The organism is Thermithiobacillus plumbiphilus (assembly GCF_038070005.1).
In the GTDB taxonomy this organism is placed as follows: domain Bacteria; phylum Pseudomonadota; class Gammaproteobacteria; order Acidithiobacillales; family Thermithiobacillaceae; genus JBBPCO01.
Map to the genome: position 1 here is coordinate 164091 of NZ_JBBPCO010000002.1, position 57215 is coordinate 221305.

General features: G+C 57.9%; 54 protein-coding genes (2 of these 54 cut by a window edge). 41 read left to right on the forward strand and 13 right to left on the reverse strand.

Annotation, left to right across the window (positions count from 1 at the left end; all coding sequences use genetic code 11):
* Positions 1-2525, forward strand: partial view of an efflux RND transporter permease subunit gene (locus WOB96_RS02875; RefSeq protein WP_341369767.1) — the 3' portion only. Its footprint begins 559 nt before the window's first position; the window shows 2525 of its 3084 coding nt (coding positions 560-3084); its start codon lies beyond the left edge, outside the window; the stop codon is at positions 2523-2525.
* A gap of 63 nt (positions 2526-2588) precedes the next feature.
* Here WOB96_RS02875 and WOB96_RS02880 read toward each other — a convergent pair whose 3' ends face one another.
* Positions 2589-3206, reverse strand: coding sequence for a superoxide dismutase (locus tag WOB96_RS02880; RefSeq protein ID WP_341369768.1), 618 nt, complete (start codon positions 3204-3206; stop codon positions 2589-2591).
* 165 nt (positions 3207-3371) lie between these two features.
* Here WOB96_RS02880 and tpx point away from each other — a divergent pair, with 165 nt between their 5' ends.
* The 8 genes from tpx (at position 3372) to WOB96_RS02920 (ending at position 11058) form a co-directional block, all read left to right on the forward strand.
* Complete coding sequence (tpx, locus tag WOB96_RS02885; RefSeq protein WP_341369769.1) at positions 3372-3878, forward strand: thiol peroxidase; 507 nt, start codon at positions 3372-3374, stop codon at positions 3876-3878.
* 77 nt (positions 3879-3955) lie between these two features.
* Positions 3956-5134, forward strand: coding sequence for an aspartate aminotransferase family protein (locus WOB96_RS02890; RefSeq protein ID WP_341369770.1), 1179 nt, complete (start codon positions 3956-3958; stop codon positions 5132-5134).
* Positions 5131-6042: an ornithine carbamoyltransferase gene (gene argF, locus WOB96_RS02895; RefSeq protein WP_341369771.1), complete on the forward strand. Its 912-nt coding sequence runs from the start codon at positions 5131-5133 to the stop codon at positions 6040-6042. Before WOB96_RS02890 ends, argF begins: the two co-directional genes overlap by 4 nt.
* A 27-nt stretch (positions 6043-6069) precedes the next feature.
* Positions 6070-7278 (forward strand): argininosuccinate synthase, encoded by a 1209-nt coding sequence (locus WOB96_RS02900; RefSeq protein WP_341369772.1) that lies wholly within the window; start codon positions 6070-6072, stop codon positions 7276-7278.
* Positions 7279-7281: 3 nt separating this feature from the next.
* Complete coding sequence (gene ppnP, locus WOB96_RS02905; RefSeq protein ID WP_341369773.1) at positions 7282-7623, forward strand: pyrimidine/purine nucleoside phosphorylase; 342 nt, start codon at positions 7282-7284, stop codon at positions 7621-7623.
* Between the two features lie 25 nt (positions 7624-7648).
* Complete coding sequence (gene gloA / locus WOB96_RS02910; RefSeq protein ID WP_341369774.1) at positions 7649-8059, forward strand: lactoylglutathione lyase; 411 nt, start codon at positions 7649-7651, stop codon at positions 8057-8059.
* 56 nt (positions 8060-8115) lie between these two features.
* Positions 8116-8997 carry a Tim44 domain-containing protein gene (locus tag WOB96_RS02915; protein WP_341369775.1) on the forward strand — a complete coding sequence of 294 codons (882 nt, stop codon included), beginning with the start codon at positions 8116-8118 and terminating at the stop codon, positions 8995-8997.
* A 138-nt stretch (positions 8998-9135) separates the two neighbouring features.
* The gene (locus WOB96_RS02920) at positions 9136-11058 is read left to right on the forward strand and encodes a potassium transporter Kup (RefSeq protein WP_341369776.1); all 1923 of its coding nucleotides are present in this window, start codon (positions 9136-9138) and stop codon (positions 11056-11058) included.
* Between the two features lie 38 nt (positions 11059-11096).
* Here WOB96_RS02920 and WOB96_RS02925 read toward each other — a convergent pair whose 3' ends face one another.
* Both WOB96_RS02925 and WOB96_RS02930 read right to left on the reverse strand, forming a co-directional pair.
* Positions 11097-12689: a hypothetical protein gene (locus tag WOB96_RS02925; protein ID WP_341369777.1), complete on the reverse strand. Its 1593-nt coding sequence runs from the start codon at positions 12687-12689 to the stop codon at positions 11097-11099.
* Between the two features lie 59 nt (positions 12690-12748).
* A complete protein-coding gene (locus WOB96_RS02930; protein ID WP_341369778.1) occupies positions 12749-14389 on the reverse strand; it encodes a PhoX family protein in 1641 nt (546 codons plus the stop codon).
* A gap of 156 nt (positions 14390-14545) precedes the next feature.
* Here WOB96_RS02930 and WOB96_RS02935 point away from each other — a divergent pair, with 156 nt between their 5' ends.
* The gene (locus WOB96_RS02935; RefSeq protein WP_341369779.1) at positions 14546-15286 is read left to right on the forward strand and encodes a ZIP family metal transporter; all 741 of its coding nucleotides are present in this window, start codon (positions 14546-14548) and stop codon (positions 15284-15286) included.
* Positions 15287-15289: 3 nt separating this feature from the next.
* On the opposite strand, the gene bfr is transcribed toward WOB96_RS02935, so the two are convergent.
* From bfr to WOB96_RS02960, 5 genes are all read right to left on the reverse strand, one after another.
* Positions 15290-15754 (reverse strand): bacterioferritin, encoded by a 465-nt coding sequence (bfr, locus tag WOB96_RS02940; RefSeq protein ID WP_341369780.1) that lies wholly within the window; start codon positions 15752-15754, stop codon positions 15290-15292.
* Between the two features lie 208 nt (positions 15755-15962).
* Positions 15963-16157 (reverse strand): (2Fe-2S)-binding protein, encoded by a 195-nt coding sequence (locus WOB96_RS02945; protein WP_341369781.1) that lies wholly within the window; start codon positions 16155-16157, stop codon positions 15963-15965.
* A 110-nt stretch (positions 16158-16267) separates the two neighbouring features.
* Entirely contained in the window at positions 16268-16501 is a 234-nt protein-coding gene (locus tag WOB96_RS02950; RefSeq protein ID WP_341369782.1) for a hypothetical protein, read from the reverse strand.
* A gap of 66 nt (positions 16502-16567) precedes the next feature.
* On the reverse strand, positions 16568-18358 hold the full coding sequence (locus WOB96_RS02955) for a M3 family oligoendopeptidase (protein WP_341369783.1): 1791 nt from the start codon (positions 18356-18358) through the stop codon (positions 16568-16570).
* Positions 18355-18816, reverse strand: a complete 462-nt coding sequence (locus WOB96_RS02960; protein ID WP_341369784.1) for a DUF1841 family protein — start codon at positions 18814-18816, stop codon at positions 18355-18357. Before WOB96_RS02960 ends, WOB96_RS02955 begins: the two co-directional genes overlap by 4 nt.
* 188 nt (positions 18817-19004) lie before the next feature.
* Between WOB96_RS02960 and WOB96_RS02965 the strand changes: the two genes are divergently transcribed.
* The 4 genes from WOB96_RS02965 to WOB96_RS02980 all read left to right on the forward strand — a co-directional run bounded on the left by WOB96_RS02965 (position 19005) and on the right by WOB96_RS02980 (position 21284).
* A complete protein-coding gene (locus WOB96_RS02965; protein WP_341369785.1) occupies positions 19005-19454 on the forward strand; it encodes a DsrE family protein in 450 nt (149 codons plus the stop codon).
* 7 nt (positions 19455-19461) lie between these two features.
* Positions 19462-20370, forward strand: a complete 909-nt coding sequence (locus WOB96_RS02970) for an alpha/beta hydrolase (protein WP_341369786.1) — start codon at positions 19462-19464, stop codon at positions 20368-20370.
* A gap of 249 nt (positions 20371-20619) precedes the next feature.
* Positions 20620-20832 carry a type II toxin-antitoxin system HigB family toxin gene (locus WOB96_RS02975; protein WP_341369787.1) on the forward strand — a complete coding sequence of 71 codons (213 nt, stop codon included), beginning with the start codon at positions 20620-20622 and terminating at the stop codon, positions 20830-20832.
* Between the two features lie 74 nt (positions 20833-20906).
* Complete coding sequence (locus WOB96_RS02980) at positions 20907-21284, forward strand: helix-turn-helix domain-containing protein (protein ID WP_341369788.1); 378 nt, start codon at positions 20907-20909, stop codon at positions 21282-21284.
* A gap of 124 nt (positions 21285-21408) precedes the next feature.
* On the opposite strand, the gene WOB96_RS02985 is transcribed toward WOB96_RS02980, so the two are convergent.
* Positions 21409-21657, reverse strand: a complete 249-nt coding sequence (locus tag WOB96_RS02985) for a DUF4113 domain-containing protein (protein WP_341369789.1) — start codon at positions 21655-21657, stop codon at positions 21409-21411.
* A 145-nt stretch (positions 21658-21802) separates the two neighbouring features.
* On the opposite strand from WOB96_RS02985, the gene WOB96_RS02990 reads away from it, so the two are divergent.
* The 6 genes from WOB96_RS02990 to WOB96_RS03015 all read left to right on the forward strand — a co-directional run bounded on the left by WOB96_RS02990 (position 21803) and on the right by WOB96_RS03015 (position 25570).
* Positions 21803-22102, forward strand: coding sequence for a BrnT family toxin (locus WOB96_RS02990; protein ID WP_341369790.1), 300 nt, complete (start codon positions 21803-21805; stop codon positions 22100-22102).
* Complete coding sequence (locus WOB96_RS02995) at positions 22089-22424, forward strand: hypothetical protein (protein WP_341369791.1); 336 nt, start codon at positions 22089-22091, stop codon at positions 22422-22424. Before WOB96_RS02990 ends, WOB96_RS02995 begins: the two co-directional genes overlap by 14 nt.
* A 372-nt stretch (positions 22425-22796) precedes the next feature.
* On the forward strand, positions 22797-24164 hold the full coding sequence (locus WOB96_RS03000; protein ID WP_341369792.1) for a tyrosine-type recombinase/integrase: 1368 nt from the start codon (positions 22797-22799) through the stop codon (positions 24162-24164).
* Positions 24165-24223: 59 nt separating this feature from the next.
* Positions 24224-24484, forward strand: a complete 261-nt coding sequence (locus tag WOB96_RS03005) for a type II toxin-antitoxin system RelE family toxin (RefSeq protein WP_341369793.1) — start codon at positions 24224-24226, stop codon at positions 24482-24484.
* Complete coding sequence (locus tag WOB96_RS03010; RefSeq protein ID WP_341369794.1) at positions 24481-24801, forward strand: helix-turn-helix domain-containing protein; 321 nt, start codon at positions 24481-24483, stop codon at positions 24799-24801. Before WOB96_RS03005 ends, WOB96_RS03010 begins: the two co-directional genes overlap by 4 nt.
* Positions 24802-24877: 76 nt before the next feature.
* Positions 24878-25570, forward strand: a complete 693-nt coding sequence (locus WOB96_RS03015; protein ID WP_341369795.1) for a hypothetical protein — start codon at positions 24878-24880, stop codon at positions 25568-25570.
* Positions 25571-25840: 270 nt separating this feature from the next.
* Here the strand turns inward: WOB96_RS03015 and WOB96_RS03020 are convergent, their stop codons facing one another.
* On the reverse strand, positions 25841-26866 hold the full coding sequence (locus WOB96_RS03020) for a hypothetical protein (RefSeq protein ID WP_341369796.1): 1026 nt from the start codon (positions 26864-26866) through the stop codon (positions 25841-25843).
* Between the two features lie 284 nt (positions 26867-27150).
* Here WOB96_RS03020 and WOB96_RS03025 point away from each other — a divergent pair, with 284 nt between their 5' ends.
* The 6 genes from WOB96_RS03025 (at position 27151) to WOB96_RS03050 (ending at position 31576) form a co-directional block, all read left to right on the forward strand.
* A complete protein-coding gene (locus WOB96_RS03025; protein ID WP_341369797.1) occupies positions 27151-28842 on the forward strand; it encodes an AAA family ATPase in 1692 nt (563 codons plus the stop codon).
* 54 nt (positions 28843-28896) lie between these two features.
* Positions 28897-29223: a hypothetical protein gene (locus tag WOB96_RS03030; RefSeq protein ID WP_341369798.1), complete on the forward strand. Its 327-nt coding sequence runs from the start codon at positions 28897-28899 to the stop codon at positions 29221-29223.
* Between the two features lie 238 nt (positions 29224-29461).
* The gene (locus WOB96_RS03035; protein WP_341369799.1) at positions 29462-29737 is read left to right on the forward strand and encodes a hypothetical protein; all 276 of its coding nucleotides are present in this window, start codon (positions 29462-29464) and stop codon (positions 29735-29737) included.
* A gap of 36 nt (positions 29738-29773) precedes the next feature.
* The gene (locus WOB96_RS03040; RefSeq protein ID WP_341369800.1) at positions 29774-30139 is read left to right on the forward strand and encodes a hypothetical protein; all 366 of its coding nucleotides are present in this window, start codon (positions 29774-29776) and stop codon (positions 30137-30139) included.
* 45 nt (positions 30140-30184) lie between these two features.
* Complete coding sequence (locus WOB96_RS03045; protein WP_341369801.1) at positions 30185-31138, forward strand: site-specific integrase; 954 nt, start codon at positions 30185-30187, stop codon at positions 31136-31138.
* Positions 31139-31393: 255 nt separating this feature from the next.
* Positions 31394-31576, forward strand: a complete 183-nt coding sequence (locus WOB96_RS03050) for a hypothetical protein (protein ID WP_341369802.1) — start codon at positions 31394-31396, stop codon at positions 31574-31576.
* Between the two features lie 41 nt (positions 31577-31617).
* Here WOB96_RS03050 and WOB96_RS03055 read toward each other — a convergent pair whose 3' ends face one another.
* Positions 31618-32265, reverse strand: a complete 648-nt coding sequence (locus WOB96_RS03055; RefSeq protein ID WP_341369803.1) for a hypothetical protein — start codon at positions 32263-32265, stop codon at positions 31618-31620.
* 116 nt (positions 32266-32381) lie between these two features.
* Positions 32382-32639 carry a hypothetical protein gene (locus tag WOB96_RS03060; RefSeq protein ID WP_341369945.1) on the reverse strand — a complete coding sequence of 86 codons (258 nt, stop codon included), beginning with the start codon at positions 32637-32639 and terminating at the stop codon, positions 32382-32384.
* Positions 32640-32718: 79 nt separating this feature from the next.
* Here WOB96_RS03060 and WOB96_RS03065 point away from each other — a divergent pair, with 79 nt between their 5' ends.
* Positions 32719-33135 (forward strand): hypothetical protein, encoded by a 417-nt coding sequence (locus WOB96_RS03065; protein ID WP_341369804.1) that lies wholly within the window; start codon positions 32719-32721, stop codon positions 33133-33135.
* Between the two features lie 36 nt (positions 33136-33171).
* Here the strand turns inward: WOB96_RS03065 and WOB96_RS03070 are convergent, their stop codons facing one another.
* Complete coding sequence (locus tag WOB96_RS03070; protein WP_341369805.1) at positions 33172-33720, reverse strand: hypothetical protein; 549 nt, start codon at positions 33718-33720, stop codon at positions 33172-33174.
* A gap of 56 nt (positions 33721-33776) precedes the next feature.
* On the opposite strand from WOB96_RS03070, the gene WOB96_RS03075 reads away from it, so the two are divergent.
* The 14 genes from WOB96_RS03075 to WOB96_RS03140 form a co-directional block, all read left to right on the forward strand.
* The gene (locus WOB96_RS03075) at positions 33777-34613 is read left to right on the forward strand and encodes a metallophosphoesterase (protein WP_341369806.1); all 837 of its coding nucleotides are present in this window, start codon (positions 33777-33779) and stop codon (positions 34611-34613) included.
* Positions 34614-34879: 266 nt separating this feature from the next.
* The gene (locus WOB96_RS03080) at positions 34880-35083 is read left to right on the forward strand and encodes a helix-turn-helix domain-containing protein (RefSeq protein ID WP_341369807.1); all 204 of its coding nucleotides are present in this window, start codon (positions 34880-34882) and stop codon (positions 35081-35083) included.
* A 27-nt stretch (positions 35084-35110) separates the two neighbouring features.
* Complete coding sequence (locus WOB96_RS03085; RefSeq protein WP_341369808.1) at positions 35111-35704, forward strand: DUF1819 family protein; 594 nt, start codon at positions 35111-35113, stop codon at positions 35702-35704.
* A gap of 17 nt (positions 35705-35721) precedes the next feature.
* The gene (locus WOB96_RS03090) at positions 35722-36312 is read left to right on the forward strand and encodes a DUF1788 domain-containing protein (RefSeq protein ID WP_341369809.1); all 591 of its coding nucleotides are present in this window, start codon (positions 35722-35724) and stop codon (positions 36310-36312) included.
* Positions 36313-36317: 5 nt separating this feature from the next.
* On the forward strand, positions 36318-39893 hold the full coding sequence (gene brxC, locus WOB96_RS03095) for a BREX system P-loop protein BrxC (RefSeq protein WP_341369810.1): 3576 nt from the start codon (positions 36318-36320) through the stop codon (positions 39891-39893).
* Positions 39894-39906: 13 nt separating this feature from the next.
* Complete coding sequence (locus WOB96_RS03100) at positions 39907-41295, forward strand: AAA family ATPase (protein ID WP_341369811.1); 1389 nt, start codon at positions 39907-39909, stop codon at positions 41293-41295.
* Positions 41295-41846 (forward strand): hypothetical protein, encoded by a 552-nt coding sequence (locus WOB96_RS03105; RefSeq protein ID WP_341369812.1) that lies wholly within the window; start codon positions 41295-41297, stop codon positions 41844-41846. Before WOB96_RS03100 ends, WOB96_RS03105 begins: the two co-directional genes overlap by 1 nt.
* Before the next feature lie 3 nt (positions 41847-41849).
* Entirely contained in the window at positions 41850-45380 is a 3531-nt protein-coding gene (pglX, locus tag WOB96_RS03110) for a BREX-1 system adenine-specific DNA-methyltransferase PglX (RefSeq protein WP_341369813.1), read from the forward strand.
* The gene (locus WOB96_RS03115) at positions 45377-46498 is read left to right on the forward strand and encodes a PDDEXK nuclease domain-containing protein (protein WP_341369814.1); all 1122 of its coding nucleotides are present in this window, start codon (positions 45377-45379) and stop codon (positions 46496-46498) included. Before pglX ends, WOB96_RS03115 begins: the two co-directional genes overlap by 4 nt.
* The gene (locus tag WOB96_RS03120) at positions 46491-47717 is read left to right on the forward strand and encodes a Shedu immune nuclease family protein (RefSeq protein ID WP_341369815.1); all 1227 of its coding nucleotides are present in this window, start codon (positions 46491-46493) and stop codon (positions 47715-47717) included. Before WOB96_RS03115 ends, WOB96_RS03120 begins: the two co-directional genes overlap by 8 nt.
* A complete protein-coding gene (gene pglZ, locus WOB96_RS03125; RefSeq protein WP_341369816.1) occupies positions 47714-50212 on the forward strand; it encodes a BREX-1 system phosphatase PglZ type A in 2499 nt (832 codons plus the stop codon). Before WOB96_RS03120 ends, pglZ begins: the two co-directional genes overlap by 4 nt.
* A 14-nt stretch (positions 50213-50226) precedes the next feature.
* Positions 50227-52296 (forward strand): BREX system Lon protease-like protein BrxL, encoded by a 2070-nt coding sequence (gene brxL / locus WOB96_RS03130; protein WP_341369817.1) that lies wholly within the window; start codon positions 50227-50229, stop codon positions 52294-52296.
* 70 nt (positions 52297-52366) lie between these two features.
* A complete protein-coding gene (locus tag WOB96_RS03135) occupies positions 52367-53116 on the forward strand; it encodes a metallophosphoesterase (protein ID WP_341369818.1) in 750 nt (249 codons plus the stop codon).
* A gap of 191 nt (positions 53117-53307) precedes the next feature.
* Positions 53308-57215, forward strand: partial view of a DUF4011 domain-containing protein gene (locus WOB96_RS03140; RefSeq protein ID WP_341369819.1) — the 5' portion only. It continues 2386 nt past the right edge of the window; 3908 of the gene's 6294 nt are visible here — the first part of the coding sequence; the start codon lies at positions 53308-53310; its stop codon lies off the right edge, out of view.

Consider the following 57215-nt stretch of genomic DNA (forward strand, 5'->3'; position numbering starts at 1 on the left):
TCGAGCCGGCCCGGCTGGCAGCTTATGGCCTGACCGTGCAGGACCTGGCAACGGCCTTCCAGAGCCAGCACTTTCAGCTCCCGGGTGGCTTTCTGGTCAGCGGCAAGACCGAGCGCCTGATCAAGCTGGATCTCGAATACCACGACCCGGCCGCCATGCGCGACATGGTGATCGGCTATCAGAATGGCGCGGCCATCCACCTGCGCGATGTGGCGACGGTGGAGGACGACCTGGAGGATTTCCGCCAGCTTGCGCGCTATAACGGCAAGCCGACCGTGGGATTGGGCATCGTCAAGATCGCCAATACCAATACGGTGGCCATCGTCGATGCCGTCAAGGAACGGGTGCGCAGCGAAATCCAGCCCGAACTGCCCCCGGGCCTGAGCCTGGAGGTGGCGGTGGACAACTCCAATTTCATCCTGGAGCTGATTGCCGCGCTGGAAGAGCATCTCATTCTGGGCACCCTGCTGGCGGCGCTGGTGGTCTGGCTGTTCCTCAAAAGCTTCCGCTCCACCCTCATCATTTCGCTGGCCATCCCCGTGTCCCTGCTGGGCGCCATGGGCGTGATGTACTTCGCCGGCTACACCTTCAACTCGATGACCATGCTGGCCTTGCTGCTGCTCATCGGCGTGGTGGTGGATGACGCCATCGTGGTGCTGGAGAACATCTACCGGCATCGTGAGGAGATCGATCCCGATCCGATGACGGCCGCGCTCAATGGCACCAACCAGGTGATGTTCGCGGTCATGGCGGCGACTCTGACCCTGGTGTCGATCTTTGCCCCGGTGATCTTCATGGGTGGCATCATCGGGCGCTTCTTCCAGTCCTTTGCCGTGGTGGTGACCTTCGGGGTGCTGGTGTCCTGGTTCGTGTCCATGACCCTGACGCCCATGCTCGCCTCGCGCTTTCTGGTGGTGAAGAAGCAACATGGCCGGGTCTACAATGCCCTGGAAGGCATGTTCCAGGGCATGGAGCGGCATTACAGATCCTTGCTCGGTCTTGGCATGCGGCACCGCTGGGGCGTGGTGATCATCACCGTGCTGGTGGTGGCATCCAGCGGGTTTTTTCTGAACAGTGTCGGCAAGGGTTTCGTGCCCGAGGAGGATGAAGGCAGCTTCCTGGTCTTCGTGCGCGCGCCGCTTGGTTCGGGCATCGAGTACACCAGCGCGAAACTTGCGGAAGTTGAGCAGGTGCTCGGGCGCAATCAGGCCGTGGCCGGTTACTTCACGGCCATCGGTCAGGAACGGGCCGGTCAGGTGAATCAGGCCTTCGTCTACGTGCGCATGGCGCCCCGCGATGAACGCGAGCTGAGCCAGCAGGCGCTGATCCCGATCCTGCAACGCCAGTTCGCCGGTATTGCCGGGGTGCGGGTATTCGCGGCACCGGTATCCATCGTCGGCGGCCAGCGCGGCGAGCCCCTGCAGTTCGTCGTCAGCGGCCAGAACCTGCAGGAGGTCGCGAAATACAGCAAGCTTATCCAGGACCGGCTCTCTGAGGATCCCGGCATGGGTCGACTGGACCTCGACCTGCAGCTCGATCTGCCGCAGATCGAGCTGGAAGTGGACCGGGAAAGGGCCGCCAGCCTGGGGCTGAGTGCGCGTGACGTGGCCATGGCCGCCAACGTGCTGGCCGGTGGCCAGGACATTGCCAAGTTCAACGATGATCCGGGCAATGGCGAGCGTTATGACGTACGGCTCAAGGCGGTGGAAGGCGAATTCCGCAACCCGGGCGACATGAGCAAGATCTATCTGCGCGGGCGTGATGGGCAGATTGTGCGCCTCGATACGGTGGCAAGCTTCAAGCAGACAGCCGGGCCCGCGGTGATCAGCCGCTATGATCTGCGCTACGCCGCCTTCTTCTACGCCAATCCGAAGATGCCGCTGGGAGACGCGGTGACTCTGGTCAAAGAGACCGCTGAGGAGGTGTTGCCGCTGGGATACTCCGTACAGTTCACCGGCCAGGCCGAGGAGTTCGGCAAGACCATAGATTCCGTGCTGTTCGCCTTCATGCTCGCCACCATTCTGCTTTACATGGTGCTGGCCAGCCAGTTCAACTCCTTCCTGCAGCCTTTGATCATCATGATGGCGCAGCCGCTGGCGATGATCGGCGGCATTGCCGCTCTGTGGCTCACTGGCCATACGCTGAATATCTATTCGATGATTGGCCTGGTGCTGCTGGTGGGGCTGGTGGCCAAGAACTCGATCCTGCTGGTGGATCTCACCAATCAGTACCGCGCCGAGGGCATGGACATCGACACCGCGTTGCGCGAGGCGAGCCCGATCCGTTTGCGGCCGATCCTGATGACCTCGCTGACCATTATCCTGGCGTTGTTGCCGGCGGCCATTGGTCTGGGTGCCGGCGCGGATACCAATGGGCCGCTGGCGGTGGCGGTGATCGGCGGCATGATCACTTCGACCCTGTTGACCCTGGTGGTGGTGCCTGCGGTTTACTCGCTGGTGGAGCACGGCAAGGGCCGCTTCGAGGACTACTGGCAGCGCCGGCATCCGAAACGGGTCGAGGAGTAGGCGAGGAGTAGACCACTCACGAAAAAGGCCCGGCAATGCCGGGCCTTGTCGTTGCGAGGAAGCCTAGAAGCGCTTCAGCACCTCACCGCGCTTGGCGGCCTGGAAGCGCTGTTCCACCACGTCCCAGTTGACGTTTTTCATGAAGGCCTCGATATAGGCCGGACGACCCAGGGCATTCTGGTCGCGCATGTAGGCGTGTTCCCAGACATCCATGATGACCAGCGGCTGGAAGCTGGCGACGTTGCCGTCTTCATGCAGTTGCACGAAGTTGTTGGTGATCTGTCCGGTCAGAGGGTCGAAATAGGCAATGGCCCAGCCGATGCCGCGGGTCTTTCCGGTATTGGCGAAGTCTTCCTTCCAGGCATCGAAGCTGCCGAACTGCTCGCTGACGGCCTGATGAAAGCCGCTGCTGGTATCACAGCTGACGCCGGCTTTCAGGTTCTGGAAGTAGAACTCGTGCAGGACCATGCCGTTGTATTCGAAGCCATAGCGCCGACGACGGTCAGCGAAGCCCATGCCACCGCCCTGGCCGTTGGCGCGCAGGTCAGCCAGTTCCTTGCGCAGGGCATTGCTCTGGGCCACATAGCCCTTGTAAAGGCCCCAATGTTCCTCGATCTGCTCATCGGAGATACCGTCCAGACCACTGGGCTTCAGTTCTTCTCGTACGGGATATTCAAACATGCTGACCTCCGGGGGGGTGAATAGCCGATAAAAAATGCTTGGGTATTATAGGAGTCCCCCTTTCGGCTGGCAACGCGAAAGAAGTACTGTACCCTCATTTTGAGCAGTGTAGAATGGCGTTCTCGCTGAGAAAGGCTTATCGGCAAACGCAAGGAGGAGGCATACATGCAGGAACGCGCGAATGAAGTGACCTTGCAGGGCACGCCCATCACTCTGCTCGGCCCCGCGCTGCAGGTGGGAGATGTGGCCCCGGTGTTCACGGCCCGCAGTGGGCTGGAGGACATCAGCAGTGATCGCTGGGCCGGCCGCCCGCGCCTGATTTCCTCGGTGCCCTCGCTCGATACCCCGGTATGTGCCAAACAGGCCGCCCGCTTCAATGAAGCGGTCAGCGATCTCGATGTGGCGGTGATCGTCATTTCCCAGGACCTGCCCTTTGCACAGACCCGCTTTCGCGAGGTCAATGGCATGCGGAACGTGACCTTTCTCTCTGATTACAAAGATAATGACTTCGGGTATAAATATGGCGTATATATCAAGGAACACGGCCTGGATCACCGCGCCGTTTTCGTGATCGATGCAGGGGATCGCATCAGCTACGTCGAGTATGTGCCGGAGCTGACCCAGCATCCGAATTACGCGGCTGCTCTCGATGCGGTGAAAAAGCTGCTGTAGTTGCGTTACACTGTCCGGGAACACGGTCCCCGCCGGGGGCCGTTTTTTATTTTTGTGGCGAACACAGAGTCTGACTTATGACGACCGATCACCTGATGCATACCTATGCCCGGCTGCCGGTGGCCTTTGTGCGCGGCGAAGGTGCCTGGCTCTGGGACGAGGCGGGCAGGCGCTATCTCGATGCCCTGTCCGGCATTGCCGTCTGTGGGCTGGGGCACGCGCATCCGGCCGTGGCCGAGGCCATTTCCAGGCAGGCGCATACCCTGCTGCATACCTCCAACCTCTACCAGATGCCCTTGCAGGCTGGGGTCGCGGACAAGCTGGCGCGCCTGTCGGGGCTGGATCAGGTGTTCTTCTGCAATAGCGGCGCCGAGACCAACGAAGCGGCCATCAAGCTGGCGCGCTTGTATGGTCATGAGGTCCGGCAGCTGGCCGAACCGAAGATCGTCGTCTTCGAGAGTAGCTTTCACGGCCGTACGCTCGCGACCCTGAGCGCGACCGGCAATGCAAAAATTCAGCAGGGTTTCGAGCCGCTGGTGTCAGGTTTCGTGCGCTGCCCCTATGACGATCTCGCCGCCCTGGAAGATATTGCGCGGACCGAGCCGGACATCGTTGCCGTGCTGGTGGAGCCGGTGCAGGGCGAGGGCGGGCTGCGGGTGCCCTCGGCGGGCTTCCTGCCGGGCTTGCGTGCGCTGTGCGATGCCCAGGGCTGGCTGCTGATGCTCGATGAGGTGCAGACCGGCATTGGCCGTACCGGCCATTACTTTGCCTTCCAGCACTATGAGGGTCTGCTGCCGGACGTGATGAGTCTCGCCAAGGGGCTTGGCAATGGCCTACCGGTGGGCGCCCTGCTGGCCCGGGAAAACGTGGCGCGGCTCTTCGGACCGGGCCGCCACGGTTCAACCTTTGGTGGCGGACAGCTTGCCATGGCGGCCGCAGGCGCCGTGCTGGACACCCTGGAACAGGAAGGTTTGCCAAATCATGCCCGGCAGATGGGTGACTATCTGCAGTCGCGGCTGCGCGAACGACTGGGCCAATTGCCCATGGTGCGGACCATTCGTGGCCAGGGCCTGATGATCGGCATCGATCTGTCGGATCCCGCCCCGACACTGGTTCGCCGTGCCCTGGACAAGGGCATCCTGATTAATGTGACCGCCGAGCGGGTGATCCGTCTCCTGCCGCCCCTGATTTTCTCTGCATCCGAGGCCGACCTGCTGGTGGACCGGCTGGGCGAGCTTTTGGAGGAGGGCTTATGAACATTCGCCATTTTCTGACCCTGCGCGATCTGTCGCCTGCCGAGCTGGAACGATTGCTGCACCGCGCCATGGCGCTCAAGGCCATGCAGCGCGAAGGGGTCGTGTACACTCCGTTTTCCGGCCGTACCCTGGCCATGATCTTCGACAAGGCCTCGACACGTACCCGCGTATCCTTCGAGGTTGGCATGGCGCAGTTCGGCGGACATGCGCTCTTTCTGTCGCCGCGTGATACCCAGCTCGGTCGCGGCGAGCCCATCGAGGATACCGCCCGGGTGCTCTCGCGCATGGTGGACATCGTCATGGTGCGGACCTTTGCGCATGACAACATCGTGCGCTTTGCCGCCGAGTCGCGGGTGCCGGTGATCAATGGCCTGACCGATCTGCATCATCCCTGCCAGCTGCTCGCGGATCTGATGACCTTCATGGAGCAACGTGGCGAGCTACGCGGCCGGGTGGTGGCCTATCTGGGTGATGGCGCGAACAACATGGCGCATTCCTGGATGGAGGCCGCCAGCCTCATGGGATTCACCCTGCGGGTCAGCACGCCTGCCGCTTATCAGCCCGATGCGGCAATTCTCGCTGCGGCCGCTGATGCCGTCGTGCTGGAATCCGATCCGCGCAAGGCCGTGAACGGCGCCGACCTGATCGTCACGGATGTGTGGACCAGCATGGGTCAGGAGGAGGAGGCGGCTGAGCGTCTCATGGCCTTTGCGCCCTATCAGGTCAATGCCGAACTGATGGCCCAGGCCAGCCCGGAGGCCGTCTTCATGCATTGCCTGCCGGCCCATCGCGGCGAGGAGGTCACGGCGGAGGTGATCGACGGGCCGCAGAGCGTGGTCTGGGCGGAGGCCGAGAACCGGCTGCATGCTCAGAAGGCCCTGGTGGAATTTCTCTTGAAACAGCAGTAACAGCGGGAATCGTAAGCGGAGATGGCGATGAGTGACATCAAGAAAGTGGTGCTGGCCTATTCGGGAGGTCTTGATACCTCAATCATTCTGAAGTGGCTGCAGGATACCTATGGCTGCGAGGTGGTGACCTTCACCGCCGACATCGGCCAGGGCGAGGAGCTGGAACCGGCGCGCGAAAAGGCAAAGCAGTTCGGCGTGAAGGAGATCTTCATCGATGATCTCAAGGAAGAGTTCGTCCGTGACTTCGTCTTCCCGATGTTCCGCGCCAATACGCTCTATGAGGGCGTGTATCTGCTCGGCACCAGCATCGCGCGTCCCCTGATCGCCAAGCGCCAGATCGAGATCGCCCGCCAGGTCGGGGCCGATGCCGTGTCCCACGGCGCCACCGGCAAGGGCAATGACCAGGTGCGCTTCGAGCTGGGCTACTATGGCCTGGAGCCCAACATCAAGGTCATCGCGCCCTGGCGCGAATGGGACCTGAATTCCCGCGAGAAGCTGCTGGCTTATGCCGATACCCACGGCATTCCTGTGGCCCGCAACAAGCGCGGCGACAGTCCGTACTCCACCGACCGCAACCTGCTGCACATCTCCTTCGAGGGCCAGGTGCTGGAAGACCCCTGGGTTGAGCCCAACGAGGACATGTTCGTGATGTCGGTGAGCCCCGAACAGGCGCCGGACAAGGCGAGCTATGTCGAGATCGATTTCGAGCAGGGCGACGCCGTGGCCATCGATGGCGAGCGCCTGTCGCCGGCCAACCTGCTGGCTCGACTCAACCAGCTCGGCGGCGAGAATGGCATCGGCCGGCTGGATCTGGTCGAGAACCGTTACGTTGGCATGAAATCGCGCGGCGTCTACGAGACCCCTGGCGGTACCATCCTGCTGACCGCCCACCGCGCCATCGAGTCCCTGACCCTGGATCGCGAGGTCGCGCACCTGAAAGACGAACTCATGCCGCGTTATGCCAGTCTGATCTACAACGGCTACTGGTGGTCGCCGGAGCGGCGCATGATCCAGCAGATGATCGATGCATCGCAGGCGAAGGTCACGGGCACGGTGCGCCTGAAGCTCTACAAGGGCAACGTCAGCGTGGTCGGGCGCAAGTCCGACAAGAGCCTCTTCGATCCGCATATTGCGACCTTCGAGGAGGACTTCGGCGCCTATGACCAGGCCGACGCCGCCGGATTCATCAAGCTCAACGCGCTGCGCATGCGCATCGCCAAACGTTTGCAGGGGTAAGCCATGGACGATCGTTTCTCAGGCGCGCATATCGTCAAGAAGGCCAATGTCTATCACAACGGCCAGTGCACCTCGCGCACGGTGATCACCGCCGAGGGCGAGATGAAGACGCTCGGCATCATCCTGCCCGGCGTCTACCGCTTTTCCACCGCTGCCCCCGAGCAGATGCAGATACTCGCGGGCAGGGGCAGATACAAACTGGCCGATGACACCGAGTGGCACGAGATCCAGACCGGCGACACTTTCCATGTGCCGGAGAATGCCAGCTTCGACATCGAGGTCACGGAATTGCTGGATTACACCTGCAGTTACGGACAGTGCGGCGGGTCGGGCATTCCGGTCTGACCGAATCAGCAAAGGGAGAAAGCTCATGCGAATTCTGCACACCATGTTGCGCGTCGTCGATCTGGAGCGCTCGCTCGCTTTTTATACCGAAGTACTCGGCATGCGGCTGTTGCGGCGCAAGGACTATCCCGAAGGTAAGTTCACCCTGGCCTTTGTCGGTTTTGGGGCGGAGTCGGAGACGGCGGTGATCGAACTCACCCATAACTGGGACGTCGAGTCCTATGAGATGGGCAATGCCTTTGGCCACATTGCGATCGAGGTGGATGACGCCTATGCTGCCTGTGATGAAATCCGCCGTCGCGGTGGCCGGGTGGTGCGCGAGGCCGGGCCCATGAAGCATGGCAGCACGGTCATTGCCTTTGTCGAAGATCCGGATGGCTACAAGATCGAACTCATCCAGCACCAGTCCAGCAGTCTGGACGAATTACCCGCCTGAGGAATCCAGGACGATAAAAAAGGTCTAATATTCATATGTATCCAGGAGGGAATGTCATGCAAAAGTTTTGGATGTTTTTGGGCGTGTTGCTGATGAGCTTCTCGCTCGGCGCCATCGATGCGGAAGCCAAGCGTATGGGCGGCGGGCGCAGCATGGGCATGCAGCGTTCCATTGAGGCACCCAGCCGTCCGGCCACGCCGCCGAGCGTCGCACCCGGGGCTCCCGCCCGCGCTGCACCGGGCATGGCGCCGCAGGCGCCGAGGCGCGGCTTTGGCTGGGGCGGTGCCCTGGCAGGGCTTGCCGCTGGTGGCCTTCTGGGCGCGCTGCTCTTCGGCGGCGGCTTTGACAATATCAATTTCTTTGATATCGCGGTCCTGCTGGGCATTGCCCTGGTGGTATTCCTGATTGTCAGGGCCATGCGCCGGAAACACAGCCCGGCCAGCCAGGGCCAGCAGGGCATGGCCTATGCCGGGATGAACAATCAGCCTGCCTACCAACCGCAGCAGGACGTGCTCGAGCCTGCTCAGGCAGGCGCCGCGTATGGTGGCGGCGTCACGGGCAATCAGCCGGCCGGCTTTGATGAGGCAGAGTTCCTGCATGGCGCCAAGGCCGCTTTTAATCGCCTGCAGGCGGACTGGGATGCCAGGGATCTCAATGACCTGCGTCGTTTCACCACGCCGGAAATGTTTGGCGAACTGAGCGCGCAGATCCAGGAGCAGGGCGATGACCGCAATGTCACCGAGATCCTGAGCCTGGATGCCCAGTTGCTGGATCTGGCCGAGGAGGGAGATCGCTGGGTGGCGAGCGTGCGCTATGATGGCATGATTCGCGAACAGGTCGGAGGCAACCCGGAACGGGTGATGGAAACCTGGCACCTCATCCGCCCCAAGAATGCCCAGGGGCCAACCTGGTTTCTTGCCGGTATCCAGCAAGGCTGAGACTTGCAGTCGTTTCAAGGGCCTGTCCACGGACAGGCCTTTTTTATGGCCTTCTAAAGAGAATCTGCCCTATACGATTGTGATCCAGCGCCGCTTGCGCGACAATCTGCGACCACACTTGCCAGGTAAGAGCACTTGATGGATGTCATGACAAGGCCCGGGCGGCAGGAATATCAGCCCGAAACAGGTGAAGAAGTCCATAAATCGGGATTTTTGGCCCTGGCGGTCGGCGCGGTCGGCGTGGTCTACGGGGACATTGGCACCAGCCCGCTATACACGGTCAAGGAAGCCTTCGGTGGCAGTCATGCCGTGGCGGCGACGCAGGCCAACGTATTTGGCGTTCTCTCGCTGATCTTCTGGGCGGTGATGATCGTGGTCTCGCTCAAATACGTCGTCTTCGTCATGCGTGCCGACAACCAGGGCGAGGGCGGCATCATGGCGCTGATGGCGCTGGTGCTGCGCACGGTGCAGCGCCATCCGCGCCGGGAACTCATCCTGATGAGCCTTGGGCTCTTCGGCGCCGCACTCTTTTACGGGGACAGCGTCATCACGCCAGCGATTTCGGTGCTGAGCGCCGTGGAAGGCCTGGAAATCGCCACACCCGCCTTTGAACCCTTCGTCGAACCCATCACCATCGCGGTATTGATTGTCCTTTTTATGTTTCAGCGCCGGGGCACGGCGGCCGTGGGCAAGCTCTTTGGGCCGGTGATGCTGGTCTGGTTCATCACCCTGGCGCTCCTGGGCATCCTCAATATCCTCAAGGCACCTTCGGTACTGCTGGCCATCAATCCGGTACATGCCTTTGATTTCTTTGAGCAGAACCGGTTGATGGGTTTTTTCGCCCTGGGTGCCGTGGTGCTGGCTCTGACCGGCGCTGAAGCGCTTTATGCCGATATGGGGCATTTTGGCAAACGACCGATTCGCCTGGCCTGGTTCTGGTTCGTCATGCCCGCGCTCCTGCTCAATTACTTCGGTCAGGGTGCGCTGATCCTCAGCGATCCGGCAGCAATCAGGAACCCTTTTTACCTGCTTGCGCCGTCCTGGGCGCTGTATCCACTGGTAGGATTGGCGACACTGGCGACGGTGATCGCCTCGCAGGCAGTGATTTCCGGCGCCTTCTCGATCACCAAGCAGGCCATGCAGCTCGGTTATAGCCCGCGCCTGAATGTGCTGCATACCTCTGATAAGGAGATCGGCCAGATCTACGTACCCTGGATGAACTGGGCCCTGCTGGTCATCATCATCGGTCTGGTGCTCGGGTTTCAGTCTTCCACTCATCTGGCGGCGGCCTATGGCGTCGCCGTGACCGGCACCATGGTCATCACCACCATTCTGTCCTTCGTGGTAGCCAAATCAGTCTGGGGCTGGAACAAGTGGGTTGCCGGGCTCGTTGCCGGGCTGTTCCTGAGCATCGATCTCGCTTTCTTCAGCGCCAATCTGGTGAAACTGTTGCACGGTGGCTGGTTCCCGCTGGTAATGGGCCTGATGGTCTTCACCCTGATGTCCACCTGGAAACGGGGCAAGGCGATCCTGTTCGAGCGGCTCAAGGCGGGGCAGGTGTCCCTGGATGGCTTTCTGGGGGCTATCGGCGCACAGCCCCCGCTGCGGGTGCCTGGTACCGCGGTCTTCTTGACCCAAAGTAATCTGGGTGTGCCGCACGCGCTCCTGCACAACCTGGTGCACAACAAGGTGCTGCACGAGCGCGTGATCCTGCTGACCGTGCGCACCGAAGGCATTCCGCATGTGCCATCCCGTGAGCATCTGGAGGTCCAGCCGCTCCCCCAGAACTTTTTCCGTGTGATCCTGCGCTATGGCTTCAAGGATAGCCCGGACGTGCCACGCTCACTGGAGCGCTGCAAGGGCTACGGCATCGATCTGGAGCCGCTGGATACCTCCTATTTCCTCAGCCGCGAAACCCTGATCCCCAGCCGTCAGCCCGGGATGGCCCTCTGGCGGGAGAAGATATTTGCCATGATGGCCCGCAACGGCACCAGCGCCACGGCCTTTTTCAGGATCCCCACCAACCGGGTGGTGGAGCTGGGTACCCAGATCGAACTCTGAGGGTGCAGAAAAGGCCGCGTTTCCGCGGCCTTTCTCAATCAGGATTTCCAGTCCAGCCGGATGTCCGCCCGGTATTGTTCCTCCGGGGAAAGAGTGGGCGCGGTGGCAGGGTCGACGCGTTCGAAGACGTTCTGCATCGGGGTGATGTTGGCGTCGCGACCGAGGCGGAAGCTCTGCTCACGCACGATGAGCTGGTAGGCCTTGTTCAGGGCTAGGGCCCGCTCGTTGCTGGGCGTGATGAGCTGATAGACGTCCTTGCCCGCCAGCTTGCCGGCATCCAGCCTGCCATCGGGGCGAAAGAACCGCGCCAGCATTTCCGCATTCTGACGGAACTCGTCGCCGCCACCCACGCGCGCCAGATACTGATGGATCTCGCCCTCTTGCTGACCCCGTTGCGGGACGTCCGGCATGCCGCGTAGATCGATATAGCCCCAGCCCTTGGAGCCCGCCAGCTTGCGCGGGAAGGCGAAGGTCTGGTCGATGGTGCTGCCCAGCGCGGTATGGCAACCCATGCAGTAAAGCTGCTCCTCGCGGCTCTGCGGGCGCAACTGCCCGTCACTGGCCTCGATGAAGCCCTGGATGCGCCAGCCAAAGCCATTGCTCAGCCCCTTGTCACCAAGGCTGACGAAGCCCGGCAGGTCACCATCGAGTTTTTCCTGGCGCTCGTTGCCGTAGCGGTAGTTGAGCTGGGCCGGGGTATAGAAAGCCACTTTCTGCATGTAGCGCAGTTCCTTCAGACGCGCGCTGCCCTGCACACCATCGGGACGCGGATCGAGATAGCGCACGCTGTGCAGGAACTCCGTACCCTGTGGGTACAAGGCGGGCGTTACCGCCACCTTGCTGGCTGCTCCGGCATAGTGTCTGGGTCGGCGCAGTTGTTGCGCGATCCCCTGAATTCGGCCGTCGCCATCGACGTCGAAGGCCACCGTGCGCTCGTCCACGGGATCTATGTTCATGTGCCTGCGTTCCTGGATGGCCAGTTCCAGGATGTCGAAGTTGAGCCGGTAGATTGCATCGGACGGCTTGCCGCTCGCGTCCTGGCGGAAGGCCGGGGGCAGGCGCAGCATCACGTCATCGGCGGAACCGTTGGTGGGCCAGAATGTGCTGGGCAGAGGCTTGTAGTTGAAGGCGCGCCAGCCGCTGCCGTCCCTGGCGAAACCCTGGGCGTCAAAGGCTGACGGGCCCTGTGCCAGGTTGGCCAGATCAGGCACATAGCCCTGCCACTTGCGGGCGCGCAGTTGCGCGGCAAGCGGGCTGTAATTGTCCTGGCGCACGTAGCGCAGGATCTCGTCATCCGAGATGCGCGCGATGGCTGGCCGGCGATCGACAAAGAGGTTCTTCCAGTGGTTTTCCAGGGCGAAATCCGAAAAGGCATAGGCGGCCTGCAGGTGGCCATCCGCCGCCTGGTTGGGATGTTCCTCCTCGGGACGGGTCTGGTGACAGGTGTAGCAGGGATTGTACTGCCCCTGGGTACGGGTGTAGCACTGTGGCGGTACGGTTGCTTCGAGATTGTGGACCCGCTCCGGAGTACTGGCGGCGGCTGTGGCAATGGCGGAGGGTTTCCTGGCGTCATTGCCACAGCCGCTTAGCAGGGCCATCAGGGGGAGGGCGGCGTAGATGATTCTTTGCATGAATGCTCTCTCAACGCAAAAAGGGGAGCGGATACCCGCTCCCCGTGCAGCGCTCGATATCAGCGGATGATGCCGCCCAGGGGATTGAAGACCCAGAGCATGTTGTTGGCATGATAGCCGGTGTCCTCACCCACGATCACCCGGCCATCCTGCATCACGAGGATGTTGTCGGGGTTGGAGATGTTATCCACGGAACACTGGTTTTCGGCCAGGGTCTTGTCGTAGGGTCCCCCGGCAATGGCCGGTTCCATGCGGCTGATGTTGAAGCCAGCATCAAGCTTCATGCGATAGACCACGCCGCACTTGTTGGCATCCACGTTGATGGCGCCGGTGCCATCCGCCATGAAGCCGGAGACGTCCGACATGGCCATGTATGCATAGGGCACGCTGCCATTCTTGGCGGCGGCATAGTTGATGTTCACACCTTCCATCTTCTTGAACTCGGCCGTGGCACCCAGGGCCTTGGCGGCCTTGCGTGATTCGAGGAAGGCGTAGCGGTCGTCGGCGTGCAGAGGGGATTCAACCGTGCCGTTGCCATTGAGATCCTTGTTCAGCTTCTTCTCGGCCCAGGCATTGATGTCGGCGTCGCTGATGTAGCTGGGCGCGGGGTTCGCGCTGCTGGCGTCGTAATCGGCAATCCAGGTCGCGATTTTGGCTTCATCGCCCTTGCCGATTTCCACCCACTCGATGTTAAAGCCGGCCTTGGCCGGGTCAGTGACGCCGGCATCCTGGGTGACCTTCGCGGCATAGAGCGTGCCGCTGGAGAGATTACCCTTGGTGTCCGCCACGAACTTGAAGAACACGGTGCCATCACCGTCATCACTGAGATAGGCCGTTTTCTGGTCGGGCATGACTACCGAATTCTCGTGCGAGAAGCGGCCCATGGCAAAGTGCTTGACCGGCGTGGGCGTGGCAGCCGGACTGGTGATCTCGACGATGTAGCCGTAACGGTAAGGGTTGGGGAGCTTGCCCAGATACTTCTGCAGGTTGGCAACACCCTTGTCGGTGGTGTTCCACTTGCTGGTATCGTCGAAATAGAGTTCTTCGGAGGACAGCGGATTGCCCCAGGGGCTCAGGGTGCCGAAACAGTTGACCCAGGTGCCCTGCACGCCCTTGAAGTCGATATTCATGGCATCAACCACGCTCCAGACGCCCTTGGCATCCTTCTTGATGCGCATCCGGCTCATGTTGCCGGGGCGGTCTTCCCAGTTGGTGAAGAGATAGCCTTCCTTCGCGTTGAGCGGCACGAAGGTGTTCATGTCAGGGTCATCGGACTGGGTGATGGGCGTCACGCCATCGGCTGCCAGCACCGTGCCCAGACCCGCCGGTACCAAGCCGTTCAGGGTGTCTCCCCCGCGGGCGATGACCTGATAACTGCCTACGGCGGTATTGACGCGGTTTTTCTCCAGGTCGGTGCTGGGTACTGGCACGGGCTCGAACTGCTGTGCCAGACGGTTGAAGTTGGCTCCAATGATGGCGCCGATGCTGCCATGATTAAAGGGTTCAGGATTATTGGCATCCGGATGCTGCACGTTGAAAAACAAATCGCCCTGGGGGCTGAGGAAAAGGCCGGTGAACTCCGCACCCTTTGCGGTGGTGGCCAGGCGTGTAAGAGAGCCTTCCGGGATACAGGCTACCAGTGTACTCGTACCTATAGCGAGAGCACTGAACAGGGCAAATCTGACATAGGTGGTCCGCATGTGTTCCTCTCTATGACTTCAGGCAGGGAAGGGGCAGGGCTACCTTAATTGAAAATTGTTACAGCGTTATGACGAAAACGGTGCGATAGCGCTGGCCGGCATGCTATGCCGGACCGGGTGAATCAGGTAGCATGGCGCAAAAATTCCGGAGACCCTATGTTCTTGACCATTCTTTTCTGGTCCCTGGCTGGTGGTGTGCTGTCCGTGCTGGCCGCGAGCCTCTTTCTGCTCTTGCCGGAGGCGCAGCGCAATCGTTTCCTGCCAGGCATGATCAGTTATGCGACCGGGGCACTGCTCGCCGGCGCTCTCCTGGGCTTGATTCCCGAGGCCCTGGAGCAGGCGGAGGATCATGTAGTCTTCATGAGTGTGCTGGGGGGGCTGCTGGTGTTCTTCATGCTGGAAAAGATGGTGCTCTGGCGCCATTGTCATGACGACCATTGTCATCAGCACAGCAGTGCCGCGCCCCTGATCCTGATCGGCGGCGCCTTTCACAACCTGCTGGACGGCGTCATCATCGGTGCGGCATTTCTGAGCTCGGTGCCGCTCGGCATCAGCACGACCCTAGCCATCATCGCCCATGCTGTGCCGCAGGATCTCGGGGACATTGCAGTCTTGCTGCACGGTGGCTATAGCCGGCTCAGGGCCCTGATCTTCAATCTGCTGTCGAGCCTGCCGACTGTGCTGGGGGCCTTTCTGGCTTATGCCGCGCTGCAGAATCTGGAACCGGTCATTCCGTATGTGCTGGGCTTCAGTGCGGCGGGATTCTTATATATCGCCATGGCGGACCTCATCCCCGGCATGCACCGGGAAACAGCGCTGAAATCCACCTTGCTGCAGGTCGTGCTGCTTGTCGTGGGCGGCATCACCATTGGTGTGCTGCGCGCCCACGGTCATTGATGATCAGATCTGGGACTGGAGATAGTTCTGGATGCCGATCTTCTGGATCAGCTCAAGCTGCGTTTCCAGCCAGTCGATGTGTTCTTCCTCGGATTCGAGGATGTCCTGAAAAATCGCCTTGCTGACCTCGTCATGCTGGGTCCGGCAGTATTCGATGGCCTCGCGCAGAATGGGCAGGGCGTCGACTTCGAGCTGGAGATCGAGGCGGAACTGCTCCTCGACATTTTCGCCAATGTTGAGCTTGTTCAGGTCCTGCAGATTGGGGAGGCCTTCAAGAAACAGGATGCGGTCCATCAGGCGCTCCGCATGCTTCATCTCATCGATGCTTTCCGAACGCGTCTTGCCCGCCAGGCTTTTGAATCCCCAGTTGTCCTGCATCTTGTAATGCATGAAGTACTGGTTGATGGCAGTCAGTTCGTTGGTCAGTACCTGGTTCAGGTAGGAGATTATTCTTTTGTCGCCCTGCATGGCTGCCTCCTGGTTTTCGCAAGGATGGAAAGTCAAGCAGTATAGCATAGCCTGCCCGAGGGCCGGTGTGCATGGCCAGGCATCCGTCGCAGGGCTTATGTGGCGCGGCTAATTTGATCGGACAGCAACACTGCGGGGCCGGTGAGGCGCCAGGGCGCTGGAGGCACCCTGGGTGCCGATACCCTGGAGACAGGGCATCGGCGGGGAATCAGGCGGCCGCGTCCTGTTTCTGGCCCACTTCAGCCAGGGCTTGATTCAGGCAGGATTTGGCGCATTGGCCACATCGTCCGCACTGGGTGGCTACCTGCAACTCGTTGCGCAGGTCGCGCATGGTGCAGGCGCCATTCTCGACAGCCTGCTTGATATCCTTATCGGTAACGGCATGACAGAGACAGACGAACATGTTTCCCTCCATGGTCCATGGAAGAAATATAAATCTAAATGATATTGATTGTCAATGCGTATGGTGCACGAAAGGACCCATCCGCGATGGGTCTCTGGCAAGGGTCCGATCTATAGGCCCAGGAGGTCGGCCCGAAATCCCTTGTCGCGTACCGCCTGCAGCACGGTGGATGAATCCGTGCAGTCGGAGTCCAGCGTCACGACAAAGAGATGCTCGTTTTCGGGTGTGGTTTCCACATTGAAGACGCACTGTTTCTGGCGCAGCGTCTCTTCCAGTTGCTGCAGCCTGTCGCCACTCAGGTTTTCGTGAACGTGAATGAGAATATCCCCGTGATTTCCCGCCATGGTGGCCTCCTGTGTGAAAGCAAATAAGTAATACAGTAGACCACCTGTGCGGATGGGAGTTGCGGCTCAGCCCCCGGCCAAACGTTCCGCCTCGCTGACCATGCCTTCCATGTAGGCCAGCCCGCGCGACCAGAAATCCGGATCCTTGAGGTCAACCCCGGTGACCGCGGCCACCGCTTCCGGACTGCGCGAGCCACCCAGGCGCAGCATCTCGGTGTAGCGCGGCACGAAATCCTGGCCTTGCTCGTGATAGCGCTGGATCAGTGCGAGCGTCAGCAACTCGCCGAAGGCATAGGCATAGACATAGCCCGGCGAGCCGATGAAGTGGGGGATGTAGCTCCACCAGATGCGGTAACCCTCGCGCAGATGCACGGCATCCTCGAACTGCGGCGCCTGGGTCTCCATCCAGAGCTCGGACAGGCGCTCGCTGGAGAGTTCGCCCTCGCTGCGCCGGGCAGTATGCATGGCGTCCTCGAAGCGGTTCATGGCGATCTGGCGAAACACGGTGGCGAAGGTGTCCTCGATCTTGCCGCACAAAAGTCCCAAGCGGCGGCGGGGATCGCTTTCATCACGCATCAGGCGCTCGAAAGTCAGCATCTCGCCAAAAACCGAGGCCGTTTCGGCGGTGGTCAGCGGGGTGTTGGCATTGAAATAGCCCTGGGAGCGGGCGAGATACTGATGCACGCCATGGCCAAGCTCATGGGCGACGGTCATCACGTCGCGCACGCTGCCGGTGTAGTTCACGAAGACATAGGGGTGGGCATCGGGCGTGACCGGGTGGGCGAAGGCGCCACCGCGCTTGCCGGGCTGCAGGGCCGCATCGATCCAGTTCTTGTCAAAGAACTCGCGCACGATGCCACCGATTTCCGGCGAGAAATCGGTAAAGGCGCCGAGCACGATTTCCCGGCATTCCTCCCAGCTATAGCGCCGGTCGGCGCCTGGAATCGGCGCATAACGGTCATAGTCCTCCAGTTGCCCGACCCCAAGTAGCCGAGCCTTGAGCCGGTAATAGCGCGCCACCAGCGGATAGCCCGCCACCACCGCCTGAATCAGCGCCTCGACCATGCTGTCGCTGGCTTCATTGGATAGATTGCGATCCGCCAGCCAGTGCGGGTAATGGCGCAGGCGATCATCCAGGGCCTTGTCCGCGAGCATGGCATTGAAGACGCTGGTCAGGGTACGCAGCCGGCTCTGCAGCCCAGTGGTCAGGGCATCGGCAGCGGCGCGGCGGGTGTCGCGGTCAGGGTTGGACAGAAGGGCCAGGACTTCCTGCTCGGTCATCTGCTGCCCCTTGACCTCGAAGCGCAGGTCGGTCAGGGTCTCTTCAAACAGCCGGTCCCAGAGCGCCCGGCCAGTCACGTTCTTTTCCGCGAGGATCTTTTCCTCGGGCTCGCTCAGCAGGTGCGGGCGGTAGCGGCGCGCGCTTTCCAGGTGATGGCGGTAGCGGGAGAGAGCGGGGTCTTCCAGCAAGCGCGCGGCTACGTCGTCATCCAGGGCATTCCAGGCCAGTTCAAAGAAAATCAGATGCTGCTGGATGGCCGTGGCGTCTTCCTCGAAGCGCTGTAGTGCGGCGCCATAGCGCGGATCATCCGTATGGGTGGCGTAATTGAGGTAAAGAAAGGCGCCGGCCCGCCCGACGCGGCTGTGAATGGCCTCCAGGGTCTCCACCGCCTTCAGCAGTTCCTGGGAAGAGAGTGTCGCAAAGTCGCGCCGGTAATCCTGCCCAAACTGCTCGGCCATCTGGCTGGCCCAGGTAAGATCATCGCGTAATTTGGGATCATCGAGATTTTCGTAAAGGTCGGCCAGGTTCCAGCGGATGACTTCGGCACCCGTTTTCTGTTCAGCGGCATTGCTCATGATTTGTCCTCAGTGTTTTCCGGGGGAAGGCCGATCTGGTCGCGGATGCAGCGCATGTAGAGATGCATGTCAAAATCGCTGCCCTGCCTTTGCATCTGCCAGATGGCTTCGGCCAGGCAGTCCATCATCAGGTGCTCCGCGGCGTGTGCCTCGCCAAAGTGCGCCCGGGCCTGATCATATAGCGCCCGAATGCCGGGCGGCTGGTCGATGGCGAGCTGCTCGGCAATCGAGACATGCAGGCCCATGTGCAGGAAGGGATTGGTCTCGCCGGCTTCCGGAGTGTAGTCGCGATCCGCATAGCGGTCCGGGTTTTCCAGGACGGCCTGGTACTCCGGATGCATGGTCAGTACCGGCAGGATCACGGTTTCGATGCCTTCCAGGGGCTGCTTGTTCCGATATTTCTGCCAGACCTGGAAGAAGATGTCCCGATAGGTCTCGCGCTTGTCGCCGTACAGCATGACCGGACTCCCGGATTGCGAAATGTCATCCTATCCTAGCAATCCTTGCCGGTCAGGTGAATGGGACCGCTACATAAGTCATGGATCGCCGGAGTGCTGGCTCGATGGGGCCTTGCAACGGATGCAAAATCGCTCGATTCCTGTGCTATAACTGATTTTTCATTTTATCCTTGTCGAAGGAGAGCCCAATGCCCAAATTTTCACCACTCCGGATCATCTCCTGGATGGCTCTGCTGGTCGCAGCACTCGGCATCGTCGCGCAACCTGCCATGGCCGCCGATGCCAAGAAGCCTCGCGTGGTCGTCGCTGTGTTTACCAAGGATACCGCCCGACAGGATCTGCTGATGCGCAATCTGCAGAATCTGCACAAGGATCGGCCGCAGGCCACCATCGAAGTGGTTGCCTTCGGCCCGGGTCTGTCATTGATGACGCGCAAGGTCGATGGCTCGGACAACAGCATGAGCAAGTCCGTGGCCGCCTTGTCGGAAGCCGGGGTGAAGTTTCTGGCCTGCGGGCATACCATGCGGGCCATGAAGATCAGCAAGGACGATCTGCTGCCTAATGTCGGTGTCGTCCCTTCGGGCATCGTCCATGTGGTTGACCGCCAGCAGGAAGGCTGGGCCTACTTCGCTCCCTGAGGTAATCATGTCCAAAATCGTTTGCTGGTTCATTTCATGTTGGTTGCTGATGGCTTCGGGCATCAGTCTGGCTGCGCCGGTGCAGATAAGTTTTCAGCAGGGTGCCAAGTCCATTCACTTGAATGGTGACTGGCGTGTGCCGGAGGGTGTGAATCCTCGGGAAACGGGTGCCGTACTCTGGATCCACGGCACCAAGGGGACCCTGGGCATGCAGTATCCCGTGCAGGATCAGATGCAGCGCTGGGTAAAGGCGGGTGTGCCGGTCCTTGCCATCACCCTGAGTCACGGGATTGATGATCGGCGCGAGCCGGTGAATTGCGATCAGCCCCAGCGCGGTACCCTGGAGTTGTCCTTTGACGAAATCGCTGCCTGGTTCGACTGGCTTCATGAAAAAGGGGTGAAAAACGTCGTGTTGGCCGGACATTCGCAGGGTGGCCAGCGTGTGCTGCTGTTCGCGGCTCACCACCCTGAGCCAGCGCTTCGGGGCGTCATCGCCATCGCACCCGCCAAGGGTCAGCCGAAAGCTCCAGCAGCCCTGGACAAAGCAGAAAAGCTGGTTCGCGCAGGGCAGGGGGACACCCTGATACGTGGGCCCGCGCCCGGCTGCCCGGTTGCCGAAGTGGCTGCCAGTACACTGCTCAGCTACTATGGGCCTCAACCAGACAAGGATATTCGCAAGGCCATTGCTGCAATCAAAGTCCCGGTGCTGGTCGTTGCCGGTGCGCGGGATGAGGTGGTCCGTGGCTTGCCTGACTATCTCCGGCCCTCGATCGGTCCGCATCTGACTTTGCGGGTGGTCGAGACCGCTGATCATTTTTATCGCGACAATGCCGCGGCGGCCGAGTTGGGCGAAATCGTGCCGGAGTTTGCGCGGGATGCCATGGGCTCGGGCCATGGTCGGGCATTTGGCGAGTGAATTGGTTCCAATGTCCCTACCCCGCTGGTTGACCTCCGTATTGTTCGGATGCACGACCATCTCGCGCAGGAACTCCGGCAGACCCGGCCGCCTTTGCGACCAAACTCTGGATGCTGTGAAAGCGACTTGTTCCCACTTTGGGAACATGTGGGGGCAATCGGTGTCAATGAGAGTGATCGCCAAAAGGACGCTGCGGGCTTTCTGGGAGGAAAGGCCGGATACCGACAGCCGCTCAAAACGTGGCATGCCATGGCCTGCAAAGCGGACTGGAAGACCCCGGCAGACGTCAAGGCGGACTACCGAAATGCCAGCATCATCGCCAACAATCGGGTGGTGTTCAACATCAAGGGCAATGACTACCGTCTGATTGCTGCCATTAATTACGATGTCGGGGTTATCTGGATCAAATTTATCGGTACCCACGCCGAGTATGATCGAATCGATGCGGCTACGGTCGGGTAGCCGCAGTCACGCGAACAGCAGAAAGACGCGGCGCAAGAACCGCGAAACAATTAGGGCTTTATCAGGAGACAGCAATGGATGCCTATCTGATCAAATCAGAGACGGACTATCGGCGGGCGCTGGCTGAACTCGAAACGGTATTCGACGCCAAGCCAGGCACCCCGGAGGGTGATCGCATGGAGCTCTTGAGCATGCTCATCGATGCCTACGAGCAAAAACACTATCCGATTGATCCACCGGATCCCATTGAGGCTATCTTGTGCCGTATGGATGACCTTGGTCTGGCCCGGAAGGATATGGAGCCGTATATCGGCGGGAAAAGTCGCGTGTCCGAAGTGCTTGGTCGCAAGCGTCCGCTAACCATTCAGATGATTCGCAAGCTCAGCGAAGGGCTGGACATCCGTGCCGAGGTGCTGATCAAGCCCTATCCGCTCCGACAGGATTGCGCTTGACGCCTTTTTGCTCCGGGATGCAGGTCAGCGTCAAGACACAGCAAAACTGGGAGCAGCATCGCCGCTACCCGACCGGCCCCGCTACCGCCTTGCTCAAGATCGTGCGTATGGTTCGGCTTCGACATCACCGCACCCGCGCCAGTTCCCCCCAGCAGGTGGTGTAACGGGGGGAGCGCCTGCTGGCGCGCATGGCCCAGGGTTGTGCCAGTCCCTCTGCCGCAAAGCGCAGCGTCGCCCGCCCGAACTGGGCATTGATGCCATCGAGCGTGTGCATGAGTTGCTGACGCTTCGGATCCTCCGGCGCAGCCAGCCAATGGCCAGGTGCGCCAGCACTACGTGCTGGCTGCCCCGGTTGCCTTGGGCGAGCATGCACGCGAGCACCCACAGCGATGGCTGATCCACATCGACGTCCAGGTGATGGTGTTCAGCCGCCTGAGCCGCTCATCGCGAAGGAGCGCAGGGGGATCAAGATCGAGCTATCATATTGACGTTGTATATACAGATGTTATTCTAATCGCATGGATATTTGGCATACCCATCACGGCATTCGCTTCGTCTGGTCGGCTGAGAAGGCTGCCAGGAATATCAAGAAGCATGGCGTCACCTTCGAACTGGCGAGTCAGGTGCTTCTTGATCCATTTATCCGGGTGGTGGATGCGAGCGACAAGGGCGAGGAACGGGACAAGGCCATTGGCTACCCACAGGCCAGCAGTCGCCTTGTTTGCGTGGTGCATATCATCCGCGAAGACGATGGCATCCGCATCATCTCAGCGTGGCCGGCAACTGCCGAGGAAAGGAGATTGTATGAAGACTACTGAACTGATCAACACCCGCTTGCGCAAGGATCGGGCCATGACGACCATCAGTCTGCGCATGCCGGAGGATGTGATCGATGATCTCAAACGCGTGGCGCCGATGTTGGGATTTTCGGGCTATCAGCCCCTGATCCGGGCCTATGTCGGGCAGGGACTGCGCCAGGATCTGGCCCGGTTGGAGTCCGATCCGCTACACAATCTGATCGACAGCTTGCGTCGCCATGGGGTATCGGACGCGGTGATTGCCGAGGCGGTGGCCGAGGCCAGGACCGATGATCCAGCCCCAGTCTTGCCCCGCCTGGATGCGGGTTGCAAGACCAACTGAGCATGGGAGACAGATCGGCTATGGCGGCCAGGCCCAGCATCCCGATGGCGAATAATCGGAACGGCAACTGACAACGGCGCGGCGTGAAGTGGACCAAAGTGGACCACGATAGTCCAGACGCAAAAGCGCCTCAGCAGCGGGATCGTGCTAAGGCGTTGATATTGCTGGGGAATATGGTGGGCCGGGTGAGACTCGAACTCACGACCAACGGATTAAGAGTCTCACGGTTCAATGTTTTCCTGACTTTTCCCCTGTATGACCAAAGTTTACAAACCCTTATTTTATGCCTATTCTGACCTTACTTTAGTCATTCGGTCAGACCCCGAAATTTCCCTACGGCGTATGACCAGCGTATGACCGACCGGGGGGCGTATGACCAGCAAGTTCAACTTCACCAAATCCAGCATCGATGCCTTACCCATTCCACCCAAGGGCAAGCGCGTCTATCACTACGACACCAAGACCCCGGCCCTGGCGTTGTGCATCACCGGCACCGGCGCCAAGACTTTCTATCTGTATCGACGTGTCAGTGGCAAGCCCGAGCAGATCCGCCTGGGCGGCTACCCGGAAATGAGCATCGAACAGGCGCGCAAGCAGGCACAAACCGTGAACGGCGAGATTGCCAAGGGCATGAACCCGGCAGACATGAAACGCGAGCAGCGCAAGGAATGGACCCTGGGCGACCTGTTCGAAGACTACATGACGCATCACGCCATGCCGCACAAACGGAGCTGGAAGACCGACCGGGACCGATTCAAATATCTGCAACCCTGGGCCAAGCGCAAGCTGTCGAGCATCCGCCGTTCTGACGTCAAGACGCTGCATGCCAAGATCGGGCAGGACAATGGCATCTATGCAGCCAATCGCCTGCTGGCGCTACTCAAGACCATGTACAACTTTGGCATCCATGAACGGGATCTGCCTTTCGAGAACCCGGCCAAGGGCGTGAAGATGTTCAAGGAAGAGAAGCGGGAACGCTGGCTGGGCGCTGATGAACTGCCGGCCTTCTTTCAGGCCGTGGCGGAAGAATCGAACACCGACATTCGAGACTATGTGCTGCTGTCGCTGCTGACCGGCGCACGCCAGGGCAATGTAGTGTCCATGCGCTGGGACGAGCTCAATTTGCTGCGCGGCGTCTGGGCGATTCCGGCTGCCAAGACCAAAACAAAAGATCCCCTTGTCATTCCCCTGGCGCCGGAAGCGATCGAGATCCTGACGCTACGCAAGGCGACAACGAACGATGCCCACGTCTTTCCCGGAGAGGGCAGGACCGGGCACATGGTCGAACCCAAAGCCGGCTGGGCGCGCATCAAGCAAAGGGCGAGGCTCTACCAGCTCATGGCCCGCGTGGGCGCTGCCAAGGGCTGGGATGCGCAGGCATTGGCCGAAGCGCAAGCAGCCGTGGAAGATGTGGAAAAGGCTATCGCCAGCTATCGAGCGGAAGCCGAGGCATTGGGGCTGGAGCAGCAAGAACTCGGCTTTGCCAACCTGCGGCTACATGATCTGCGGCATACCCTGGCGAGCTGGCAGGTATCCATGGGCGTAAGTCTGGCCATCACTGGCAAGTCGCTGGGGCATAACAACGTGGCGACCACGGCCCGCTATGCCCATCTGGCCATTGATCCGATTCGGGATGCCGTGAACATGGCCACCAGTGCCATCTGGGCAGCGGGCGGCGTCAAGCCTTCAGGGGACGTGGTTAAGATTCGGCAACGCAACAAGAAGAGTTCGACAGCTTAGCGAGCCCAATCTAACATCCTGCTTCTCTATAGTTATAATAATAACCAGAAGGTTATATAATGAGCTATGCTCTGAAGATCAAGCGCGAGGCCAAGCGCAAGCTGCAAAGTCTGTCCAGTACCGACCGGCTGCGGATAACGGACAAGCTGATGGATTTGGCCCGAAATCCCGACGATCCCACCCTGGACGTGAAGCAGCTTTCAGGTTCCTGGCTCTGGCGGCTGCGGGTAGGCACCTGGCGCGTGATCTATGACCGGCAGGACGAAGTACGGATTATTGCCGTGGAAAGAATTGGTCCCCGAGGAGACGTTTACAAATGACCCTGCAAACCATCAAGAGCCTGGACGGACAGGACGAATACGTGCTGATCCCCGTGGCCGTCTATCGAGCCCTGAAGACCGAGATCGAGGACGAGCTGGCGGGGCTCGAAGCGCGTGCTGCCCAGACCGATGATTACGAGCCCTTCGACCCCGCCGACTACGTGCAAAACCCCGTGGCATTGATGCGGATGCGTGCGGGCATCAGGCAGACAGAGCTGGCACGGCGCTTGGGCGTGTCACAACCTTATCTCTCGAAGGTCGAGCGGATGGAGAAGGTTTCCGACGATCTGCTGGGACGGGTTCGAGAAGTACTATGAAGCCTTGCCAAGCCGGTATGGCAACTTTCGGCCTCTTCCTTGGCCAAATGGATTTCTCGCTGTTGCGGTGGGCCGTATGGAATTGAAAAGCAAGGATTATTATTCTGTTGAAGAAATAGCAGCGTTGTGGGGGATCAGTATTGGAGATGTGATGCATTTACTGCAAACCCATCAGCTTCGCCGGGCAATGTTCTTTGAGGACACCGTCTATGCCATGAATGCCGCTGACGGTGATTATCAAATCACGTATTTAAAAGGGATCGTATATCTGGATGATCACAGTCCAGAGGGTGAGGCCGCGAATGTCACTGCCTATGCATCCCCTTATATTTATCTGGATACCTTCGAATCAAAATTTGACAACACCGCCTTCTTTGATAAATACCGCCTTGGGAACGGGTTTCTGGCTTTGGGAAAATGCAAGATTGGGCCGCTTTCATCAATGCTTATTACTCATGAAGAGCGAGAGCGATATGAAAGGGGGCAGGCCATGAGCCGGGTAGAAGAAGCAGCGAAACCTTTGTCCACCCGGGAAAGACAAGGGCTGCTACTTACAATCGGAACCTTGGCTTTGATGTTGGCAGAAAAGAATCCTGGCCAAATGGGTGGTTTTGAAAAGCCAAACGTCAACAGCATAGCAGGAAAGATTGCTGACTTCGCCGCTGCTCACCAGTTGCCCGAAGAGGGTATGAGGGATAGGACTTTGCGTGAAAGGCTGGCCAAGGCAATTGCAGAGTTCAAGGAGTCTGCCGGTACTGCCAAGCCTTGACCCATCCTGAACTGATGAGTCATCTCCATGGTTAACATGGCTATTGCTGCTATTGTTGCTATTTCTGCTACGCTTCTGGCGCTGACCGATGTAGATCAATGACTTTGCGTTCCAGTGAAGCGGTGAAAACAATGCTCTTCAATGACTCATGGAATCTTGTACCCTCGGATCATGAGGCGCCCAGTCGCTCTTCCATTTGGTAAATTGACAAAATGGCTACTTTCACCAACTCCGGCCAGCTGTTATAGGCTGGCCGGAAATCTCCGCCGCTCACTCCGGCAGGATTTGCAGATTGGGGCCCTGGCGCTTGATCAGGATCGAGCCGTCCGCTAGCTCGATTTCCCATTTAGTTCCATAGCGTCTCGCCCGACAGCCGTGCTCCTCGCATTCCTCCCTTTCGCGGCCGCTGCGGTACCAGACGACATATCTGACGGTACAACGCTCGATGGTCTCATCCGGTACCCGCGCCGGTCTAGGCCGGGCCTTCTTTTCCGTTTCCCTGGTTTTCCAGGTTTCGGCCCAGCCCCGGAAATCCGGTATGGCGAGTGCTGCGATGACCTGGGCCAGTCCCTTTCGTTGATCCAGTCCGGCGGCCCGGCCCTTGGCCAGGGTGCTGTATTTTTCTGCCGCGCGGGCGTACTCCTCTACCAGAAAATGATCGAAGCCCCGGTCAATCTCCTGGTTATATCTTTCCCGCCGGGCATCGGCCGCGGCCTGAAGCGCGCGCTCTCGTTCATCCGCCCGCGCCTGCAGGCTGGATGCATTCGCCGACTGCAACCAGGCTAGCACTGCGGCTGTATCCGTACAGCCCACCAGCACAGGCGTCCACTCATACACGGGTTGCGAGGATGAGCGGCCTTTTCGGTCCAGCGCCATGCTCCTGCGCTCACCGAGCTTGCAATCAAGCTTGAAGACCGGGGCTAGCCATCTGCCATCCACCTCGATCAGCCAGCCGGCCGGAACATGCAACTCGGCCTGTTTTTTGAGAGGCCCGATGTCATGGCCGAGTTGGCGAAAACACTCATCTTCATCGCTGAGCAGCCGCCGCGCTGGAAACCGAATCAGCGCGGCTCCGCCTGCGGTCCGCTCCTTGATCTCGACCGGCACCATCGCGCGATTGATCTGGCCGGCTACATACCGCGCCATCCCCTCGAGATTGTCGAGGCTAGGGGGTGGACAGGGCGGCTGCGCATTCTGTGCAACCCAGAACTGGCCGAGCGGACAGGACCATAGGGTCGCTTTCTCGGTCGCATGCACCATGGTGAATCCGAGTGTGTCGAGTGGGGCGTTCTTCATGTAATGATCTCCTGTGAGGTTGATACACAGGTATTTATAGTCTGATCACCAAAGAAAGCATACATCTATTCAGAACCAAGCAGTGATCTAATATACGTAACCACTTACAATGATGTCATCATGACGAAAGATCCGCTTCTGGCACTACGTTATCTTATATAAAATAACGTAGTCGTGCGGAATTAAGGAGGAATGTCAGGATATTGCAATAAAGACTCTTGCGGCGGTCTTACGCAACTGTTTCGGCTTTGCTAATCTGGTAGTCATCCAGTAAGGAGGATGCCATGACCACCAGCCAGTCGAACCCTTTCGAGTCTGTTCTCCCCCCGTCCGAGGACCAGTTTTCCGCCGACCTGACGCGCTTGGCGCTGACTGCCTCGCGGGATGTCCTGCTGCAAACCGGATTCGCCTGCCTGCAGGCGCCTCAGCATGCCGCCTATCTCGCACTGCTCCAAGCTGGCTGGGAGCCGGTGGACCCATTGCTTGAGTCCTATCTGCGATTCGTATTGGCACCCCATCACCCCGAGGCCGGTTACGCCCTGGCCTTGCAGATCGAGGACCGCTATCCAGCCCAGGCGCTGCTGGCGCTGCGCCTGGCGGCGTCGCTTCATTCCCCCCTGGCGGCCCTGCGCTTTGCCCGGATGGTGCGCACCCGATCGATCCAGCTTTCAGAGGCATGGCTCATGGCGGCAGATATGCTTTTCTCCATCAGCGCTCGGCATGAGGGCAAGCGCTTCCACCTCGACGTGGCCGTGCGGCACCTGGTGGACCTGGCCCTCTCAGAGCTGCAGTTGCACAACAGCGCTGAGAATCAGGAGTACTGGCAGGAACTGCTGTCCGAATGTATGGAAGATGCGGGGGAGGGGCTCTTTCTTCATGCCGCCTGGCTGGCGCGCTATGAACCCCTCATGGCAGCACCCAACCGGGATGAGGACGACGAAGCCATTGCCGCAGCGGATTCTATGTTTCCGCGTGCCGAGAACCCGGTGCGGCCAGTGGAACCCATACCAGTGCCAACAGCCGTTGCGCAGCAACAGACAGCTGATGCAGCGGTAAATAGGGCTGATCCCAGTCCGGTCAGTTCGTCAAGCGGCCCCCGCCATGCGCTGATCCAGAGCCTCACGCCGCCACGCGGCGCCCGCGAGATCGAGGAAATCGACCTGCGCCGCTTCGAACAGCTCAAGCGCGAAGGCGCCATCCTGCTGCCGATGCCTGATCTCGATCAGGTCATGGAAACGTTATCAGCGGAATTTCCGTGGATGGCGCGGGTCACCGAGGCGGTCGGTCGCCAGCTCGCGGCCCAGCGCATGGGGGATGGCGTATTCCGTCTGCGCCCACTGCTGCTGTATGGCCCGCCCGGCTCCGGAAAAACCCGATTCGCCCGGCGCCTGGCCGAACTGGCGCAAATCCCCTTTCTTGCGTTGGCGGTAGGCGGGGCGTCGGACAACCGCGCCCTGCGCGGCACCGCGCGCGGCTGGGGTACGGCAACGCCCTCCCTCTTGTTGAGCTTTCTGGTGCAGGAGAAGGTGGCCAATCCGTTGATCCTGCTGGATGAGCTGGATAAGGACTCCGAGAGCCGCCGCAACGGCCGGGTCTCGGACACCCTGCATCAGTTGCTGGAGCGGGAGAATTCCAAACGTTGGTATGACGAGTTTCTGCTGGGCAGCTGTGATTTTTCGCCCATCAACTGGATCGCCACGGCCAATCAGATCGATGGCATCGACCAGTCCCTGCGATCGCGCGTGCACTGCATCTCCGTGCCCCTGCCAAAGCGCGAGCACTATCCGGCCATTGTCGACACCGCCCGCCAGGCCTTCGCCACTCGCATCGGCCTGCCGGTCGAGGCATTACCGGCATTCGACGTCAGTATCCAGCGCATGCTGGCCCGCAACTTCCAGAGCCCGCGTCAGGCGGTGCAGGCGACTGAGCGGGTGCTTGAGATCCTGCTCAATGAGCGGCGCAGGCTGCTGCACTGAGGCGGGGAATGCGCTCTAGCGGCATCCATACAACAACAAATATCAGGAGAACCTATGCCGATCTGGCGCACCGCGGATGTGAATACACAGCCGGCCCTCAATCTGGTGAACTGGCGGGTCATGCAGCTGGGGAAAAGCCGGCATTTCGTTGGCTACTGTCCGGAAAACCACGAGGGGCGGGTGAGCACAGCGATCATTGCATTCGATCCGGCCACCCGCCAGGGCGTTACGGCTTCGGGCCGGATCTACGTACTTCGAGGACCGTCCGGCTTTGATACCGATGCCGATTACGTTTGGGCGCTCTGGCGGGCGCAGTTTGGCGCCGGGCTCGAAGCGTTGGATGTGTCCGGGGAATACGCGCCAGAGCATACTTCTCACTAAGCACCAATTCCTGCGTTACGGGTGACACGCGCGTCACCCACGACGCAGCAAAGTGGCACGTATGCCGCGGGTCTGCGTCACCCATGCCGCACCGTGTCACCCGTAGCGCAGACCGTCGTCATCCATAACGCAGACCGTCGTCATCCATAACGCAGACCGTCGTCACCAGTACCGACAAGTTGACAATCATCAACGGCTGCCGCACCCTCCCGAACATCGTTCAATAATGGGGGAGGGTATGGAAATCACCGAACAGCGCCGCGCCCAGCTACGCGAGGCGCAGCGCCGCCGCCGCGCAAAGCTCGCCCAACCCGGCCGGCGGCAGATCAACGTCTTTATGACAGATCAAGCGATCAATCAACTCGATGCACTTGTTCAGAAACTGGATTCTGATCGTCACCTAATATTGGAGTCCCTGATTCATCAGGTGACAAAAAGTCCGGAATTCCTGGCGTATCTGCGGGCCAGCCTGCCCACTGAATCCGATGTTGACAATCATCAAGAGACCGACTAATGTCTTCATTGTTGACAATCATCAATGGAGGCGACCATGAGCAATTCTGCGTTTGATCCTGCGTTGGAACTCGAGCCCTTGGATCTCAATAAGCTCGATATGGAAGCTCTGCTGGAACCCTTTAACACGACACAGCTGGTGCTGGGACGCATGCTGATGGAGCAGGCCCTGCGGGAGCTGCGGGCGACCGTGTACCAGCTTGAGCAACCGCTTGCGCCGGTGCAATGGGCGAACTGGTGGATCAAGTCGAGGCCCTATATTTCTCGCATCCAGTGGTCGATCTGCGCGCAGGCGATGATTCAATATCTGACCAAATTCCACTGGGCCGGATGCTCTGCGGCTATAGCCCGGCTGGAGGAGGCGGAACCCTCACTCTGCACGTCTCAGCAAGCCCCGCAGTAACGCTGTGAGTTGACGCTGGTGCACGGACAGTAACAGGGGGAGAACATGGACCAGCCAGATCGTAGTGAACAGACCCAAATGCGTTATCTGGCGACCGCAGAGCAGCTGCAACGGCGTGCTGCCCGAGAGATGCAACTCCCCCCAGGGCTGCTGCCCAGCCCGATCACCCTCGTGCACTGGCTCATCCAATTGCGTCCCACCCTGCGCCCGGCCAGCTGGCGGCAATACCGCGCTGCCACGTTTGCTTTGCTCGATGACATGAATAGCGAGGAGGCCGGCCTCGCCACTCTGGAGCTCCTACAGGCAGACAGTACCCCTTGCCTGCGCCGTCCAGCCTATCCCCGTACCAGTGGCCAGAAAATGCGCAGGCTACCCCAGGTCGAGCTGGATAAGCTCCTGACTCATCTGGCTACCCATCCATCTCGCTGGTCGGCGGGTCTGGCACTCTGGCTGCAGGCGGGCCGACTCACCGGTCTGCGTCCCTGTGAGTGGCCCAGTGCGCAGCTCCTGTATAAAGATGACGAACCAGTGCTCAAGGCAAGGAATGCCAAGCACAGCAACGGCCGCAGCCACGGTGAGTTCCGGCATCTGCGCTTGGGATTGCTGGATGCCGATGCGCTGCAGGTTGTGGTGGACATGCTGGCCTGGGTGCAGCAGATACAGACTCAGCATCACTGGGAAGCGGTGACAGGTGGCTGCCGTGACACACTGACCCGGGTCACCCGCCAGCTCTGGCCGCGGCGCAAGCGCTTCCCGACACTCTATTCAGCCCGACACCAGTTCGCCGCCGATGCAAAGAAAAGCGGTATGCCCCCAGTCGAACTGGCCGCGCTGATGGGCCATGCAGTGTCCGACACAGTGGTCGAGCATTATGGCAGGCGAACGCATGGCCAAAGCGGATTCAGTGTCCAGGCGGATCCCGATGACGTGGCGCGGGTGATCGACCGGCCAGTCACCTGGGATGAAAAGCACCGATTTCTGGTCAGGGTGAGGGCCTAAACCGGCAGCGCTGGCGCAAAAGCTTAACCATCCAACACCCCGGGGGCAGTCCTGCCCCCGGGCGGTTCATTACTGAAACTACCGCTCTACTTCCTCCCGCAGCCTTGGCTGTATAACTAGAACCCTTGCAATGCACCATGGAAGAGATTCTACCGTGCTGGTGGCAGACCAATGCCTGCCACCCTGGATGCGCTAGGCCTCCCGGCCATACTGGACGTCCGGACTTTGCCCTCCTGCCGAAATACAAACTGCCCTATGCCATCGCTCAAGGATCAGCCACGCGGGGCGACCCTGGCCCGCGATGCGATGTCGGGGGACGTGGAAAAACCTCAGGAGAGCAGTCTTGGGGTGGACCTGGGGACCACGGGTCTTCAGGGGAGTGGCGTTGCCGTCGAGAATCCCTTCGGGAGCCCGCTGGCCAATACGGGGCTGCAATAGCAAAAAGGGGCCGCAAGGCCCCTTTCTCTTGGTGGTTGAACTCACCGGACGCCGTTGACATAGCGCGCGGTGGTGGCGTCGCGCATCGGGTATTCCAGCCCGTAGTAGGATTTCAGAAATCCAACTTCAGGCGGGATCTGCTCAGCCCTGCCACCGGTCTTCTGGATGCTTTGCAGCAGGGTCACGATAGCTGCGGCGTTACCCGGGAGCACATGCCTGTGCATGTAGCGGAAATTCGAGGTCTGCGTCAGGTTGGTACCATTGGAGACGTTGATCAGCGGCACGCTGGCGACCTGCCGGCCGGCCGGATCCATCAGGTTCACGCGGCTGTCGATCTCCACCACCCGCCCAGACTTAAGATATAGCCTGGTGATGTCCACCTGAGCGTGATAGGCCGCCCCCTGTCCCTGCGCCAGCCCGGCATTGCGGGCGGCCTGGCGCGCATCGTCTTCCATCATGGTGCGATAGACTTCCGGCGCGTAGGCGCGTGGCTCATTGACATATTTCGGGTCCAGCTTTACCGCCACCTGATCAATCACGATGGGGTGACCCTTGGCCTGGGCCAGGGCGTCCTGGTTAATCTGCATCCTGTCTTCCCGGATGGCGTTGGTGATGACCCCAGCACAACCACTCAGGACCGTGCTCACCGCCAGTATCCCACCCACGAACAGCATTTTCATCTTGTGCATTTTATTTCTCCCTGTGCATTATTCGGCATAGCGCCGCTGGTCCTGCTTAAGTTAATTCCGGCAACCCGGACTGCTGCGCTTTCTGCAGCGTTCCGCGATGGGCGCGACATGATACCTCATCGCCGCATCCGATGTTTCAGGGGCAGATAGTCGATCTTCCTGGCTGATCCAGGAACATTGATGGGCGAAAGCACTTTTGTTGCTGGTCGCGAGTGGAGGGCGTGATTGCTTGTGGGACCCGGCCAGCAGCCGGGGAGGGGATCAGGCGCCGTCAGCTGCGCAGACTTCTCACGCACCAGGCGCTTTTTCGGCTTGATGCGCAGGTTCAACGCCATGGCGCGGTAAATGCGGTAGATGCGTTTATAACCGCCCACAGGCGCTCCAATCGGTGAATCGCGATCTAGAGTATGAGAAAATTCTACTTCTAATCACCGCACCTTTCCGGGGGGTACCATGAGAACCGAGCTTGCTGAGAAACTGTTCAATGATTTCCCGGCACTTTTCCCACGTGGAAAACAGGAAGGTCGCCCGCAGGACCCATTCAGGCTGTTCGGATTCGAGGTGCTCGATGGCTGGTATGATCTGATCTACGGACTCGCAACATCCATCACGGCGCATGCCGAGCAGGCTGGCCTGCAACCTGGCCCGCAGGTGGCGCAGGTCAAGGAAAAATTCGGCACACTGCGCTTCTATCTCGATGGCGCCGACGATACGATAGAAGACCTGGTGCAGGCGGCCGAGCGGGCTTCGGAAAACATTTGCGAACAGTGTGGTCAGCCGGGGCAGTTGCGCGTGTTCAATGACTGGTATCTCACCCGCTGCGAGATCCATGCCAAGGGTGCCGTCGTGGTCCCCACGGATCCGGCATGATGCGGATCGCATCCTGCCCCGGTACCGGTCCCGGTGCTACCACGGCTGCAGTTGCAACCGCGTCTGCTGCTGCCTGGCCTGATCGGCATCGTAGGGCGTGATCGTTGGCAGAATCTCCTCGAGTGTGACCGGCCAGCCGCCCCAGACATCCGCCCCGACGTCCATGGAGCCGGGCAGGGGCAGATAGCTGCCGTGCACGTGCCCATACAGATGCAGGGCACCGCGCCACATGCCCGGCCACTCGCGCAGGGGATAGTGACAGAGATACAGCCGGCGGCCATTCACGGTGAGATCGGCAGCCAGCGCGGCACTGGCCCAGAGCGTGTGGTCGGCGGCATGATCGTGATTGCCGATGATCAGGTGCTTGGTGCCATGGAGCTGGCGCAGGATGTTCTGGGCATAGGTTGGCTTCTTGAGCGTGAAATCACCGAGGTGATATACCGTATCCTGCACACCCACCCGAGCATTCCAGCGCTGGATCAGTCCGGCATCCATCTGTGCGGCGGATGCAAAGGGCCGATTGCAGTATTCAATGATCCGATCATGCCCAAAGTGCGAGTCTGCGGTGAAAAAGATCCGCGACATGTGCCATCCTCCGTGTGATTGTATTCCCAGTTTACCATGACCATTTGGAGCCCCTGATGCCGGACCTCGACCATACCTGGCAAGTTGATCACCCGATCAATACCACCGGGCGCGACTTCATCGTCGGGGACCTGCATGGCTGTCGGCTAGCCTTCGACCAACTGCTCGAGCAGGCCGGATTCGATGCCGCAAAAGACCGGGTGTTCTCGGTGGGCGATCTCGTGGATCGCGGACCCGATAGCATGGCCTGTCTCGATCTGCTGGATGCGCCCTGGTTTCATGCCGTGCTCGGCAATCATGATGCCATGCTGCTGGCCTATCTCGAAGACCGGGACGACATCTATGCCAGTGCATTCGTGGCCAATGGCGGCCTGAAGTGGCTAGCGCAGGTGCCAGCGCGCGAAGACCTCGCACCAGGGTGGATCGAACGCCTGCGGGCACTGCCTCTGGTGCGCGTCATCGGACGCGGCACGCCCGAGCGCTTCCAGGTACTGCATGCCGAGCGCCTGGACTGCACCGGCAAGGGTCTGACCGATGCCGTGCTCGATGATCCGCACAGCACTGAACTTGCCCGCAAGCACTACATCATCGGCTTCGATGATCTGGGCAACTGGCGGGATCATCTGCTGTGGGGCCGCGAACTGCGCTGGCTGGCCACCCACACCGAGCAGTTTCCCGAAGTGCCGGATCTCAGCCGGACCTATGTCGGGCACACCATCACCGCCCCGCGTGAAAACCGGCTGCTCAGCATCCTCGATCATGTGTATGTGGATACCGGGGGATACATGGCGGATGCCCGCCATGGTGACATGGGGCTCACGCTCTTTTGCCATCAGGAGAATCGCGGCTGGCTCTGGGCCTTCGATGGACCCCGGGAAGTGCGGCTGGCCTGAAAACAGTGCGCCAAAGCAAGCAGGCATCTGGCTAAGCAGCAAAACCTGATCTATCTCCAGACGCCAGGGTATTCTGTTCACCGTTTTATGGCCAAAAAGCTTTAATCGAGCCAAACAGAAATAAATCGGTTTAAATCGGCAGAGATCGGTTGACCTCAGGCGTGCACTTCGTATATTTTCAATTGGCTTACCCCGGAGAAATCAGCCTGCCACTAACTTCGCCTCGGCGAACACATGCCCCCAATCGCCCACGAGGAGCTTGAGAGATGTCCGAGATGGAAGATCGTTGGTTATCGATAACTGAGATTTGCAAGTACCTTGGGGTCAGCAATGACACCGTGTACAAGTGGATTGATAGACATGAAATGCCCGCGCATCGCATGGGCCGCCTCTGGAAGTTCAAAAAGGATGAAGTGGACGAGTGGGTGAAGGCAGGTGGCGCTGCCGAGCATTATAAAAAGGAATCCTGACCTAGGATGAGTAGCGACAGGTACAGCATGTCATTTACAACGGGGGGTCTTTTTCACCGCGAATCGTTGAAGCTGGCCGCGCTGTATCTTGATCTTGGCGACTGGAACGCTGTTCGAGACAAGGTCATCGCAGAAAATTTACTGCAGACCAGGACACTGAATACACTCAAACGAATCTGCCGCGAGGTTATCTCTCGACTTAAGACGCTGTCTCAAGGCGAAGTTGAATTCCTTATTGAGGCCAGCCACCAAGAGCAAGCCTATTTCCTGTGGCTCGCCGTTTGCCGTCAATACAGACTTATCGCTGATTTTGCCGTCGAAGTGCTTCGAGAGCGCTACATCTCACTGAAAGGGGATCTGACATTTGATGATTTTGATTCCTTTTTCAACCGGAAGTCCGAGTGGCATTTAGAACTGGATGAGATCACTCCAGCGACACGAGGCAAATTACGGCAGGTATTGTTCAAGATGCTGCGCGAGGCCGATCTTTTGACTGCCAGCAACATGATACACGCTGCCATGCTTAGCCCGAGACTGTTGGACCTGATCCATCAAGGCAGCCGCAGGGAAGTTTTGTACTTCCCTATATTTGAATCCGATGTGCAGGGAATGAAGCAGTGACAGCAGATATAGCCAGAATGCCGATGCAGGACACATTTCAGCATCTCTTTACAGTTATCTCAGGCCAGCGTTTTCTCAACAAACAAGGTCTCGGTAACGAGATCCCGTTCTTCATCTGCCCCTTCAAACCGGAAGAGACCGTTGAAATGGAGCGGCTCCAGCGTCAACTGATCAATCGCCTTGCGCAGGTCGGCGTCCGTATTCTGGAGATCAATCTGTATGACCTTTCGATAGAAATCCTCAAAGAGCGTGACATCTGGGATCAGGTTCTAGAGATGGAGGATTCCGTCTCCAAAGAGCAGCTCAAGGAGCTGTTGCAAGGCGTGCTGGACCCCGAAGCGCATCTTGTTCCTGCCATTGCAGCCAAGCTGGCAAGTGCGGATTTCGAAGTTCTTTTTCTGTCCGGCGTTGGCGAGGTGTTCCCCTACATCCGCTCGCACAACGTTTTGAACAACTTGCAGAGCACAGCGAAAGAAAAGCCGACCATCATGTTTTTCCCGGGATCCTACACCCACTCCCTGGAGTCCGGAGCATCGCTCGATCTCTTCGGAAGACTGCATGACGACAAATATTACCGGGCATTCAACATCTTTCACTGCGAAGCCTGAATTGAATGAAAAGAGCCGAGGGAAGCGTGATCACTCTTAAAACTATTTTTAACAAACCTGTTGACCGCCCGATAGAAGGGGTCATCAAAGCTGACGATGAAGCAAGTCTTCGGCTCGAAATCGAAGAATACGTACTGACCAACGAAGTCGAGAAGCGGCTTGAGTCCTTTCTGGATGCCTACAACAACTATGAAGGCGCCAATGGCGTTTGGGTTTCCGGCTTCTTTGGATCAGGTAAATCCCACCTGTTGAAGATGCTGGCGTTCTTGCTCGAAAACCGGCAGATCGACGGGGCATCCGCTCTTGACCTGTTCCTGCCCAAGTGCGGCGACAACGAAATCCTGCGCGGCGATCTCAAGCGAGCCGTCGCCATTCCGTCGAAAAGCATTCTGTTCAATATCGACCAGAAAGCCGATGTCATCAGCAAGACCCAGATCGACGCGCTCCTCGCAGTCTTCGTCAAGGTCTTTGATGAGATGTGCGGTTACTACGGCAAGCACGGGCACATCGCCCAGTTCGAGCGCGATCTCGACAGTCGGGGCCTCTATGAACAGTTCAAATCGGCCTATGAATCCACGGCGGGCAGAAGTTGGCAAAAGGGTCGTGAGCAGGCCTTGCTCGAAGCGAAAAACATTGCCAAAGCCTATGCCCAGGCAACCGGTGGTGACGAGGCGCAGGCATTGGGGATACTCGATAAATACCGCAGCCAGTACCGTGTCTCCATCGAGGATTTTGCCGAACAGGTGCATGCGTATATCGAGGGGCAATCGCCCGATTTCCGGCTGAACTTCTTTGTTGACGAGGTCGGTCAATACATCGCTGAAAACATCAAACTGATGACCAACCTCCAAACCATCGCCGAGAGTCTGGCAACCAAATGTCGAGGTCGCTCATGGGTCATCGTGACCGCTCAGGAGGAAATGGGGATGGTTGTCGGCGAGATGGGTAAACAGCAAGGCAACGACTTCTCGAAGATCCAGGCCCGGTTTGCCAACCGTATGAAGCTGACCAGCGCCGACGTGGCGGAGGTTATCCAGAAGCGTCTGCTCATGAAAACTGAAGAAGGCGTTCGCCTGCTCTCGGAGATTTATCACGCGCAGTCCAATAATTTTAAGACCCTGTTCGACTTTGCCGACGGATCGCAGACCTACCGGAACTTTCAGGATCGTGATCACTTCATTCACAGCTATCCGTTCATTCCCTACCAGTTCGCGCTGTTCCAGTCGGCCATTCAGAATCTGTCGCAGCATAACGCCTTTGAAGGCAAGCACAGCTCGGTGGGTGAACGCTCCATGTTGGGGGTGTTCCAGCAGGTTGCAATCCAGATCGGGGATCATGAAATCGGTCGGCTGGCGACCTTCGACAAGATGTTTGAAGGCATTCGCACCGCGCTGAAAGCCAATATCCAACGAGCCATCATCCAGGCAGAAAGCCATCTTGATGGTCCCTTCGCGATCCGGCTGTTGAAAACACTCTTCCTCGTCAAGTACGTCAAGGAGTTCAAGCCGACTCTTCGCAACCTGTGCGTCCTGATGCTGGACGGCTTCAATCAGGATCTGCCCGCACTGAGAAAAAGAGTCGAAGAAGCCCTCACCCTGCTGGAACAGCAGACCTATGTGCAGCGCAATGGTGAGCTCTACGAATACCTGACCGACGAGGAAAAAGACGTCGAGCAGGAAATCAAGAACACCGAGGTGGAGTCATCGGAAGTTGCCACCGAGCTTGAGAAGATTGTTTTCGATCAGGTCATCAAGCTTCGGAAGATCCGTTACGATGAGAATGGCCAGGACTACCCGTTCTCCAGAAAGCTAGATGATCGGCAGTGCGGGCGAGAGCATGACCTGGCCATCCATGTCATCAGCCCGTTCCATGAGCACGCAGAAAACGAGCAAATGCTGCGTACCAACTCAACCTATAAATCCGACGAGCTGTTTGTGCTTCTGCCGGCAGATGAACGACTGATGCGCGACATCCTCATGTACAAGCGGACGGAAAAGTACATCCGCCAGAATATCTCGATCACACAGCAGGAGGCGGTGAAACGCATCCTGGCCGACAAGGGTTCCCAGAATCGTGAACGGCTTGCCGAACTGCAGAAGCGCGTTCAAAGCCTGATGGGCAAAGCCAGGCTGTTCGTGGCAGGAACTGACATCGAGATTGGTTCCGAGGATGCGCAGACCAGGGTGCTGCGCGGATTCCAAGAGCTCATCTCCCGCGCCTATCCGAACCTTCGCATGCTGCGCGGCATCACCTACACCGAAGAGATGATCAAGACAATCCTCCGAGATAAAAAAGGAACCCTGTTTGGCACCGACACGACCGTACTTGCCGAATCAGAGCAGGAGATATTAGCGTTCATCCAGAGCAATAACCGAGGCGGCGTCCGTACAACACTTAAAAGCCTCCTGGAGAGATTCGAGCACAAACCCTACGGCTGGTACTACGCCGCCGTACTTTGCACCCTGGCCAACCTGTGCGCTCGCGGCAAGGTCGAGGTTCGCGCCGACGGCAACCTGCTGGAAGAGAGCGAACTGGAGCGGGCGCTGCGCAACAACCATGGCCACGGCAATGTGGTGCTGGAGCCCCAGGTCGAATTTACCGCATCGCAGGTCCGAGCCCTCAAGGCGTTTTTTGAGGACTTCTTTGATGCCCCGCCGCACGCCAGTGAAGCTAAGGCGCTCGGCAAGGAAGCCAGCACCGCACTTCAGGACCTGATGCATCAGCTCACCCCGCTGGCGGCACAGGCATCCCAATATCCCTTCCTGAATGCACTGTCACCAGTGCTTGAGAAGCTCAAGGAACTGACTGGCAAGCCCTATAACTGGTATCTGACAGAACTCACCCGCCAGGAAGACGCGCTGCTCGATATGAAGGAAAGCGTAATCGATCCTGTCCGCAAGTTCATGAGCGGGCCGCAGAAAGGCATTTTTGATAACGCCCGCAAGTTTGTTCAGACCCAGGAGCCCAATTTCGCCAACATCGATGGCGACGAAACTGCACAGTTAGTCACCATTCTGAACGATCCGGAATGCTTCAAGGGCAACCGCATGCAGCAGGTGAAATTGCTGCTTGAAACCCTGCAGGAGAAGGTCGCGGCCCAGGTCGGGGCCGAGATGGCCAAGGCCAAGGAGACGGTCGCCGGTCTTAAAGGCCGCCTCTGCGGCATGGCTGAATTTGGCACTTTGAACGGCGAGCAACAGGAGCAGATCACCCGTCCGTTCAACGATTTCAACGCCGCCATTGAGCGCCAGAATCTGATTGCCGTCATCCGCGATACCCTGCGCCGGTTCGAGGAAAGTGACTACCAGCGGCTGCTTTCGCAGATGACATCCTGGGCGCAACCGGCACCAACACCCGAACCTGCTTTGGTGCTCGGGGAAACCGCCACACCGGATAAAGGATTGAGCCCCACGCCACCCGCCAAGCCGGAACTGCGCATCGAATATGTGCCCAGCCGCTTGGTAAAGGTCTTCTTCGATAAGGCCTGGCTGGCCGACGAGACCGACGTGGAACGCTATCTGGAATCCATGCGCGAGGCGCTACTGGAAGAGATCCGCAAAGGCAAACGAATTCAAATTTAAAGAGAGCAGCGATATGAAGATTTCAATAAAGAATCTCGGTGCTATAAAACAGGCAGAGTTCACACTCGGGGAACTGACGATAATCTGCGGTGGAAATAATACCGGAAAGACCTACGCCACTTATGCGTTGTTTGGCTTCCTGTCTTTTTGGCGAGAAGCCTTTTCAATCAAAGTGCCGGATGGAGATGTTCTCCGCCTCCTGAATGAAGGAAGCGTTGAGCTGGATATCCAAGACTATATTGGCAATGCGCAGGAAATACTCAAGAAAGGCTGCGCGGCTTTTACAGAGCAACTGCCCCACGTTTTTGCGTCATCGGATAAGCATTTCTCTGACAGCCACTTCTCCGTTGATTTTGGCTCAAGTGAAATTCAGCCGGTCCCAACCTTTGAACGCACAATGGGAGCAGCGAAAACACAGCTGTTATCCATCTCGAAAATGGCGAACTCACCGTTGGTAACGATTTCTCTGCTGGTAGAGAAAGAGAAAGTCAGAATACCGCAGGACGTCATTAGCCGGATCATTGGTGATACCTTGAAGGATATAGTTTTCGGACATTTATTCCCTCATCCATTTATTGCCAGTGCGGAACGAACTGGCGCAGCAATATTTAGGAATGAACTCAACTTCGCACGTAACAGACTACTGGAAGAAATGAGCTCCATGGAAAAGGACATAAATCCATTCGAGTTGCTTTCAAAGGTTTATACCGACTACGCGCTGCCTGTTAAGTCAAATGTTGACTTTACGCGCCAGCTTGAAGAGCTCGCCAAGAAGGATAGTTTTATAGCTAAAGAACATCCAGAAATACTCAATGACTTTACTGACATTATTGGTGGTGACTATCTCGTTACGAAAAACGACGAGCTTTATTACGTCCCTAAGGGTAAACGCATCAGGTTGACTATGGATGAAAGTTCAAGTGCGGTGCGATCACTATTGGATATCGGGTTCTACCTTCGGCACGTGGCTACTCCGGGCGATCTTCTTATGGTTGATGAGCCGGAGCTGAACCTCCATCCGGAAAATCAGAGGCGCGTAGCTCGTCTTTTCACACGGTTAGTAAATGTCGGCGTGAATGTATTCATCACGACTCACAGCGACTACATTATCAAAGAACTAAACACCATGATTATGCTCAATCAGGGAGGGGAACGGCTAAAGGCACTTGCCGAACGTGAGCATTACAAGGCTTCTGAAATGCTGAATTCTGACATGGTGAAAGTCTACATAGCAGAAGAAGCGCTCATTAAGCTGGATGGAGCGCAACGCAAAACAAGATGTCAAACACTCGTTGAAGCCGACATTGACAGCAAGCTTGGGATAGAGGCGCGTAGCTTTGATCAAACTATTGACGATATGAATAGAATCCAGGAAGAAATCGTTTGGGGAGGAGATGAGTGATGCCGGATATGAATATTCTTTCTCAAATGATGAAAGGCGCTGCATTGGTGCAACAGGAAGAAGGGTATGGCAAGCCGCTTGTCAAGCTCAGTGAGCCACAAGCGCCAGATTCCAGTGTAACTATTCGAAATTTGCCAGTTGATGCAATTGTTATCAAGGTAGATGCATTTCGTTCGTCAGGTGATGTCTTTAAAGGGGGGAATGGTGAATGTAAACGCGCTGATTACGTCATCATCAGCGCGGAGAAAAAATGTATTATCTACATCGAGATGAAGCGCACAAAAGATGGATGGAGCCAAATTGTCAAACAATTGCTAGGGTCGCAGTGTTTTGTCAAATACTGCCAGGAAGTTGGCAAAGTCTTCTGGAATGAGAATGAATTTCTGAACGGCTATAAAAGCCGCTTCATCAGCATTGGGCATACAAGTATTTCAAAAAAGAAAACGCGTATCACTAAAATTTCAGAACGTCATGATGCGCCAGATCGGGCGATGAAGATCGACTGGCCTAATTACCTTCAGTTTAACCAGCTTGCAGGTTTGGGGGCCTAATTAGTGGAAACCTCAAAACTAAAAAAATTCGCCCAATTCGCCAGACGCAGCCTACTGGAGCAGGTCTCCACCAAGCTCAAGTTGGTGTTGTCCGAGAACAGCCTCGCCCGCCGTGAAAGACCAGACGCTGTTTGGAAGCTCGAAGAGGGGATCAAGGAGCACGGCAAGGACCAGGTCATCGAACGGGTGGCCTATATCTGGTTTAACCGCTTCTGCGCCCTGCGCTTCATGGATGTGAACCGCTATAACCGGGTCAATATTGTCTCTCCAGCCGACCCCGGACAGTTCCAGCCAGAGATTCTGGCCGAAGCCAAAATGGGGCATATCGACGAAGAAATGGTGCCGGATAAGATCCGACAGCAGATCTTCGCACTGCTCGACGGCAAAGCGCCCAGCCGAGACCCGCAAGGTGCAGCGTACCGCCTGCTGGTGGTGGCCGCCTGCAACTTCTGGAACAAGACGATGCCGTTCCTGTTCCAGCGCATCAATGACTACACCGAGCTGCTCATGCCAGACGACCTGCTCTCGGGCAACTCCATCCTCGCCTATACCCGCGAGGCGATGACGCCGGATGCCTGCGAGGATGTCGAGGTGATCGGCTGGCTCTACCAGTTCTACATCTCCGAGAAGAAGGACGAGGTGTTCGATGGTCTGAAGAAGAACAAGAAGATCACGCCCGAGAACATTCCCGCCGCCACCCAGCTCTTCACACCGCACTGGATCGTCCGCTACCTGGTGGAAAACTCCCTCGGCCGTCTGTGGCTGCTCAACCGTCCCGGTTCGAAGCTGATTGAGCAGATGGACTACTACATCAAGCCCGAACAGGCCGAGACGGAATTCCTGCGCATCACCAAGCCTGAGGAGATCAAGATCTGCGACCCGGCCTGCGGTTCCGGGCACATGCTCACCTATGCCTTTGACCTGCTCTATGCCATCTATGAGGAGGAAGGCGTTGATCCTGCCGAGATTCCGGAGAAGATCCTGACTCACAATCTCTACGGCATCGAAATCGACGAACGCGCAGGGGAACTGGCTGCATTTGCGCTGACCATGAAGGCCCGCGCCAAGCAGCGCCGGTTCTTCAACAAGGGCGTCAAGCCGAACATCTGCGTGCTGGAGAACGTCCACTTCGATGAGGACGAGTTGAAGAGCTATATGGATTTTGTCGGCCGCGACCTGTTCACTGCGCCACTGCAAACTACCCTGCGCCAGTTCGAAGAGGCAGACAACTTTGGCTCCCTGATCCGTCCATATGTCACCGACGTGGACGGCATGCTCAGGATTCTGGAGTCAAAGAACGTCTCGGGGCAGCTGTTTATCAGTATGACTCACCAGAAGGTGCTGCAAGCCCTGCGGCAGGCCGATTACCTGAGTCCAAAATACCATGTGGTGATTGCCAATCCGCCGTACATGGGTGGCAAGTGGATGAATGGCCGCATGGCCACATGGCTCAAGGACAACTACGCTGATGTGAAATCTGATCTGTTCTCTGCCTTTATCGTCCGCAACATTGAGCTAACGCTTCCCAAAGGCCAGCTTGGTTTCATGTCGCCATTCGTATGGATGTTTATTTCAACGTATGAAAAGTTGCGCAATTATTTGATTAGCAAAAAGACACTTACATCTCTAGTACAACTGGAGTACTCGGGATTTGACGGAGCAACTGTGCCGATATGTGCCTTCACAGTTGAAAATGCTCACCTTCCCGAATTCGAAGGTGGATTCATAAGGCTTTCTGAATTTCGAGGATCGGTAAATCAAGGGCCTCGAATGCTGGAAGCCATCAGGAATCCAGACTGTGGTTGGTTCTATCGCGCATCTTCACTAGAGTTTGAGATTGTCCCAGGTACGCCGATAGCCTATTGGCTCAGTCCAAGCCTTAGAGAGATTTTTAGGCGTTCGCGACCCCTGTCGACATTCTGTGACTTTAGAATAGGTATGGCCACGGGTAAGAATGATTCATATGTGCGCCTGTGGTACGAGGTTTCCTGGCAAAGAGTTGGGTTTAATATATCTTCCAGAGATGATGCAATTAGATCAGAAAAAAAATGGTTCCCTTATGCCAAGGGTGGGGACTATAGAAAATGGGCAGGTAATGAGGAGGCAGTAGTCAACTGGGAAAATGGCGGAGATCTCCTACAGAATACATTGCATCCGTCTGGTGCTCGCATATGGGCACACAATTTTAACCTTCACAATATATTTAAGCCTGCGGTTTGTTGGACGGTCGTCACATCGGCGAAGAATGGATTTCGTAGCCATGGCAGTGGCTTCCTGTTTGATGCAGCTGCTGGTTTGTGTCAGCCGAAGGATCAAACCTCACTTCAATACTTGACGGGCTTGTTGAATTCCAAAGTGTCGGAATCGCTCTTGCCGATTTTGAATCCAACGCTTAATTTACATCCGGGCTATCTTTCCTCAATTCCGGCTGTGTTGGTAGATACAATTTCTACGGTTCAACGCTCAACCACGCTTGCCCGAACTGATTGGAGCTCCTACGAAACTTCCTGGGACTTCACAAGCATGCCTTTGCTGAATCCCGATTACCGCCAGCCAACCTTAAAGGCCACTTATCAGAGACTCCGCGCCCACTGGCAGGAAATGACGTTGGAGATGCAGCGGCTGGAAGAAGAGAACAATCACATCTTCATCGAAGCCTACGGCCTACAGGACGAGCTGACGCCCGAAGTGCCGCTCAAGGAAATCACCCTGACCTGCAACCCCTACTATCGTTACGGCAACAACAAGAGTGAGGATGAGCTGGAGGCGCTGCTGCTGGCCGACACCATGCGGGAGTTGGTCTCCTATGCCGTGGGCTGCATGTTCGGCCGCTATGCGCTGGATAAGCCGGGGCTGATTCTGGCCAACCAGGGTGAGACAATCGAGGACTACCTGAAGCGGGTTCCTGAGCCCAGCTTTCCGGCCGATGAGGACAATGTCATTCCCATGCTCGACGGCGACTGGTTCGCCGACGATATCGTCGAGCGCTTCCGCAAGTTCCTGCGCGTGGCCTTCGGAGAGGAACACTATGAGGCCAATCTTCAGTTTGTCGAGCAGGCGCTGAACATCAAGGGAAAACGCAATTACAGCATCCGTGAATACTTTCTCTGCGAGTTCTACACCGACCATGTAAGGCGCTACAAAAAGCGTCCCATCTATTGGCTGTTCTCCAGCCCCAAGAGCAGCTTCAACGCGCTCATCTACATGCACCGCTATCGCCCGGATACGGTCAGCGTGGTCTTGAACGACTACCTGCGCGAATTCCGCACCAAGCTCACCTCGCACAAGAATCATCTGGAGGCGGTCAGCATCAGCGCCAGCAGCAGCCAGGGCGAGAAGACCAAGGCGTTGAAGGAGATCGAGAAGATCAGCAAGATGATCGCCGAGATGGAAGAGTACGAACGCGAGGTGTTTTACCCGCTGGCCACCCGTCAGGCGGAGATCGACCTCGATGACGGCGTGAAGGTCAACTACCCCAAATTCGGCGCTGCCTTGAAGAAGATTCCGGGACTTGATGCCAAGGAGGACGATTGAGCCCCTCTGACATGGAATTGCCCCAGCGCGCGGCTTATCGCGACTGGCTCGCGTCTGTCAAAAGCCGGATTCACGCGGCGCGCATGAAGGTCGCGCTGGCAGCGAACAGCGAGCTGATTGCACTGTATTACGAGCTTGGGGCTCAGATCAGCGAGCGGGAGTCTACGGCGCAGTGGGGATCAGGTTTTATTGATGCGTTCAGTAAAGACCTGAAGGCCTCGTTTCCAGATATGGGCGGCTTTTCCGCCAAGAATCTGCGCTACTGTCGGGCTTTTTTCCGCTTTTACTGTGACCCGGCAATTTGGCAACAGGCTGTTGCCAAATTAGCCTTTGAGCCTTGGGCTGGTGTGGATGCTGAGCTTGCTCCACGCATTGCGTTGATTCCTTGGGGGCATCACATTCAGATCTTTAGCAAGTGCTCTGACCTTGCCGAGGCCGGGTTTTACCTCGCGCAGGCCATCGAGCAGGGCTGGAGCCGCGATGTGCTGGCGTTGCAGCTCAAGTCAAGGTTGTACGATCGGTCTGGCAAAGCAGTGACCAATTTTAACCGCACCCTGCCCGCGCCCCAGTCGGACCTGGCTCAGCAGACCCTGAAAGACCCTTACACCTTCGACTTTATGACCATGACGACCCCGTATAACGAACGGGATGTGGAGCGCCAGCTTACCCAGCATATCACCCAATTTTTGTTGGAGTTGGGCAAGGGGTTCGCTTTTATCGGGCGTCAGTACCCTCTGGTAGTCGGTGATACCGATTACTACATCGATCTGCTCTTCTACCATGTGACCTTGAAGTGTTATGTGGTAGTCGAGCTCAAAAACCGCAAGTTCATCCCCGAATACACCGGCAAGCTCAACTTCTATCTGTCGGCGGTGGACAGCATGCTCAAACGCGAAGACGACCAGCCCACCATCGGCCTGTTGCTGTGCCGGGACAAGAACAATATCGAGGTGGAATTCGCCCTGCGCGACATGAATAAGCCGATGGGCGTCAGCGAATATATCCTGATGGAAACCCTACCCGACAATCTTAAGGGCGTGCTGCCGACGGTGGAGGAGATTGAACAGGATTTGCAGCAGTTGGAGCCGCAAGAAACGCAAGAGGACTCCGATGATTAAGCCTATCAAGCAGGGCAATCGGCTTTTGCTTAATTATCGAGCAGATCAAACCAATGATGCGCGTTGGCTCGATGACAAACTGCGCAATGACGGCGGAGTGACCTTGCGCCGTACCTTTACCTTTACTTCCAAAGAGATGCTGACGCAGGCAGCGGCTTCTGATGAGGCGGGGGATGACGAGCGCGTCTTCACACTGGGAGTTTTGGAAAACGGCTACTACAAAATCAGCAAAGACATTCTTGGCCTTAAGTACGATCTGTTCCTTCATGAAAAAACGAAAATTGAGCCAAAAACATTTGTTGCATATCGTGATATTTCCATATTTAGAAAAATAGATGAACTCATTGACGAGCCAATCATTGTTGGAGGGGAAAGTGAGCAAGCTATCCCATTAAACGACTTCGATCTTCTGCTGAGAACTTTTCCAACCAGTACTGAGTTAACCCATTACGCCGGGACCCGAATTGCACGAATACTCAAAGACTATTTCAGGACAATATCGGATGCAGAGAAAAAACTGAATCAGCACCTGAATCGCAGGAAGAAATTACCTGTCGAGTCTCGTGAAAGCATCGTGTCGAACTTTGAGTTGCAAAAGTTCGAATATGTTCATGCCGAACTGGAATCCATGCTCGCTGATGTGGATAGCTATACCGAAAAGGACTGGCAAACGAAGATTATTGGCTTGTTGCTGTTTGTTTTCCCTAAATACATTGCCGTGCTTGAAAATGTCCACATCAAAGATTTCTACACCAATGCTGGTAAAGCCACTGATCGTTACATTGATCTGATGCTGGTTGATGCCAACGGTGCGATTGACCTCATTGAAGTTAAGAAGCCCTTTTCAAATGCACTGGTGTCTTCCAGCACCTATCGAGATAACCATACACCAAAGAAAGAATTGGCTGGATCAGTGATGCAGGCAGAAAAATATTTGTTCCACCTCAACAAATGGGGGCACGCGGGAGAAAAGGAAATCTACCACAAGCGCAAAGCTGAGCTACCCAGTGAAATAGAGCTGAAGATCACGAATCCCAAGGCAATGATCCTGCTTGGACGGGACTATGATTTCGTGGGGCAGCAGCGTTTCGACTTCGAAATCATCCGGCGTAAATATGCCAATATGCTCGACATCATGACTTACGACGATCTGCTGCGCAGGGTGGCAAACATCATCGAAATGATGAAACGCCATGGCTCTAACAGAGGTGCGCAATGAACAACCGCATTGCCCAAGCCTTGAACAAACTGTTCGACCGACACCGGATCGTCTTCTGGTACGACGCCAAGCAGGAACTGCGCGACGACTTCGAGGCGCTTCAGCTTCCCGGCGTCGAGAAGCTGGAGCTGATCAACCACGAGTACGGCATCAAATACAGGCTGCTGCGCGAGCAACCGGAACAGAAATTCCTGCTCTACCGCGAAGGGCCTCAGCCCGCCGATCTGGATAACTGGCTGCTGGATGTGCAGCTGGCCCACGGAGAGTTCCGCACCGATCAGGTGGCCATCTGGCTGTCCGAACTGGAGCTCGGCCTGGAGTTCACGGATGTGGTGCAACCTCATGGGGAGTTCTTCCAGGCGATCAAACGCAAGGACGCCCTCAAGAAGCTGCTGAAGGCGGACGACACTGCCGGACAGATTCGTCTGAAGATGTTGGCGGTATGCACTGGCAGCGAGCCGCGCATGGATGCGGTGGTGGAAAACCTGCTGCAGGAGCTTGCCGATGGCCGGGACGAGAAGGTCAGACTGATAGGCCGGTGCAGCCTGGACGGCTTTCTTTGGGAACAGATGACCCGCCTTTACGGTTACAAGTCCGAAGAGCCAGGCATCCGTGACTTCGCCATTGAGCTTTTCAAGTCATGCTACGCGATGGGCACCGATGGTCAGGTGAAACTGACCGGCGATGCCTTGGTGTTTCTCAAGCGCTGGAAGGACAGCCGCCTGTTCGAAGGCGGCTTCGAGACTCTCTCGGGAGAATGCGCCGAGATTCTTGGCATCGAGCAGGATCTGGCCAAACGGGATTTCCGCGATTTGATTGAACTGGATTACTTCCGCCTGATTGATCAGAAGATCATCAGTGACCTGGTGCGGGCGGTGGCAACCCGCACGGTCTCCAGCGGGGATGTGGCGATCTGGGTTCGCCAGCGGCGAGCGGGCCACTGGTATCGCGAATATCGGCATCTGTACGAAGCGGTCGATCACGCTGCCCAGTTCATCCACGCCTTGGGCGAGGCCCAGCTCGCCATGGATAGCTTGGCCGAAGGCGTGCAGCGTTACTGCCGTTTCTGGTATCTGATCGATCAGCTCTACCGCAAGTTCACTTATCATGTGCGCATGTCGGGACAGGCGTCGCTGATGGGCAGCCTGACCGAGCAGATTGAAAACCTCTATACCAACAACTTCCTGCTGAAGCTGGGCGACCGCTTTCAGACCTTTGTGGATGCGGCATCGAAGTGGGAAGCCTTCCCCGTGCGCAAGCAGAAGGATTTTTTCGAGCACTGGGTCCGGCCGTTTCTGCGCAAGGATAACAAGGTCTGCGTGATCATCTCCGATGCCATGCGCTACGAGATCGGCGATGAACTGCTGAGCCTCATCCGCCAGGAGGACCGTTATAGCGCCGAACTGGAACCGGCGCTTTCGATGCTGCCCAGCTACACCCAGCTTGGCATGGCGGCGCTTCTGCCTAACAAGGCATTGGAGATTGCCGACAACGAAACCGGCACCGTGCTGGTGGATGGGCAAAGTTCTCAAGGAACAATCAATCGCACCAAGATCCTGCAAGCGGCCCTGAATAGCCGTGGTGAAGCCATTACCGCCGAGGAGTTTATGCAGCTGGAACGGGATGGTAGCCGCGAACTGCTGAAAAACAACGACGTGCTCTATATCTACCACAATCGCATAGACCATACTGGCGATAAGATGCATTCGGAGGGGCAAGCCTTTGAAGCGGCTGAGGAAACACTGGGCGATATCGTCAGGCTGGTGAAGAAGCTGACGGCGGCGAATGCCAACAATATTCTGGTCACCGCTGATCATGGTTTCATCTACCAGCATCGTCCGCTGGACGAGAGCGACTTTGCCAGTGTGGAGGTCAAGGGGGAGGTGATTCTGTACCGTGACAGGCGCTTCGTGCTCGGCAAGGGGCTTGCTGAGTCACCCAGCCTGCACAGCTTCTCCTCTGAACAACTGGGCCTTTGCGGAGAGGTCGAAGTCCAGATTCCCAAGTCGATCAACCGGCTGCGTCTGAAGGGCTCTGGCAGCCGTTTTGTTCATGGTGGCGCATCGTTGCAGGAAGTGGTGATCCCGGTGCTCAAGATCAACAAGAAGCGCCAGAGCGATGTCAGCGCCGTCGAGGTGGAGATCCTGCGTGGAGCCAGTTCGGTGATCACGTCCGGGCAACTGGCGGTGACCATGTACCAGGCCGGGCCGGTGACGGACAAGATCCAGCCGCGTGTGCTGCGTGCGGGCATCTACACCGAGGGGGGCGATCTGATCTCCGACAGCCACGATCTGACCTTTGACCTGAGCTCGGACAATCCCCGGGAGCGGGAGCTGCAGGTACGCTTTGTGCTGACCCGCAAGGCCGACGAGGCCAACGGCCAGGAGGTCATTCTTCGACTGGAGGAAAAACATGCCGGGACTTCACATTACAAGGAATACAAGTCACTCCGGTACTTGATGCGGCGCTCATTTACCAGCGACTTCGACTTTTAAACGACGGGTGACCGATGAACGAGCTTGACCAGAAAATCAACACACATTTCCCGGGACTCGTTGTCCGCAAGGATCTCGTCAAGACCGTCAAGGGCAACGCCATCGTTCCCTCCTACGTGCTGGAATACCTGCTCGGTCAGTACTGCGCTACCAGCGATGAGCCGACCATCCAGACCGGTATCGAGACAGTCAAGGAGATTCTTGCCAAACATTATGTTCACCGGAATGAAGCCGGATTAGTCCGCTCAAATATCAAGGAAAAGGGGCGCTACAAGGTCATCGACAAGATCAGTGTCGATCTGAACGACAAGAAGGATGTCTATGAGGCGCAGTTCTCCAACCTGGGCATCAAAGAGGTTCTTGTTGATTCCGGAACGGTGAAAAAGCACCCCAAGCTCCTGGTCGGCGGAGTGTGGTGCATTGCTGATCTGGAATATGAGTTTACCGAAGACAAAGGCTCAAGTCCCTGGATCCTGTCGACCCTCAAGCCGATCCAGCTCTCCCATTTCGATTTCGAAGGATACGTTGAGGCTCGCAAGCAATTCACTACTGACGAGTGGATCGACCTGCTGGTACAAAGCATCGGCTTCAACCCAGAGATGTTCGGCAAGCGCAGCAAGCTGACCCAGCTGGTCCGCCTGATCCCGTTTTGCGAACGCAACTACAACCTGATCGAACTCGGCCCCAAAGGGACCGGCAAATCTCACATCTACTCGGAGTTCTCGCCTCACGGCATCTTGATCTCCGGCGGCGAGGTTACGGTTCCCAAGCTGTTCGTGAACAACTCTTCCGGAAAGATAGGCCTCGTCGGCTACTGGGATTGCGTCGCCTTCGACGAGTTTGCCGGAAAGCAAAAGCGCGTGGACAAGGCTCTGGTCGATATCATGAAGAACTACATGGCCAACAAGTCCTTCTCGCGGGGCGTCGAGACGCTGGGCGCGGAGGCATCCATGGTGTTCGTGGGCAATACCCAGCATACCGTGCCCTACATGCTCAAGCACTCGGACCTGTTTTGCGAGCTGCCCGACAAGTTCTACGACTCCGCATTTCTTGACCGAATTCACTTCTACATCCCCGGCTGGGAGGTCGACATCATCCGGGGTGAGATGTTCTCCAGCGGCTACGGATTTGTGGTGGACTACCTGGCTGAGATTCTTCGCTCGATGCGCAATCACGATTACTCGGACCGCTACAAGGAGCACTTCTCCCTCTCCTCCGATATCTCGACGCGGGACCGCGATGGCATCAACAAGACATTCTCCGGCCTGATGAAGATTCTCTTCCCGCATGGAGGGGCGACCGAGGAAGAGATCGAGGAGCTGCTGCGGTTCGCGATTGAGGGGCGCAAGCGAGTCAAAGACCAACTGATGCGAATCGACTCTACCTACGGTAACGTTCGCTTTACCTATCTGGGCACTGACGGCCAGGCCAAGCCCGTCACCACGCTCGAAGAGGAGGAATACCCCAGCTATTACAACAAGGCCATCGCCGAGGGTGAAGACAGGGAAACCTTGGAACCTGCGCAACCTGGCTCACTGCCCGTTCCATCCGGACCACTGGCTCCAGTCGAACCTGTTCTCAAGGAAAAACACCTTATATTCCAAGAGAACCAGAAGGGTCTCTCCTTTGATACGCTTTTCGGTTTTTATCTCAAAGGAGCGGCTGCAATCACAGTCACAGATCCGTACATCCGGCTGTTTTACCAGATGCGCAACTTCATGGAATTTTTGGAGACCGTGGTAAAGCACAAGGCTTCGGATGAGGAGGTCTCCGTTCATCTGGTGACGACGGAAGACGATTTCAAAGGGGAGCAACAGAAAGAAAACTTCGAGAAGATGAAGGAGTCCGCCAGAGCGGTGGGCGTGAACTTCACCTGGAAATTCGACGGTACCGGCACGATCCATGCTCGCCACATTGTGACTGACCACGGCTGGAAAATCTCGCTGGATCGCGGCCTCGACATCTTCCAGCACTACGAAATGAACGATTCCTTCACCTTCGCCAATCGACTGCAGCAATACCGCCCATGCAAGGCGTTCGAGGTGACGTTCATTAAGATCGGAGAATATGGTAATGGCCATTGACGGATCAGCAATAATCTAAAACCACCATCTCCTCCGTGGATTCGTATGGTCTAGAGCTGGAATTTTGCCCATGAAGATCCAGTATGCCTCTGATCTGCACCTGGAGTTCGGATCCGATCCGCTCAGGCCTGAGGATATGGCAGGTGACGTGCTGGTGCTGGCCGGTGACCTGCACAGCAAGCCCGCGCGCCTGGCGCAGTGGCTCGCCGCCCTGCCGCCGCGACCGACCTTGCAGGTGCTCGGCAATCACGAGCACTACGGCGGGCATTTCATCCAGGCTCTGGACAAGTACCGCCAGGCCCTGGCTGGTTTGGCGCATGTGCGATTGCTGGAGCAGGATGAGATCCACCTCGGGCCGGTGCGTTTCCTCGGAACCAGCCTCTGGAGCGCCCTGCGCGATGCCCGCGGCAGGATGTCGCCCGGCATCCAGACCGACAGCACGGATTTCAGAACGATCCGGGCTGGCAGCCAGTACCGCCGCCTGCAGCCCGCCGATGTCATCCAGCGGCATCAGGCCAGCCGCGCCTGGCTCGAAACCCGGCTGCGCATCCCGCATGCCGGACCCACGGTGGTGATCACCCATCACGCGCCGAGCTTCAAAAGTGCCGAATCAGCGGATGAGGACGGTAGTCACTGCAGTGATCTCGATGCCCTGATCCTGGCAACCCGTCCGGACCTGTGGATCCATGGGCATGTGCACCAGAGCCTGGATTACCATATCGGTGATACGCGCGTGCTCTGCAATCCCTATGGCTACCTGACCCGCAACGCCCAGGATCGCAACCCGGCGTTCGATCCCAGGCGCTGGGTGGCGGTGTAGGGGAGGGGCTTCACCAGGCTACCATTGATGCTGGAGCTAACAACAGATGGCCCCAATCCGAACTTATCACTGGTACACTCGGCGGGGTAAGGTCAGGATAAAATTCGATTAGTCGAATGAAAGCTAAAAGTGTACGCGGTTCCGGCAGCGGAAAATCTGGGGATTCTACAAACCGGAACGAAGGGTGGGGCATGGAAAACGAACAACAAATCAGTGAGTACCAGACCAACGATGCAGACGCGCTTGTCGGTGAACTATTTGCCGGCGGCATTTCCGTGGGGGATGCAATCGAGAGGCTCAGAACCCGCCTTCTTGACCTGTCGGCCCGCAACCGGTTGCTGAACTACCGTCACCCCAAGGGGCGCTGCATCCAAATCGCCGATGAGCCGAATATCAACTTGGTATTTGGCAGGCTGTATGTGGACGGCAAAGCCGTTTCTTTCAAATACGTCCCTGAGCCTCCGCCCGGCACCTACGAGGGGAAGCGACCTGAGGCTAAGCTGCACGCAGCTCGTGTCGGCATATCAACATCGTTTGAGTTTCCACCCAATCCAACCGGTGCCGACGGGCACCGTTTGCATGGGATACAGGCTCTGCTCTATCCAGTCGATCTGGAACGCCAGTTGCGCAAGATTGCCAGCGAGGCCAAGACTGCCATCGAGGAAACAGGCACCAACATGCTGTTTCTCGTTTTTGGGTTTCTGGAGTTCTATGACAGCGAGGATTCCGAACGCCCGATGCTTGCTCCACTAATTTCTCTTCCGGTCACCCTTGTTCGGGGAGGGGTCGACAGGGAGACGCGCACCTACCAGTATAGCGTCCAACACAATGGTGAGGATCTAGCCGAGAATCACACCCTTCGGGAAAAACTGCGCCGCGACTTCATGCTCTCTATTCCTGAGTTCAGTGAAGAGGACGAACCTGAAACCTATTTCCAGCTCTTCGAGCAGGCGGTGAAGAACAAGCGCCGCTGGAAGGTACGTCGTCAGATTACTCTTGGTATGCTTTCTTTCGGCAAGCTGGCGATATGGGCCGATCTCGACACCAAGAAAAACCCCGGCCTCATTGAGCATGACTTAATCAAGTCCGTTTTCTCTGGCTGTTCGGGCGGCGGCGACGGCGGACTTCTCGCTGAGGACTACCGCATCGATGAACGGCCGGAAGCTATGCAGCCCCTCATATACGACGCAGACTCATCTCAACATAGCGCGATCATTGACGTCCTCGCGGGTAAAAGCCTGGTCATTAACGGTCCTCCCGGCACCGGCAAGTCGCAGACCATCACCAACATCATCGCGGCGGCTCTTTCCAATGGCAAGAAGGTGCTGTTCGTCTCCGAGAAGCTGGCCGCCCTCGAGGTGGTGCGCCACCGGCTAAACCAAGTCGGCCTAGGCCATTTCTGCCTTGAGCTGCATTCCCACAAGACGCAGAAGAAGAAGTTCCTTGAGGACATCCAAGCCCGTATTGAGGGGCGATTCCCCGCACCGCCACAGTTTCAGGCCAAGCTCGCCACACTAAACCGCCAGAAGAGCGAACTCGCCCGGTACGCCGAGCTGATGGGCAGCCGCGTCGGCAACGCACTCGGACTGACGGTCAATGAGGTGTTCTGGGCGGCGGAGCGGCGAAGACAGGAACTGGGCGATCTATCTGCTGAGGTGAACGCCATTGGCTTCCCTGACGCCTCACAGTGGACGCACGATGACATTGAGACCCGCAGGTCGCGACTCGCCAGTCTTGCGGAGCTTTACGACATCATCGGACGGTTTGACTCCGACCACCCGTGGTGGGGATTCCGCCCCGATCCGCTAGCCCCCTCCGACGATGAGGCCATAGCGAGGACGATTCACCAGGCTTTAGAGCATGCCGTCAAAGCCGATGTGGCCGCCGAGGAGGCCGTGGAGTTCTTCGGATTCAGGGAGCAGCCCGATGCGGCCTCGGCGTACAAGGTTAGTTCGGTTCTGGATATGGCACAGGCGGTTCCCGAAGGGGCCGATCCGGCGTTGCTGGCCCGGATGTTCGATGCCGAGTCCGACCCAAAGGGGCAACGAAGTTCGCGGCTGCTCTCAGATGTAGCTTCAGGCGTGACCAAGACGCGTCAGCTTTTCGAGTCCGCATCGAAGGTTCTGGCCGACGGTGAAAGGCTTTCCTCCGATAAGATGGACGAGACCAGAAATTTGGCTGAGAAGCGCAAGCTGTCCTCCACATTGTTGGATGTCGACATCGGCGAAGCTCTGGAATCCACCGCTCGTCTCGAGAAGGCGCTGGAGACATTTGATGCCGCAGCCCTTGTCGCGGCTGCCCCATACGGGCCGGCCGGCAAGGTCGCCTTGGACGCCTTTCTTGCGAACCTCACGAAAGCTCCGGAGTCGTTGGGCCCGTACCCGATTCGTTCCATTGCTACCCGCGCCGCGGCGGTGCTCGAAGCGGCGAGGTCCCTTTCCGAAGCCGTTTCGAAGGTCGGGTCCATAGCCGCCCATCGCGGACTTCCGTTCGATTCCACACCGGACTCCGTGGCCCGGCTTGCTGATCCCGACGGGCTTCCCGGCCTTGCCAAGGAAACCCCGGTTGATGCCGCTTCTTTGGCGGAGGCCCGCCGTCTCTCGGCATTCGCACTGGCCGACAAATCTACCGGGGAAATCCAAAAGCTCAAATCACTGCTGGCTGCAGAGGCGTCCGCCTGCTCCGAGGCACTGGCCCGATGCCGCTTGGTCGCCGAACGGCTCGGCATCGGCTTTGACGCGACCCAGCGTGCCGTGGAGGAAATCTCTGCTGTTGCACGAGTTGCCGCCGCCGCTCCGACCGATTTGCTCGAATATCGCCGCTCGACCTTCGGCCAAGCCAGAACAGCCGAGTACATAGAAAACATTCGAACCGCGATCTCCAAGGACAGGGCCGATAGGGCCGCGTTTGATCCCGTCTTCTATCTTGACGCTCTTCCTGCTCCGGCCGAGATCAAGTTGGCCGTGGCTGCCCTGCGCCGTAAGGAGGGGTTCTTCGCCTTCTTCGACGCGGAATGGCGCAAGGCCAAGAAACTCCACGCTGGTCTGTGCAAAGAAAAGCGCAAGATATCGGGCAGGAAACGTGCCGAAGAACTGGTCAGACTGGTTTCGTGGATTGAGGCCAATAATTCCTTCGTCTCCGACACTGAACTCAAGGAGAGCTTCGGAGGACTGTTTCGCGGACTTGAAACCGATCCCGACAAAATCGCCCGGCTCAATGACTGGTATCTGTCGAGTCACGCGATGCTGGTCGAATACCCCGGACTCGTTGACAAGGTCAATCTGACGATTATTCCGGCCGACAGGGTTTTGGAACTGGCTACCATGGCAGAGTCTGTGAAGACCGATGTGGGGATATTGGCGGGAGCGGAATCGGTGGTGCGCGAGATTCTCGGCGCGGACGTGGCAGGATTCCGTGAGGCGAAGACCCGCAGCTGGGATGCCGGTCTGGAATCGCTTGGCAAGGCGGTGAAGAACCTCGAAATCGTCTCTGGTTTCTTCGCCGACCGGGCCGACTTGATCATCTCTCCCAAGGACGCCCTGCGTCTCATGGAAGCCCGAGCGGATCTGGACAGGGTCGCCTCCGATCTGGCCCTCCTAATGCGCGGCGACAAGGCGCTGCGGGAGGCCGGCGGAGAGGAGCTTGGGCTGCTTGCAGACCTGTCCGGTGGACGTTGGACGGAGATTTTGCCTTCGATTGTCGCTCAAGTGTCGCTCATCGCTGAAACGGCCGTGCAGGCCGTCGCCTTCGCCCCAGAGGAATCCCCGCTTTCCATCGCGCATGCGTTCGCAAAGGCTAAATTAAAGCTAGACTCGGCTTGGTCGCAGGTCGCATCCCTTCCTGTTTGGAGCCGGTATGACGACTGGTCCGCGCTGGCCGACGTCGCGCGGGAAGACGCGGCGGCTGCGAGGAAAATCCTCGAAAGCATCACTCCATTCGCCCGAAACGGGGTTTCCGCCAACGAGGTCTTCGCTGCCTCCAGCGAAGAGGCCGAAGCCCATTCTATCCTTAAACGCTTCGCTGCATCGGAAGAGGTGCGGCGGATGCTTGGTGATGTCTTCGACGGGGCTGACACCGACCTGGATCGCCTTTCGATTAC

What these genes read in the sequence shown, in the direction of transcription:
- WOB96_RS02880 (WP_341369768.1), bottom strand. Translation starts at nt 3,206, where the DNA reads ATGTTTGAATATCCCGTACGAGAAGAACTGAAGCCCAGTGGTCTGGAC.
- tpx (WP_341369769.1), top strand. Translation starts at nt 3,372, where the DNA reads ATGCAGGAACGCGCGAATGAAGTGACCTTGCAGGGCACGCCCATCACT.
- WOB96_RS02890 (WP_341369770.1), top strand. Translation starts at nt 3,956, where the DNA reads ATGACGACCGATCACCTGATGCATACCTATGCCCGGCTGCCGGTGGCC.
- argF (WP_341369771.1), top strand. Translation starts at nt 5,131, where the DNA reads ATGAACATTCGCCATTTTCTGACCCTGCGCGATCTGTCGCCTGCCGAG.
- WOB96_RS02900 (WP_341369772.1), top strand. Translation starts at nt 6,070, where the DNA reads ATGAGTGACATCAAGAAAGTGGTGCTGGCCTATTCGGGAGGTCTTGAT.
- ppnP (WP_341369773.1), top strand. Translation starts at nt 7,282, where the DNA reads ATGGACGATCGTTTCTCAGGCGCGCATATCGTCAAGAAGGCCAATGTC.
- gloA (WP_341369774.1), top strand. Translation starts at nt 7,649, where the DNA reads ATGCGAATTCTGCACACCATGTTGCGCGTCGTCGATCTGGAGCGCTCG.
- WOB96_RS02915 (WP_341369775.1), top strand. Translation starts at nt 8,116, where the DNA reads ATGCAAAAGTTTTGGATGTTTTTGGGCGTGTTGCTGATGAGCTTCTCG.
- WOB96_RS02920 (WP_341369776.1), top strand. Translation starts at nt 9,136, where the DNA reads ATGGATGTCATGACAAGGCCCGGGCGGCAGGAATATCAGCCCGAAACA.
- WOB96_RS02925 (WP_341369777.1), bottom strand. Translation starts at nt 12,689, where the DNA reads ATGCAAAGAATCATCTACGCCGCCCTCCCCCTGATGGCCCTGCTAAGC.
- WOB96_RS02930 (WP_341369778.1), bottom strand. Translation starts at nt 14,389, where the DNA reads ATGCGGACCACCTATGTCAGATTTGCCCTGTTCAGTGCTCTCGCTATA.
- WOB96_RS02935 (WP_341369779.1), top strand. Translation starts at nt 14,546, where the DNA reads ATGTTCTTGACCATTCTTTTCTGGTCCCTGGCTGGTGGTGTGCTGTCC.
- bfr (WP_341369780.1), bottom strand. Translation starts at nt 15,754, where the DNA reads ATGCAGGGCGACAAAAGAATAATCTCCTACCTGAACCAGGTACTGACC.
- WOB96_RS02945 (WP_341369781.1), bottom strand. Translation starts at nt 16,157, where the DNA reads ATGTTCGTCTGTCTCTGTCATGCCGTTACCGATAAGGATATCAAGCAG.
- WOB96_RS02950 (WP_341369782.1), bottom strand. Translation starts at nt 16,501, where the DNA reads ATGGCGGGAAATCACGGGGATATTCTCATTCACGTTCACGAAAACCTG.
- WOB96_RS02955 (WP_341369783.1), bottom strand. Translation starts at nt 18,358, where the DNA reads ATGAGCAATGCCGCTGAACAGAAAACGGGTGCCGAAGTCATCCGCTGG.
- WOB96_RS02960 (WP_341369784.1), bottom strand. Translation starts at nt 18,816, where the DNA reads ATGCTGTACGGCGACAAGCGCGAGACCTATCGGGACATCTTCTTCCAG.
- WOB96_RS02965 (WP_341369785.1), top strand. Translation starts at nt 19,005, where the DNA reads ATGCCCAAATTTTCACCACTCCGGATCATCTCCTGGATGGCTCTGCTG.
- WOB96_RS02970 (WP_341369786.1), top strand. Translation starts at nt 19,462, where the DNA reads ATGTCCAAAATCGTTTGCTGGTTCATTTCATGTTGGTTGCTGATGGCT.
- WOB96_RS02975 (WP_341369787.1), top strand. Translation starts at nt 20,620, where the DNA reads ATGGCCTGCAAAGCGGACTGGAAGACCCCGGCAGACGTCAAGGCGGAC.
- WOB96_RS02980 (WP_341369788.1), top strand. Translation starts at nt 20,907, where the DNA reads ATGGATGCCTATCTGATCAAATCAGAGACGGACTATCGGCGGGCGCTG.
- WOB96_RS02990 (WP_341369790.1), top strand. Translation starts at nt 21,803, where the DNA reads ATGGATATTTGGCATACCCATCACGGCATTCGCTTCGTCTGGTCGGCT.
- WOB96_RS02995 (WP_341369791.1), top strand. Translation starts at nt 22,089, where the DNA reads ATGAAGACTACTGAACTGATCAACACCCGCTTGCGCAAGGATCGGGCC.
- WOB96_RS03000 (WP_341369792.1), top strand. Translation starts at nt 22,797, where the DNA reads ATGACCAGCAAGTTCAACTTCACCAAATCCAGCATCGATGCCTTACCC.
- WOB96_RS03005 (WP_341369793.1), top strand. Translation starts at nt 24,224, where the DNA reads ATGAGCTATGCTCTGAAGATCAAGCGCGAGGCCAAGCGCAAGCTGCAA.
- WOB96_RS03010 (WP_341369794.1), top strand. Translation starts at nt 24,481, where the DNA reads ATGACCCTGCAAACCATCAAGAGCCTGGACGGACAGGACGAATACGTG.
- WOB96_RS03015 (WP_341369795.1), top strand. Translation starts at nt 24,878, where the DNA reads ATGGAATTGAAAAGCAAGGATTATTATTCTGTTGAAGAAATAGCAGCG.
- WOB96_RS03020 (WP_341369796.1), bottom strand. Translation starts at nt 26,866, where the DNA reads ATGAAGAACGCCCCACTCGACACACTCGGATTCACCATGGTGCATGCG.
- WOB96_RS03025 (WP_341369797.1), top strand. Translation starts at nt 27,151, where the DNA reads ATGACCACCAGCCAGTCGAACCCTTTCGAGTCTGTTCTCCCCCCGTCC.
- WOB96_RS03030 (WP_341369798.1), top strand. Translation starts at nt 28,897, where the DNA reads ATGCCGATCTGGCGCACCGCGGATGTGAATACACAGCCGGCCCTCAAT.
- WOB96_RS03035 (WP_341369799.1), top strand. Translation starts at nt 29,462, where the DNA reads ATGGAAATCACCGAACAGCGCCGCGCCCAGCTACGCGAGGCGCAGCGC.
- WOB96_RS03040 (WP_341369800.1), top strand. Translation starts at nt 29,774, where the DNA reads ATGAGCAATTCTGCGTTTGATCCTGCGTTGGAACTCGAGCCCTTGGAT.
- WOB96_RS03045 (WP_341369801.1), top strand. Translation starts at nt 30,185, where the DNA reads ATGGACCAGCCAGATCGTAGTGAACAGACCCAAATGCGTTATCTGGCG.
- WOB96_RS03050 (WP_341369802.1), top strand. Translation starts at nt 31,394, where the DNA reads ATGCCATCGCTCAAGGATCAGCCACGCGGGGCGACCCTGGCCCGCGAT.
- WOB96_RS03055 (WP_341369803.1), bottom strand. Translation starts at nt 32,265, where the DNA reads ATGCACAAGATGAAAATGCTGTTCGTGGGTGGGATACTGGCGGTGAGC.
- WOB96_RS03065 (WP_341369804.1), top strand. Translation starts at nt 32,719, where the DNA reads ATGAGAACCGAGCTTGCTGAGAAACTGTTCAATGATTTCCCGGCACTT.
- WOB96_RS03070 (WP_341369805.1), bottom strand. Translation starts at nt 33,720, where the DNA reads ATGTCGCGGATCTTTTTCACCGCAGACTCGCACTTTGGGCATGATCGG.
- WOB96_RS03075 (WP_341369806.1), top strand. Translation starts at nt 33,777, where the DNA reads ATGCCGGACCTCGACCATACCTGGCAAGTTGATCACCCGATCAATACC.
- WOB96_RS03080 (WP_341369807.1), top strand. Translation starts at nt 34,880, where the DNA reads ATGTCCGAGATGGAAGATCGTTGGTTATCGATAACTGAGATTTGCAAG.
- WOB96_RS03085 (WP_341369808.1), top strand. Translation starts at nt 35,111, where the DNA reads ATGTCATTTACAACGGGGGGTCTTTTTCACCGCGAATCGTTGAAGCTG.
- WOB96_RS03090 (WP_341369809.1), top strand. Translation starts at nt 35,722, where the DNA reads ATGCCGATGCAGGACACATTTCAGCATCTCTTTACAGTTATCTCAGGC.
- brxC (WP_341369810.1), top strand. Translation starts at nt 36,318, where the DNA reads ATGAAAAGAGCCGAGGGAAGCGTGATCACTCTTAAAACTATTTTTAAC.
- WOB96_RS03100 (WP_341369811.1), top strand. Translation starts at nt 39,907, where the DNA reads ATGAAGATTTCAATAAAGAATCTCGGTGCTATAAAACAGGCAGAGTTC.
- WOB96_RS03105 (WP_341369812.1), top strand. Translation starts at nt 41,295, where the DNA reads ATGCCGGATATGAATATTCTTTCTCAAATGATGAAAGGCGCTGCATTG.
- WOB96_RS03120 (WP_341369815.1), top strand. Translation starts at nt 46,491, where the DNA reads ATGATTAAGCCTATCAAGCAGGGCAATCGGCTTTTGCTTAATTATCGA.
- pglZ (WP_341369816.1), top strand. Translation starts at nt 47,714, where the DNA reads ATGAACAACCGCATTGCCCAAGCCTTGAACAAACTGTTCGACCGACAC.
- brxL (WP_341369817.1), top strand. Translation starts at nt 50,227, where the DNA reads ATGAACGAGCTTGACCAGAAAATCAACACACATTTCCCGGGACTCGTT.
- WOB96_RS03135 (WP_341369818.1), top strand. Translation starts at nt 52,367, where the DNA reads ATGAAGATCCAGTATGCCTCTGATCTGCACCTGGAGTTCGGATCCGAT.